Source organism: Pseudoglutamicibacter cumminsii, from assembly GCF_003143995.1.
In the GTDB taxonomy this organism is placed as follows: Bacteria; Actinomycetota; Actinomycetes; order Actinomycetales; family Micrococcaceae; genus Pseudoglutamicibacter; species Pseudoglutamicibacter cumminsii_B.
In genome coordinates, this window is sequence record NZ_QFWG01000013.1 from 1 (window position 1) to 57,636 (window position 57,636).

A 57,636-nucleotide genomic window follows, 5' to 3' on the forward strand; every position below is an offset into this window, starting at 1 on the left:
CAAAGCTCTATCCTAAAAGCGGTTGCGGCCCTAGCTTCGTTAGGGATTGTTTTCGCTGTTGTAGCCTGCGGTGGGTCTAAAGAGAATGCGGTACCGTCCAGTCCCGAAACCTCAGCGCAAATCACGATAGAAGGTTGGGAGCCGCTTCCGCGCGGCTCAACGGATTATGTTGGGATTATCCTCAGTCAAGAGCTCTGTGAGGGCGATGGGGCGGGTAGCCGGCTGATCGTCCAAAAGGGAATCTCTTCGTCGCGAACTGCGCAGACCCATTCGGATAATCTGTCCTTCGATCTTCAACAACAGGGTGTAGATGTGAAGACGCTTGAGGGACGGGAGATCAACGGAGAGGACGTCAAGGTCTCCCCCATTCACCCAAAAGTTCGAAGCTGAAGTTACCGGACCTTTAGTCTGACATCACCAAAACCTAGTGGCCGGATCCTTTGCATTCGGCACTTCCCGCTTCATGAATTTTCACCTGGCACGCCTTTGAGTCTCGCCGGTAGGATTTGGAAAAACGTTATTCATGTGAGATTGGATTTAAGGGATGGCACGCTTTTCCGTTTTGAGTAAGGCAGTGGCGGTATCCGGCCTCGCACTGTTGGCTCTCACCGCCTGCGCCGGAAACGAAGCTCCCGAAAAAACTGAAACTCCAACAAGCTCACAGTCGCTAACCGCAGAACAGACGCAGAAACCGGTTCAAGGCGAAACATTGGAAATCCAGCATCACCTGCGTATGCAGGTTCCAGATGGTTGGATGGCACTGACAGAGAATATCCCTGGACTCGACATCTATATCCTCATGGTTGTGCCAGCCGATGCTGATCAGGATGAGCTTGAGCTGAGAAACGGCTGGCCAGAATTCGCGTACCTGACCGTGATGGACTTCGGCGCTAAAGCCAAGAACGGGGCCGAGCGTTATTCGGCCGCGGCCATGGAAGAAGATGCTGAGAACAAGCGCGCATATTCTGACGTAACCGGAATCGAGCCCCGCCGCATCGGAGACTCGACGTTCTACGGCTACGAGGGGGTGCTCGCCCGAGTCGGAAAAACAGCACCATTCCAGTACTGGCACGCTGATGCGAATGGCGTGACGTACAAGGTCGAGATCCATGCCGATAACAACGGGGACATTCCAGCTGAACTCGAAGATGCCTTCAACTCACTCGAGTTTGAACGGGAGACCCTCGCTTCTCTTTGAACGGTAGTTCCCGCTGAAGGAGATCGCTCCTACACCCTTCTGGACGATGCCCTGAAGATAGGCATTTCGTTGGGCGTCGTCGGGGTCTTTGTCGTAGCCGAGGAAGTTCGGGTACTGCATGAACGCTTGCCTCTTAGCGAAGCGTTGCTTGATCCCCTCAGCGCTGCTCACCCAAGCGGTTCGTAGCGTTCCAGGAATTCGCTCATCTTGTTGAGCACGCGTTCCTTGACTTCGGCGCGGCTCTCGCCACCGGTGGTGTTACCGAAGAAGCTCATGCGCGGTAGCACCTTGCCGATGTCGGTTCCGATGCGGGGGACTTCCCCGGCGTCGAAGGCGCTCTCCATAAAGTCCCTCGCGGCAGGCTCGCGGAGGCGTTCCTCTTCAATGAGGGTTCCAAGTTCTTGTTCGCGGCGTTGGCTGATGAACGTGACCCACTGTTCGGCAACGCTCGCGTCCGTGTTGACGAGTTCGATGAAGTCCATGAACAGGTCTCGTTTATCGCGCAAGGTGGGGCTGGATTCAACTGCTTGCAGCACTTGTTCCTTGTACTGGTAGTCCGGAACTTGGGATTTCAGCATCGGTTCGCGGAACTTCTCAACCAGCATGAGGATGTAGTCGACGTTGACTTCCACTTGCCGCATCAGCTCGATCTCGAACACGAGTTCAAGCTGTTCCGGTTGCGGCTCGTTCGCGTCGTTGTCGGCACGCATCTCGTCTCGCACTGCGAGGTAGACGCTCTGCAGGTCTTGCAGGTCACGCGGGGTGAGGTCGTCATCGTCGGGGAACTCATCGAACCCGGCCAGCAGGTTCCTCAGCCGTAGGATCTCGCCGAAAATTTCAGCGAAGTGCCGCTGTTCGCTTTCGCTCGTAGGAACGCCGGCGCCGGGCGCGTGGAAGGCCAACATTTCCGCGACTTTGAGCCGGTACTGATCGAGGTAGTGCTCGTACGGCTCCAGTAGCGCGATGCCTTGCGCGTCAGCGTTCCCGAACAGGGCGAGCGCGTCTTCGGTGTTCTCTTGGAGGTCGCGGAAGCACACGATGTTCCCGTACCGCTTGACCTGGTTGAGGATGCGGTTGGTGCGTGAGAACGCCTGGATCAGCCCGTGGTATTTCAGGTTCTTGTCTACGTAGAGCGTGTTCAGCGTTGGCGCGTCGAAGCCGGTGAGGAACATGTTCACGACCAGCAGCAGGTCTACTCCGCGGTCTTTGACCCGCATGGAGAGGTCGCGGTAGTAGTTCTGGAAGTTGTCGCCGTTGGCGTCGTAGCTGGTGCCGAAAACCTGGTTGTAGTCGGCGATGGCGGTGTCAAGGAATTCGCGGTTCTCACCGCTGAGCCCGCGGGTGTCGAACCCTTCTTCTGCGAGAATTCCGGCTTCGGGGTCTTCGTTGGCTCCGTAGCTGAAGATCGTGGCGACTTTGAGCCGCTGATGTTCCGGCAGCTCGGCCTGTTGGGCTTTGAACTCGTTGTAGTAGAGCTTGGCGGCTTCCACGGATTGCACGGCCATCATCGCGTTGAAGCCGTTGACCCGCCGCTTGACTGTGATCGCTTCACCGCCTCTACCCGGTGTGCGAGCGACGTCTGCGGTGTTGGTTGTGACGGTGTGGATGTATGTGGTGTTCGTTTCGCCGGTTTCGGTTAGGCGGCGGGTGTGTTGGTTGAAGTGTTTCAGGATGTAGCTGGTGACGGCGCTGATGCGTTCGGGCGCCATGAGTGCCGCTTCTTCTTGCGTGCGGCTTGCTCCAGCAGTCTCACCCTGGCCGGCGCGCGCCAGCACGTTGTTGTAGGCGAGTTTGAATGGGAGGACGTTTTTGTCTTCGATCGCGTCAACGATTGTGTAGGTGTGGAGTTGTTCACCGAAGGTTTCTTCGGTGGTGCGCAGTACTACGCGGCCGTCGCGTGCGCCGTAGGATTTGCCGGCATTGTCTAGGAAAATCGGGGTTCCGGTGAATCCGAAGATGTTGTATTTTTTGAATTTTTTGGTGATCGCGTTGTGCATTTCACCGAATTGGGATCGGTGGCATTCGTCAAAGATGATCACCGTGTGTTCGTTGTAGATCGGGTGTTTCGCGTTCGCTGAAACAAAGTTGGAGAGTTTTTGGATGGTGGTGATGATGATGCGCGCGTTGGGGTCCCCCATTTGTTGGGTGAGGATTTTGGTGGAGGTGTTGGAGCTCGCGGCACCTTTTTTGAAGCTGTCGTATTCCCGCATGGTTTGGTAGTCGAGGTCTTTGCGGTCTACGACGAACAGGACTTTAGGGTTGCTGGGGAGTGCGGTGGCTAGTTGCGCGGTTTTGAAGCTGGCGAGTGTTTTGCCGGAGCCTGTGGTGTGCCAGATGTAGCCGCCGGCTTGGGTGGTGCCGAGCATTTTGTTGTTGGCGGCTACGTCGATGCGTTGGAGGATGCGTTCGGTCGCGGCGATTTGGTAGGGCCGCATGACGAGGAGGTTGCCGTCTTCGCGGAGTACGCAGTATTTGGTGAGGATGTTGAGGATGGTGTGTTTGGCGAAGAAGGTGCGGGTGAAGCCGTTCAGGTCTGGGATGACTTTGTTGTGGCTGTCTGCCCACCAGCAGGTGAAAGCCCACGTGTTGGGGGTGCGTTTGGTGTTGTCGGTTGGTTTGGGCCGGGTGGTGTTGGAGTAGTACTTGGTGAGTGTGCCGTTGGAGATGACGAACACTTGCACGTAGTCGAAGAGTCCGTGGCCTGCCCAGAGGGAATGGTTTTGGTAGCGGGCTATTTGGTTGAACGCTTCGCGGAGGTTGACTCCGCGGCGTTTGAGTTCGATGTGGATGAGTGGCAGCCCGTTGACGAGGATGGTGACGTCGTACCGGTTGGAGTGGGTCGCGGAGCCTGGGGTGGTTCCGGCGTCGACGGTGTATTGGTTGATGACTTGGAGTTTGTTGTTGTGGATGTGGGTTTTGTCGAGCAGCCGAATGTTTTTGGTGGTTCCGTCTTCGCGTTGTAGCAGTTGGGTGTTGGCGTTGTGGAGGCGCCAGGTTTTTTCTTTGGGTCCTTCGTTGGCGCTGGCGATGGAGGTTTCGAAGAACGTTTTCCATTCGACGTCGGTGAATTGGATGTTGTTCAGTGTTTCGAGTTGGGCGCGCAGGTTCGCGACGAGGGCGGCCTCGTCACGGATGTCAGCGTATTCGTAGGCTTGCGCCTGGAGTTGTGCAATGAGGGCGTCTTCGAGTTGCGCTTCAGACTGGTAGGTGTCCGATGCGGTGGTGTCGGCTTCGTAGGTGGCGACGACGGTCGCTTCGTCACTGACCGCGATGGGAGCGATCTTCCCGCGGTTCAGTTCCTCGACTGCGGATTTCTCCATTCTTGCCATTCCCCTACCCTGCTCTGCTAAACCTCAATTGGAAGCGAGTTTATGCCGCTTCTGGTTGCAGTTCTTTGAACGTCAATAGTTTGTCTCGATAGTACTCATACTGTTTCCGCCGAGCCTCAATCTCGGCAGGCAAACCGGACGACAAGTCGTTCACCAACGCATCAAACTTATCGAGGACATCCGCAATGCGTGTTTGTTCCGCCAGGGACGGTAACGCCAGCATGAGCCGGTTCAATACTTTCTGAGTCAGCGATGGAACGCCTCCAGCAGTATTCAAGCGACCTAAATCCTCCCGAACTAAGTAGTGGTAGAGGAATCGAGGGTGCAGTCGCGTTTCGTCGATTTCTGAATAGAAGCACGTGTCCACTGTCCATACGGGACCGTCGACATAGTAAACCGAAGATATCGAACCTTTTCGGGGTACGAGCACGGTTTTTCCAACGTAAGCAGCTCGTCCACATACGCCAGAACGCCACCGGAACCATACACCGGAACAGTTCCCGCACCGAGGTGTTTATAGTCTTTGCCATTCCGCAACCGGACAACGTCACCCATCGGTGTCCAGGTCGCCCCCCCATTTTCAGGGAAGGTCAGGAGCTGGTCGCGGTAGTGCTCGTACTGCTTCCGGCGAGCCTCGAGCTCAGCCTCGAGCTCAGCCTCGAGCTCAGCCTCGAGCTCAGTAAAAAGATCAAGAATCTTAACGATCTCCCGCTGGACCTCAATCGGCGGAACCGGGAGTACCAGTTTTGCAAGGTTCGCTGTCGATATTCTCCGGACTTTCGTCCCCGTCAGGTACCGAAGCTTCTGCTGATGGAACTCTTGCGTATTGAACCAGTAAGACACGAACTTTGGGTCTTGCTGATGCTCAAAAATAACCGCATCCGCACTCACTGCGACAGGGCTATCCCCTAGCCAGGCAACTGCTTTACCGACCGCTTCATCGTCCTCGCTCGTCGTCGCTATGACCAACGCACCTGGCTGAGCCTTACGCGCTTTCTCATATGTTAAATCGTTGAGGAAAGAGATAGTTTTAGACGCAGAGATGTTGTAAACGGTATGAATTTGACCGTAATGGATCCCCGGTTTTCCTGAATCAAACAGATCTTTGCGTTGAAACGTACCGCCCCTCACAAATGTTCCAACATCACCAAGCGCTTTATGCTCAACCCCGTTGGGGCAGAGTTCTTGGATCAGTTTTTCGATGCGGTTCATTTGGTTGCACCTGCTTCGAGTTCGGCGACGATCGCGTCGATGCTCGTGCGCAGCTCAGCCTGACGCTTCACGATTTCCGCGATTTCGGCGTTCAACGCCTCAATGTCGATCTTTTCCCGGGTGTCTTCCATCTCCACATACGAGCTCACAGACAGGTTGTAGTCGTTCGCCGCGATATCCTCAGCGCTCGCCCGCTTCGAGACGTACTGTTCCTCGCTACGTTCCGCGACCATCTCCACGATCTTGTCACGGTGCGACGGCGCCATCACATTATGTTTACCCTGCCGGACGAAGTCTTTCGACGCGTCAATAAACAAGACGTCGTTGTCCGTCTTGGACTTCTTCAACACGAGCACGCAAACAGCAATCGTGGTGCCAAAGAACATGTCCTCCGGCAACTGAATCACCGCATCGACATAGTTGTTATCCACCAAATATTTACGGATCTTCTGCTCTGTACCCCCGCGATACAAAACCCCAGGGAACTGCACCAACGCAGCCGTACCATCGACCGCAAGCCACGAAAGCACATGCATCGTGAACGCAAGATCTGCCTTCGTCACCGGCGCCAACACACCAGCCGGAGCGAACCGCACATCGTTAATCAGCAACGGATTATTCTTGCCCTCCCACCGTGTGGAATACGGCGGGTTAGACACAATCGCATCGAACGGCTGATCATCCCAATGCTGCGGATCAATCAACGTATCCCCATGCGCAATATTGAACTTGTCATAGTTCACGTCATGCAAAAACATGTTGATACGCGCCAAGTTATACGTAGTCAGGTTGATCTCCTGACCGTAATACCCCTGCCGCACACCATTAGGGCCCAGGACCTTCGCGAACTTAAGAAGTAGCGAACCCGAACCGACAGCCGGGTCATACACGCGCTGCACACTGTCCTTACCGATCACCGTCAAGCGCGCCAACAGTTCACTGACTTCCTGCGGGGTATAGTACTCGCCACCCGACTTACCGGCCTGCGAGGCATACATCTGCATCAGGTACTCGTAAGCGTCACCGAACATGTCGATGCCCTCATCGTGCTGCTCGCCCATATCCAGCTCACCGATCGCGTTAAGCAGCTTCCGCAGCTTCTCATTACGGCGCTCCACCGTGTTGCCCAAGCGAGTCGAGTTCACATCAAGATCATCGAACAGGCCCTTGAGGTCATCCTCGCTCGCATGCCCCACCGACGAACCCTCAATGCTCTGGAAAACCTTCTCCAGGGTCTCGTTCAGGTTCTCATCCTGCGCCGCCCGCTTGCGCACATTCACGAACAGCTGCGAGGGGAGGATGAAGAAACCCTTTTCATCCACCATCATTTGGCGGATCGGTTCAGCCTGCTCATCAGTGAGGTCCGCGTAACTGAAGCCTTCGCCCTCGTTCTTTTCGATGAAGGTAGCGAGGTTCTCCGAAATGAAGCGATAGAACAGCATTCCGAGCACGTAGCTCTTAAAATCCCAACCGTCCACCGCGCCGCGGAGCTCGTTCGCGACCTCCCAAATAGTCCTGTGCAAACGATCCCGCTGAACCTCACGCGACAAAGAACCCACAAAACCCTCAGCATCCATCAAGGCAGGCGAAAACAGCCCGAAAAAAGCATTTCTGTCAGGATACGCCAGCCCTCAACACCGAGAACAATGCGCCGCGCGATTGGGCGCGGTGCACGATGACGCCGGGGTTGCGACCACATCTTCGCGCCAGACTCCGCGCGTAGGGTTGTTGGCATGAGCACACCTAAAAATGTCCTTGTCATTGGCGGCCACGGACGGGTTGCCCTGCGCACGCTACCCTTGCTGACCAAAGCCGGCTACAACGTGGAAGCCCTCATCCGCAAGTCCGAGTACGAGGCGGACATCGTAGCGCTCGGTGCGCGGCCTCGCATTGCCGAGATGCTCTACTTCGACGACGCCGCGTGGGACGAGCTGCTACGCGACAAGGACGTCGTCATCTGGGCCGCGGGCAACGGTGGCCGCAACGGCGTCGACCAGACCTATGCCATCGACCGCGACGCTGCCATCGCATCGATCGACGCCGCCACCCGCGCCGCTAGCAAGCCCCGCTACCTCATGGTGAGCTTCGCGACCTCCTTCGTGCACCCCATCGACGAGGAAGATCCTTTCCACCACTATGTACTAGCCAAGCGCGCCACTGACGAACACCTGCAGGGCACCAACCTGGACTACGCCATCGCTGGCCCGGGCCTGCTCACCGATGAAGACGCACCGACGGGTATGCAACGCTTCAACCCCAACAACGGAGTACCGGAGAACACGGACACCAGCCGGGAACTGGTTGCACAGGTGCTGGCACACCTGGTTGATGCAGATCAGCTTCCAGAGGACCGGTTCATTGCGTTCAAGGATGGTCAAGACCCAGTAGCGAGCCTCTGAGCTACTTCCTACTGAGCTAGTTCCTGTTCATAGCGACGGTGCCGAGCGACTGATCACCTAGGTGACGGCGCTCGGCACCGTCGTTTTGGTTTTGAGCACTGAGAACGCCAGTAAGGCTCCCACTTACCCTTGGCTAGACAGGGACAAGAGTCAAGGATAAGCGTTATCCTTGGATACAGCATGCTTTTTCTCAAGGATAACTTTTATCCTTGAGAGAATGCATCGATTGTTGGAAGGCTAGTGCCTATGTCGTGGACAGCTAGGGAGTGGACCCCCTCTGACAATGCACGGCGCCCGCGCGACCGCTGGCACGGAACCTACTGGGCGTACCAACCGTTCTCACTCACCACACCTGAATGGCGCATCGACCCGGCAGTAGCGGCCGAAGCCGGGCGCGTGGAACGGCGCATCCGAAACCTGAAGTTTCACGACGCCGCAGGCAAACTCGAAGCCGTCTCCCGCCACCTTCTGCGTAGCGAAGCAGTCTCAAGCTCCTACATGGAAGGGCTACGGTCTAACGCACGAAACATCGTGGTCGAAGAGCTCAAACGACTCGAACAACCCACGAACAGCACCCTTGATGCTCGGAATCCGTCGGTAGCGGCAGAAGTCGCCGCCAACATCGCGGCCCTCACGAGCGCTGTTGAACGCCTCGGCGTAGCCGAAAACATCACGTGGGCTGACATCGAAAAGCTACAGACCGAACTGTTACCCCATCTGAGCGCCTCAGGTATTCGTGACAGGCAGAACTGGGTGGGCGGGAGCGAGATCCACCCAGGGGAAGCCGAGTTCATTCCTCCCACGGAAGACGCTCTAGTTCCCGCGGTTGAGGACCTCGTGGAATTCATGAGCGGCGCCGCCGTAGGGTGCCTTATCCAGGCCGGCCTGGTGCATGCGCAGTTCGAAACCCTGCACCCTTTCGCTGACGGCAACGGGCGCATCGGCCGCGCACTCATCCACACCGTACTTGTCCGGGGCGGCCTCACAGAAAGCTCCGTACTGCCCATCAGCCAGGTTCTACTCACACGCTCAGATGAATACATTTCCGGGCTCATGGCATTCCGCGGCATCCCGCACGGTGCTGAGCTCGCATCGGACGCTGAACCGGTCCGTGAGCTCAACGTCAGCGAAGGCATCAACGCATGGCTCCGGACATTCATCGCGGCCGCTGATGCCGCTGTGGATCTTGCGTCTGCGCTCAGGGATGAGCTCGACGAGTTTGAACGCGATGCCCGGGACATGGTCGCCACCTATGCCGAGCAGACCGGCAAACGAAAACCGCGCGAAGACTCAACCGTGTGGAAGATCCTTGATGTTCTACCCAAGCTCCCGATGCTCACCGTCGGCCTGGCAGCCCAACTAACCGGAACAACCACCACGTCAGCGAAGAACGCTCTTGACCATCTCTTGAAAACCGGGGTGCTTGAGCCACTCAATGTGGGAAAGGGGAAACGCGGCTTCGTTTCCAAAGACCTCATCGAATTGCTGGCATCCAGCTAGTCAGCGGTCGGCTTCGGCATCACCCGACGCAGCCGATGACCCATCGCCTCACGCAGGGCCTCGCGCGTCTTGGCGCTGAGCGCCTCGGCCCTGCCCAGCGTGGTGGTTGCCGGACTGGCAGCGTGGTGGCGGTTCGATGTGGAGTTCTCTTTAGACTGGCCGCTGCTGATTACCGGAGTGCTCCTGGTGACCGTGATGGCCACCGCTGTGGGCTACGCGATCGCTGTGACCCTACCGGCGATGCTGGCGCAGGTCGTCAGCCAGGTGATGGTGTTCTTCGTGCTCATGTTCTCCCCCGTGACCTTCCCGGTGGAACGGCTACCCGACTGGTACGCCCGAGTGCACAAGCTACTGCCGGTCATGCCCGCCGGGGACGTGATCCGCGCCGGACTGGTCTCTGACACCTACTCCGTCGGTGGGCAGGCTCTGCTGGTACTGGCGGCCTGGACCGTGGCAGGCATCGGGCTGACACTGCTGGCCCTGACGCGCAGGAAGTGACGGGACGAGGATGCTAGCGTAAAGGCATCGAGCGCCGATGTAGATCGGTGCACCTTACCCCACGACCCCGAGCTTCACGCTCGGGGTCGTTGTATTTCCGGGTAAGAATGGGATTCATGCGCCAGCGTCACCGTGGCTGGTTGTCGAGGTGGAGGATGATCCACCTCCCCACGGATGGGGTGTACTCCATGGTCATCGTGGAGCGGAACGTGTTCGGCCGCGCCACCACCTGCGGGCGGCCGTTCTCAACGAGGGTCACCTCGTTCTCAAAGAAATCGAAGGATGCGACAACTACCCCCGGCCGGTCAGGATGCTCCTGGATTTGTAGCGTGCGTTCGTCATAGGTGAGCCCGTCACCCACGTACCAGTTGCCCTTGGAATACGTCAGATGATTCACACTTGTGGCGTATAGCCAGCAGGTTTCACAGCTTGCCGACGCCACATCAGCTAGCGGCCGCGCCTTACCGGTCTGCCGAACATATTCTTGGGAAGCCATGAAGTACCGCACGGTCTCCTTGACGCCGGCTCGGTCGTTTTTCACATTCGGACTCAGCCGCGGGATAGGCACGTTCCGCGCAGGATGACTCAGCGTAGCTTTCTCATAGGGGCCCGACGGCTGGGTCAGCTTTGAAAGGTCAGGTTTCAGCCCGCCGTTACTCGGGTGATTACGCGGCGCCGAATAGCTCGGTGCCGGCGTCGTTTGACTCTGATGCTGCTGGTTCTAATGCTGTTGCGTCGGAGTCTGCTGCGGCTGCCCCTGCTGACCTTGTTGCTGCGGCTGACCCTGCTGCTGTTGAGGCATCATCTGCTGACTTTGGCCCTGCTCCTGCTGTGGCGCATCGTTATTGCTTTGGGAACAGCTGGCCAAGCCAACACTGAGGAGGACGGCGGAGAGGGCGGCGGTGGTGCGACGCATGCGGAGCCTTTCGAACTCAAAAGCGGCGGGGTGCGGACCCACGATTTTTATTTCACCACAGCCACGCGAATGAGCACCATACTTCCCTTAGACACGGAATCGCGTCGCACACTCCTAATTGACATTCCAAAGCTCTAGAGTTTCCCAATTCGCAGGAGCACCCGTTCGCGAAAGTGGAACCACATCATTGTGTGGATAGGTGTTCAGAAGTCGAGGCAAACGGCTACCTTCCGACAGCCCCAACTCACGGTTCAAATACTGAACCATAGTGAGCTGGCCGAACAGTCTATTCACCACACTCCGCACAGCTTGCATCGTGGGGTGATTGTTCAGCTTGGGTTTGATGTCGAAAGTACGGTTATACATGCGAGCGTGGTGAGCAGCAAGGTTACGAAGAATGTTGAGTGATTTGAGCCAAGATTCCAGTTGAGCAGCGTTCAAGCCGCACCCAGCGGCGATCGCGGCACGTGCCCTGTTGGGAGCCATACCGAAAAGATGCGAGGCCATGCCCCAGTCCATGATTTCGACAGCCGCCCATACCGGAAGCTGTCCTCCATACTTTGCCCGATGGTGATGAACGAAATCCTCTTTTGACTTCGCAAGCTCCCGCTCGAAACGTGAAATCCACACGCTGTATACGACCCTGCCCTGCTTGTCGCGTTGAGCCGCCCGTGCACCCAGTTTTTCTGGTTTCAAGTAGATCAAAGGGTCAATGGCACCCAGTTCATGCCCAAGCATGGCCCTCACTGCCAGCTCGAGCCTATCCAGTTCGGTAAAGACTGCCCGCCGCAATCTTTCGTCGAACCTATACAAGTCAAGCACCAGATCAAACGAAGCCTCATCAATAAAATCATCCAGCGGCATTCTCTTATCCGGTGTACGACGGCGCATTGGATACCAATAACCAGACAGCCGGTAATAGCTGATCCGAGATAGATGCTGTTCCGCCATGTTCGTATCAGCTATGTGCATCCCCCGAGCTTGGAGCACGTTAACCAATTCGGAGACAGTCTTGAAATGCTTCATCGCAACCGTTAGTCCTCTTCTAGAAAAGACTCTCGAGAAAAGAAAAGACCGGCCCTGGGCTCCCGCGAAAGCGGGTAGCGGTACCGGTCATGTTGCGTTCGATTCTACTGATACTCCTGCCACTACGGCAACCCTCGTGTGATGGACAGCATCGCTCTGCTCCGCGATGTGCTTGGTGGTGAAACTTGGGAACGCGCCAGCACGAACCACAGACACAAGATTTGCGGACACATGCGCGAGCGGCGGCCGCGGATAGAAACTTATCCGGGGCCGCCGCTTCGATAGTGTGCAGGCGTCAGTCACATCACGCGGACGTGATTCTCACCCTCCAAGCGCGAGTTCTGCAGCACAGGCAACTTCTCGCGTGCAGGCGCCACCGCATCAAGATCAAGATCGACTACCAGCAGTTCAACGTCGCTTCCCGCCGATGCGATCATGTTGCCGTCCGGACCCGCCACAAAGGAATGCCCCACACCGTTCGGGGAACCAGGAGTCGACTCCGCCCCGGTCACCGCCGTATCCGCCTGGTCGCACCCGACCACAAATGCCGTCGCATCCAAGGCGCGCGCACGGCCCAACAGTTGAAGCTGCTCAACCTTGCCTTCGCCCGAGCCCCACGAAATCGAGCACACAATCACATCAGCACCTGCGCGTGCCAACGAGGTGTACAAGGCCGGGAACCGCACGTCATAACAGATCGTCAAACCTACGGTGACACCGTCAATGTTCACCGCAACAAGATCATCCCCCGGAACCACCGCATCGGACTCCTTGTGTCCGAACGCATCGAAGAGGTGAATCTTGTCGTAATGCGCCTCGACCTTTTCGCCGGCAGCATCGACGCCCGTCACGAACAACGTATTGATGACGCGGCCGCCGCCACCCGGGCGGAACATGCCCACAGCCACCACCACGCCAGCTTCAGCCGCCAGCTCACGCACACGCTGAGCAAACGGACCATCCAACTCCTCCGCGGCATCGGCCAGGTTGCTACCGAACGGGACCATCGTCGCCTCCGGGAACACCACCAGCCGCGCCCCCTGCTCAGTAGCGTCCGCAACGTTGCGCTGAATCAGGTCCAGGTTCTTCTGCTTATCCGAGCTCGAATTGATCTGAGCGATTGCTACCTTCACTGAACTTCCTTCCTCACCCCAGCTACTGCGCCGGTTCTTGTCGACACAAACGTTGACCTGCTATGAACATCTAAATAGCGAAAGGCTAGGGTTGAAACTATGGCTAAACTTGTTGGTCCGGCTGCCCGCATCGCCGCATACGAACGATTGCGGGAGCTCGTGCTCACTGACCCTGAAGTACAGGGAACCTTCCTCACCGAAGCCACCTTGGTGGAACGGCTGGGGCTTTCGCGAACCCCAATCCGCGAAGCCCTCATCATGCTCGCCGCCGATGAATTCGTTGAGTTGATCCCCCACCGCGGTGCGTACGTTCCGCCGACAACAGCCAAGAACGTCCGCGACACTTTCGCGATGCGGTCCCTCATCGAAGAGCACTGTGCCCGCGCGACCATCGCCGCCGACACCGTGCCCCGCGCCGCGATGCGAACCCTCCTAGCCGAACAAGAAGCCCTCGACATCGCAACCGCGAACCGTAAAGAGTTCATCTCGATCGACCAGGCCTTCCACGCCGCCCTCGTCAACGCCGCAGACAACGCCGTCATGTCGCAGATGTACCACAAGCTGCGCGTCACCCACATGCGTTTCGGTATCAGCGCGGCCATGAATGAGGGCCGTTTTCAAGAGGTCCTGCGTGAACACCACGCCATCTTCGACGCCCTTGACGCCGGCGATGCAGACGCCGCAGTCGCCGCGATCCGTGACCACATCACCATCACCCGGGATATCCTCCTCGGCCAGCTTGACCGTGGGAAGAGCTTCCCCTGGTAACAGCGGCGGTCACGGACCGCGGAACCGCAGCTGATCTTTAGTTCTCCGCGATGACCGGGCGGGACTTGTGGATGGACTCGAGGTATTCGTAGTCCTCTTCCACGTTGTTGTCGCGACCCATGACCAAACCGATGATGGTCACGCTGCAGGCGACCGCCAAGTAGAGAGCGACGAAGACCCAGGTTCCGGTCTTATCGAGCAGCAGCGTAAACATTGCCGGAGCGATAGCACCACCCAGAACACCGGCGATGGTGTACGCCAGGGATGCGCCCGTGTAACGCAGACGTGGGTGGAACTGCTCGATCACGAATGCCGCTTGTGGGCCGTACATGAACGAGTGGAAGAACAGACCAATCGGGATACCCACGTACATCCACAGGGTTGGGTTGGTGTGTAGCAGGAGGAAGAAAATGAAGCCCCACGTTGCCGCCGCCACAGCGGAAACACCGTAGACCCAGCGGCGATTGATCTTGTCCGAGATGTGCCCAGCCAGCGGGATACAAACCAGCTGGAAAACGGAACCGATCATGACAGCCGACAACACCATCGTGCGTTCAAGATCCAAAACCAGCGTGCCGTAAGCCAGCGTGAACACGGTGAACAGCGCGTACGTCACGTCCGGGCCGATGCGGGAAAGGATCGCGGAAACCAGCTGCTTAGGCTCAGACTTGAGTAGCTCGGTGATCGGCTTCTCTGGCTTGTCGCCGGATTCCTCCACGGCGCGGAACACCGGGGTGTCCTCCAGCTTGAGGCGAATCCACAAACCGAAAGCGACCAGCAGCGCAGAAACCAGGAACGCTACACGCCAACCCCATGACATGAACTGATCGTTCGTGAGGACGAGGGAAAGCAGCGCGAAAGCACCGTTAGCGAGCAGGTTACCTGCAGGAGGGCCAACCTGTGCAGCGGAAGACCAGAAGCCGCGGCGTTCAGGCTCTCCGTACTCACCGGAGAGCAAGACGGCGCCGCCCCACTCGCCACCAACGCCAACGCCCTGCGCGAAGCGCAACAGCACCAGGATGATCGGAGCGGCAACACCAATCTGAGCATAGGTTGGCAGAACACCAATCAGGACGGTCGCGATACCAATCAGAATCAGTGTCCACACCAGGATGTTCTTACGGCCCACCCGGTCACCGAGGCGACCGAAAACGATGCCGCCAACCGGGCGCGAAATGTAACCCACCGCGTACGTGGAGAACGCCAGCAAGACGCCGGTCATCGGGTCATCGGTAGGGAAAAACAGTTGCGGGAAGACGATGGCCGCGGCGGCGGAGTAGATCGCGAAGTCGTACCACTCCAGCGTGGTTCCGCTCAGACTCGCCACGAAGGCCTTGTACAAATCTTTCTTTGAAACTTCCGGCTTTGCGTTAGCCGGACTAGGCGTCGAGCTCACTTCGAACAACCTTTCGTTAGTGAAGCAGATCACAGGTATCGTTGATTATATACAAGTTGTATACAAGAATGAACTCTGAGATTCTAAACCCGACGGCGCACACGAAAAAGCCCGAAAGGACGCATGAAAATGACCACGCTTAGCTTCGAACTACCTGACGGATCAACCGAAACAATCAACGTCAAGAAGCTCCTCAACGCCGGCTACGCGGGCCGCAATCAGGAGGACGTCCAGGCCCATATCGATGAACTTGCCGAGCTCGCGTTCCTGCCCCAACCACCATCCCATCGCTATACCCTGTGTCCCCTTACCTCGCGCAACAGACCGAGGTTGTCGATGTCCAGCACAACAAGACATCCGGCGAAGCCGAGTGGGCCATCATCTTCACGGCCAACGACGTCTTGCTCACGGTGGCATGCGACCACACCGACCGTGCGTTGGAAGAGCACGGCGTCGCCTGGAGCAAGAACGCGTCTCCAGACGTGCTGGGCAAGAAGGCATGGCGTCTGAAGGACGTTGAAGAAAACCTCGACGCCATCCGACTGGAGGCTTTTGTCACGGACGCCGACGGCAACGAAAAGCAGATCCAGAACGGAACCCTAGCTGAACTCTTGCCACCAAAGTATTGGATTGAGAAGCTCACCGAACGCGGCGACGCCGAAGAAGGAACCATCTTGATCTCCGGCACCATCCCTATGGACGGCGAGGTCGACCAGTTCGCGAACGCATGGCGCGTAGCGATGACTAACCCAGACACTGGCGACAGCATCGAAATCGCCTACACCGTCAAGCCGATGCCAGAACCAATCGGCTAAACCGAACCACGCAGCCTCAGCCGACCGACCGTCGGTCTTGGGCTTGCATGGTTGTACAAGACAACACAGCACATGACAACACAGCACAACAGCGGTGGCCCCTCCAAAGAGGGGCCACCGCTTCGTTGTCAGCTAGCTACTGCTAGCGTGAGTTTCACTGCTTACGTGGTCGCCTCAATAGGAACAACCCACCCGTAAGCAACGTGGCCGCAATCGCGAGGAAGCCTGCAACCTCCACACCAGTTCGAGCCAGTCCCTTTTCAGGAACCCCCGGTTTCTCCGGGGTAGGAGCAGGTGTTGGTTCGTCACCTGGCTCTGGGGACGGTTCAGGCGTCGGCTCCTCGCTTGGCTCCGGCGTTGGCTCCGGCGTTGGCTCCGGCGTTGGCTCAGGCGTTGGCTCCGGAGTCGGTTCCTCGCTTGGCTCCGGCGTCGGGTCCTCGCTTGGCTCCGGAGTCGGTTCCTCGCTTGGTTCCGGGGTTGGCTCAGGTGTTGGCTCAGGTGTTGGCTCCGGTTCACGTGTATTCGTGACCGTTACCTCGAAGACGCCGCCGGCGTCCGCAACCTCGACCTGCGAGGTGTAGCCCTCAACCGAGTCTTCCTTCACTGTGTAGCTGACCGGCTCGTCATCGACCACGGCTGGAAGCGATTCAAACGTGTGCTTCCAGTCATTTGCGGCTGAAAGCACAACCTTCTCGCCCACCGGGGTGCTTTTATCTCCCTGCTGGCGCATCAACTGCACCTGCACCGAGTCCGGAGTCTCCGTAAGAGTCTCGCCGTTCTCGTCCTTCCACACCTTCTCAACGCTGACGTCGACAGGCGTACGCACCGTGAACTGCGCAGACGTACGCATCCGCAGTTTCGTGTTCTCAGCGCGACCCACGGCCTTGTTGACAACAACATCGCCATGCTGGGCTTGATGCAGCTCAGTCTTCACGATGATCGTCTGCGTATCCCCAAATGCCAGCGGGGCTTCGGTGATAATACGGAGCGCGGTCGCGTCCTCCTTCACACCCTCTTCCCAGATGTCAGACGGCGTTCCGGTGCCGCCATTGACCTTGGCATTCGGGTCTTCATCAATCTCAGCTGGATCCACAGTGGTGCTGTAGACCTTAGCGCCTTCAGCACCTTCAACTCCGGTCACCTTGAGCGTGCCATCAAACTTCGAACCCTGGGAATCATCGTTTGACGGAAGCACATCGATCACGTCAGTGAGGTTCGAACGTGTCGGGTCATTCGAGGTCAGGTTAAGCGTCCATTCGTTAGCCGCAACACCGTTCCGAGTCGTCTCAACAACAGGCGTTTCAACGTTTTTCTTCAGCGACGTGTAGCCGGCCCGCGGCACCGTCACCTTAGCTGTCGCCTTGCGGGTCTGGCCCTGGCTCGATGCCGCGACCTCGTTGGTGTAAACCGCTCCAGGCTTTGCGTCCTTAGGCAACTTCGCCTTGTAGTTAATGACGTAAGCGTTGCCGTCCTCAAAGACGCGGATATTAGGTTCAACGTCGTCCTTCGTCCACGTCAAAACCTGCTGGCCGTTAGCGTTGGTCTTCACGTCAGGCTCAACGTCAGCGCTACCCGGAACATACTCCATGCCCGCCGGCAGGGTGTCTTCAATAACCACCTGATCCTTAGGCATGTTCGCAACCTCGGATTCGAGGCCATAACGAATCGTATAGTCAGCTTCCTCACCCGGACCATACTCCGGCTGGGCCACGTCCTTGACTACAACAGGCAACGAGGGAACCACGCGCAGAAGGTCACGCCCCGGGCCTGCATATGGATAGCGGACCCCGTCAGTGATAACGCCAGGGGATGCGAACCCCGGAGTGATCTCCCGTTCGTTAGTGACGCGGTCATAAGCAATCTTCGCGTCAAGACCCATCGTCCAGTCGGTTCGTGTCTCGTTGAGAACAGAAGTCCACGCCCACACGTCTGCGCCAATCTCTACGTCATCGTGAATCTTCTGTTCGATAACCAGGTAGAAGTATGACTGTGCGAGCTTCGACAAGTGGCCCTTATCGCGAGGCACACGCAGCTTGACCGCCTTCACCGTGGAGAGGTCTGCCGGCTTGGTGTAGCTCCAGCCGTCTTTTTCATCTTTCCCTTCATCAAACGGGGTTTCTTCGGTTCCGCATTTGAAAAGGTTAGGGTCCTCAACCTCACCCGTGTAGTAGAGGATCTTGAGGTCGTCCACGTTTTCGCCATAGTAGACGTTCGGCTTCGCGTAGGGGTCAGCAACAACACGGGCGTTGACGAAATCGACGCGCTCGGTATCGAGGGTGTTACAAATCCAGTTGTCAGAGAAGCCCTCAACGCGCGGAGGGGCGATTCCGGACACCGACATCACAGTAGCGCCCACGGGTGCGCGAGACGTATCAGACCATCCGATACCTGGGTATGCCTTCGGGTACTGCGACCCAACAACCCATGCCCCCGTCCAGTTGCCGCGGATCATCGGGGCGCGGTTCTGGTTGTTCGACGGGTCGTCCTCACTCGTTGAACCGTCGACGGCGGTGTACGTCGGCGTCGATGCCTTCAGCGTCACGTTGGTGTTTCGGTTCGAATCAGATCCGGAGGCCTTATACGGAACCTTGACACGCAGCTCTCCAGCGGCGATAACCTCGCGCGGATGCTTCGGCTGAACCTGCGGCAAACGAACACCATTCGAGTCAAGCTCCGGGCGCTTCGAAACATAGTCCAGATCAGACAACGTCAATCGGAAGGTGTTCGTCTCAGGGTCAACCAGAGTGAACTCGCATGTAGGGAAGTTAGCGGTCTGCTCTTGCGGCTTACCCGGCGCTGAGTACGGATAACCAGAATGCACGCGATCAATAGGCGCGCACGCTACATCCTGCGTAGTGATTCTTTCACCGCGGACACCATTGATCGTGATGTCATAACTCACGCTTTCCGGGCCTGCCGCCGAGCCCGTTGAATGCACCAACGAGAACGGGAAAGACATGACCTGGTAAGTGTCTGGCTGACCAGTCAATGAGCTCGGTGCACCAGCGTCGAACTTAGCGTCCATGATGAACGGTGCGACGATCGGGATCTCCGGTAGCTCAGCTTCAAGACCCCGGAAGGTTGCCTTCGCAGAGACCTTCGACTCAGCCGGGCCATCAACCTTGACGCCCGACAACACCATCTGAGCGGTACCCTCATCGCGCTCACCGATGTCGCACGTCAGGGTGCGCTTATCTTCTGAAATCTTTGAAGCACCCTGATCGCCACTGAGGCATTCAGCGGGGATCTCGCCAAAGTGCGCGTTCTTCACCGTGACAGTCAGGAGGTTGCCAGTGGTTGGATCATTGCCTGGCGCCGGTGCCGAATCGTTGATGTCCAGGTGCCACACCATAGAAAGAACATCGAGACCCGAGGTAACGACCTCTGGCTGGTCCTTCCACACACCTTCTAGCTCATACGCTTTGGTGCCACCGCTTTTATCGGCGCTACCAAAGGCATAAACCGTTTGCGAAGCGAAAACCATGATGACCGCGATAAACGCGGCGAGAACCGCGAACACGGTTCCACGTGTTGAACGGTTTGCGAAGATTGGCCGCACCATTGAGCCCCATCCTTCAGTTACCTACCAAGACTCGTGCTGAAAAATCTGCCGTAGGAAGGTTTCCTGCAATGCGATCCTCTTCAACACGGGACTAATAATAGTGACACCACATGGGGTATTACAAGAATAGGACAAGCTGATTCACAGGTTTGATCACGTCAAGTTCGGCGCATCCCACAGGTTGAGCTTGGTCCCGATCCCCTTCTCTACAGCGTTCCGGTACACCTCAGTCGCCCACGCAACGTCCTCAACCGGCCGCCCAGGTAGGCGGGCATCGCCATGAAACGTCGGTCGGGGCCGTCGGCCGGCATGTCCTCAAACTCGGGTTCTTTGGGGAAGCTGATCATCGCGCCGTGCGACATCGCGTTCGCGCCCGCCATCCGGAAGTCCCCGCGCCGCAGTAGCACGAGTGTCTCTTCCATCACGTCCACGCACCGCGCCATGTCGGTCACCCCCGCGGCGATAATGTCGGGTTCATTCAGGTACAGAAAATCGATGCGGGATTCGGACATGAGGTTCACTCTCCTGCAAGCGTTCGGGCTCATTCCCGTCCACGCCGGCCACCGGCTGCTCGCCGGTGGTAGCCAACCCGGCGTCGTTGCACTCTACGCCTGGCCGGGGTGCGCCTCAATGGGTTGCCGCGGCAGGTTACGCGCGCCGACGACGTGCGCTGCAGGTGTTCTGGGGTGCGGGCCGCCGCGGGGGTTGGCTACTCGCCCGCGGTGATGAGGATCGCCGCGTTATGCCCACCAAAGCCGAACGAGTTCGACAAAACCGCCGTGTTACTTTCCGGGGTCATGCGGCGCGCTTCGCGCACGATGGCGAGCTCCGGGAACGCTGGATCGTCGAGGTTGATGGTCGGTGGGATGACCCCCTCCCGCAGCGAACACACACTGATCACTGCCTCGAGGACTCCCGCGGCACCCAGCAGGTGGCCGGTCGAGGACTTGGTCGCGGTGATCGGGAGGTGGGTTGGGTGCCCTGCGCCGCCGAACACTGCGTTGAGGGCAGCGGCCTCCGCCGCGTCCCCTGCCACCGTCCCGGTTCCGTGCGCGTTTACGTGACCTATAGCGCCACCATCGGGAGCGCCCGTGGCGAACTGTTCCGGTGTAATCCCGGCGTCAGTGAGGGCCGCGCGCATCGCGGAGGCGGCACCGCGACCATCGGGCAGGGGCGCCGTCGCGTGGTGGGCGTCAGAAGAGGCACCGTAGCCCGCGAGCTCCGCGAGCGCGTGTGCCCCGCGGTCGCGGGCAACGGTTTCACGTTCCAGAACCACCGCGGCAGCACCGGCGGAGACCACAAACCCCGTTCGGCGGCGGTCAAACGGGCGCGAGGCCAGCTCAGGGTGATCTTCGTAGCCCGCGGCGAGCGCCCGAACGTTCGCGTTGGAGGACACGTTGATCGGGTTCACGCAGTCCTCCACACCGACCACGATCGCGGCGTCCGCATACCCGTGACGTAGCGCGCGCATCGCCTCCCCCAGCGCGACGGCACCGGAAGCACACGTCGCCGAAACCGCACGAGCCGGCCCCGTGACCCCGTACCGCTGGCTGATGAGTGCGGCAGGAGCATCGGGGGCGCCGTGCATCGTGAGGCTCAACGGGACGCCGCGTTGCCCGCGTTGTTCGAACGCGAGCGCCGCCTGATGATGCGGCCGCAACGGCCCTGAGCCGGTCGCCACCACGACCATGACCCGCGATGGATCCCACGGCAAGGCGACGTTTGGTTCGCCGGAGCCGGGCAAGTGAATCCCGGCCTGGGTGAGCGCCTGGTCAGCGGCGGCGATGGCCCACACGTGCATGTCGTCGAGCCGGCGCGCGAGCTGCCGGTCCACGTAGTCTTCGCGGTTGAAGCCGCGGACCTGCCCGCCGATGCGCACCCCGAGTTCACGGGCGTGCGGGGTTTCGAACTCCTCGCCCTCCAGAACGCGGATGCCGCTACGGCCGTTGACGACGGAGTCCCGCACCTCAGGGACGGTCAGCCCGCTCGGGGTGATCGCGCCGAGGCCGGTGATCGTAACTTTCTCGTGCGTCACAAGCGTTGTACCCCTTCACCGTTCGTTCGGGCGGTCGTGCTGGAGCGAAGCAGTTCGGCGAGTTCGGTGGTCTTGATTTTGCCGCCCACCGTTCGCGGCAGCCGCGACACCACGTAGTACTGCGCCGGAACGAACTGCGGCGCCAGCCGCTCCCGGCCCCACTCACGCAACGCGGCCTTGGTCAGGAGGGGGTTGACGCGGGTGCCGCCCAACGCACTGCCGTTCAGTCCCACCCCGAAGTCTTCGACGGCGAGCGCGAGCACCGTACCCAGCGTCGCATCCGGCAACCCGACCGCAACCGCATCGAACGCTTGGCCGTCCACGGTCAGGTCGGCGTAGGCGCGGGTGACTTCCGGGAGCGCGACTTTGTGTCCGCCGGTGTTGATGATGTCGCCCGCACGGCCCACCACCTGGACCTGTCGCCGGCCGTTCACGATGCGCACGCGGCCTTGGTCGCCGACGCTCGCCCAGCCGCGCTCATCCAGCAGGTGGGCGCCGCCGATTACGTATCCGTCCGAGGCCGATGCGGCACGCACCCAGATCGTGCCTAGATCAGAAGAACCCAGCTCACTGTTCCCGCCCCGTTCAGCGTCACGCACGGGCGCGCCGTTCTCGTCGCGGATCTGCACGTCGACCCCGTCATAGACCTCGTGCCATCCGGGGTGGCTAGGTATTCCTTGCCCGATGAACCCGATTTCCGCGGCGCCGTAATAGCTGATGAGTTCGGTGTTCGGGAGCACGGCGGTGAGTTCGTGGCGGAGGTTTTCGGGGAGGTCGGCGCCGCCCACAACGATCAGCTCCAGCCGCGCAAACAGTTTCGGGGTGCGGGTGGCTTGGGTGATGATGCCGCGTAGCATCGCTGGAACGGTGACGATTCGGGTGATCCTTTCGCGCGCTACCCGCTCCCCCAGGTCGGCGAGCGCCAATCCGTCGGTGTGGCTGTTGGAAAGGTGGATGGTGCCGCCGGTCGCAAACGCTTCCACGGCGGCGTAGAGGGTGAGTGAGTAAGCGAACGGTCCCGGCGCGAACGTGACCACGCGCGGCCCCACCCGGAGGCGCGACCCGAGCTCGCCCTTCGGTACGTATCCGTCTTCAGGCCCCACTCCGAGGTGCCGTTTCGAGACCTCGAGGTTCGCCCGGTATTGCCCGCGGGTTTTCAGGAACGCTTTCGGCGCGGCTGTGGTTCCGGAGGAGAACAGCATGAGGAAAGGTTCGTCATCGGGACGGGAAGCGTCGGGGCGGTCGCCCGGCACTTCCCCCGCGGCGCCGTCCCAGGCGGCATCCGATTCAGCATCAACCGCGTGCTCGAGGTTCCGGAACTCTGTGATCGTGCAGACGATCCCGCCCCAGTCCTCGCCGCACTCTTCATCCAGGGCTTCACGGAGGGTTGCGGCGGCTTGCCCGCCATCGACGATCACCACGCCGATCCCCGCCGCCCGCACGATGTTGCGCTGATGCTCGACCGGCCACCGCGGGTCAATCGCCGCGAAAACATGTTCGGAGCCAGCGAGCGCCGCCATAATCCGTGCCGCCTCAAACGCCGATGTGGTGCACACCGCGGTCACCGGCCGCGCTACCGCAGCCGGACCTACAGACCCAGCCGACCCTGTCGTCGGCGGTGTTTCCAACCGGACTTTGCGGTGCAGCCAGTTAGCGGCCGCGATGATGCGAGGGCTTTCGTCCACTAGCTCGCGGTAGGTGAGCGCACAGTTTTCGCTCGTGATCGCGGGCCACGTGGGGTGCGCGGCGGCGGTTTCGTGGATGGAGCGGGTGATGGGCACGGGGCTATCTTATGCGTGTGCTGCGCCGCGGTCCGCTTCAGTACGGTGCAGCGTGCTTTCGAGGTGTTGCGTCATGGCTTCGCCGACCGCGGCCATGTGGAACGCGGTGGTGAGCTGGCTGCCGTTGAACGTGTAGAACCGCTTGGTTTGGTTGACGGTTTTCGCGGTGCTGGAGTTCACGATGCGGGATTCGGTGAGCTCGAGCGTCCCGTTCGTGGGGTTGTAGGTGCCTTCGAGCAGTTCGGTTTGTCCGGTGGGTTGCGCGAGGATCAGTTCGACGTGGTCGGTGGCGCTGAAGCGGAGGTATCCGGTTTCCACGTGCATGGGCGCCCCGCCGGGCGATGTGGTTTTCTGTTCGACCTTGACGAACGGCTTGCCGGGTACGCCGGTGAAGGTCAGGGTTTCGTTGTATTCGAAGCCGTCGATGGTGGGATAGTAGCCGCGGCCGGAGCCGCTCCACGCGCCAAGGTGTTCGGCGAACGGTGCAGCAAACTCATGCAGGTCCATGCTCTGAATCTACCTGGAGGGATAGCGGCGGGCCATGAAGATGTAGCGGCCCGCCGCTACTACCTACCGAGCCGCGCGAGCGATATCGAACAAGCTCGCCGGCATCGGGCGTTCAAGTTCCCAAGTGATCTGCATCGGTTTCTCCCCTGAATGCTTCACATAGCGGGCGTTACCGAGGCACGTGTACGGTTCCGTTCCGATCTCACCGTTCTTCGCCTTACGCACGAACAGCACCACGTTCGAGCCTTCCGATTCGTGGTTGATGTACCGCTGCCCGGTAGGCGAACCTTCCCGCGTGACGCTTTGCGATTCCCAGTGGAACAGCGTGTCCGTCAGCGCGTAGTCGTGATACATCGTAGTCGGCGAATAATCGGCCTCCGATTTCTTCAACGTCACCAGCAAAATATCCGTCTGCAATTCCGGAACCCATTTCACGCCCTCGCGGATACTGCCGGGTTTCTCCGAGTTCAGCGACCCCACACCCAGACCCGCAAGCAGCTCCTCACGCGAATAGGTCGCGTGACTTCTGATCGGCTGGGTCTCAAGCCCGCCCGACAACGGCCGAGGAACAGCCCTCGAAACCACTTCGCGGAACTGCATGATCTGCGCCAGCTCGTCCCTCACGAACCGGGCGTTCAGAAGCTCCGTCAGCCCAGCTGCAACCCCATTCTCATGACCCGTCGGCCAGAACGAGTAGTACAGCATCAACGCAACAGGATCCTGCAGCAACTCAGGCGTGACCTTGCCGCTGTTCAATACGCGCAGATATCCCTCAAAACGGACCGGGTCGTCCACATGCACAAACTTGTTAGCCCGCTGCAGCAGCTTGCTTTCGGCTTCGGTCGGACGGAACGAGCTCCGCCCATTCGCCCATGCTTCATATTGAACCCACGCGTTCGGTCCTTTATCGCCGAGGTATATGCGGGTCGCTCCCGGATTATATACCGACGGCAGGTCGCGATCGGACCGCTCCAAATAGTCCTTGAGGTGCAGGCCGGCTTTCACCTCAGCCGCCGTGCTCATCTGGCGCACATCCGCCAGGAAGTCCTTGGTGCTCATCGTCACCTGGCTCCGAAGGTTAGCGACAACCTCCTTCTGCGTGACCTCATCGAGCACAATCTGACACCCCGCCGGCAGCATCGGGAAATTATGCTCCGCAGAACGTTGCAACTGTTTCCGGTCCTGACCGGTGAGTGCGTGCAGCTTGATATCGAAGCGGAAGTTCTTGTGCTGGTGACCCACAAAATCCAGGACCGTCAGGACGCTCTTGTCTTTCGCTCGGCGCAGGCCGCGGCCCAGCTGCTGGATGAAGATGGTCGCAGACTGGGTGGGCCGCATCATCAGGACCGTGTCAATAGCTGGCAGGTCGAAGCCCTCGTTGAAAACATCGACCGCCATGAGGCAGCTCAACTCGCCTGTGGCGAGCTGTTTGATCGCTTGGTCGCGGTCCTCGCGCGAGGTCTTGCCCGTGACAACGCCCGATGGGATGCCGGCCTGGTTGAAAACCTCGGCCATGTAGTTGGCGTGGTCAACAGAGACGCAGAAGCCGAGGGCTTTCATGTTGCTGGTGTCGGTCACGATCTCGCGGGTGGCTTGAATGATTTTCTTGGCTCGCTGATCGTTGCCGGTATAGAGACGGTCCAGGTCCGCAACCCTGTAGCCGCCGGCAGTGAACTGGGCGCCGGATAGGTCCACGCCATCGGCGATGCCGAAGTAGTGGAAAGGAACCAGAAGGTCGTTGTCCAACGCCGTCCAGAGTCGGAGTTCGCTCGCGATCCGGCCGTCAAAGTATTGGCCCACGATGTTCTGGCCGTCCATCCGCTCAGGAGTCGCGGTCAACCCCAGGAACTCTTTGCACCCATCGAAATGCTGGATGACGCGTTCGTACGTGGCGCCGGCACTGTGGTGGAATTCGTCGATGATCACCACATCGAAGTGATCGCGGTCCAGCTTGGTAAAGACCGCTTCCTGCGACAGGGTCTGGATGGATGCGAACACGTGGTCCCACTTGGTAGGCCGGTAGTTCCCGCCCAACAGCTCGCCGAAAGAGCCGTCGCCGAGAACGTCACGGAAGGTCCGCAGGGATTGCTCCAGGATTTCACGACGATGCGCAACGAACAGCAGCCGGGGTCGTGGGCCCTTGGTGTTTTCGCACAGGCGGCGGTAGTCCAGTGCAGCGATCACGGTTTTGCCGGTACCGGTGGCCGCAACCACGAGGTTGCGGTGCCGGTTGAGGACTTCGCGTTCGTGTTGGAGGTCGTCCAGGATGATCGCCTGGTGCGGGTACGGGCGAACATCCAGGTTCGTGGCCAACAGCGAGTCCGGAACCTTGTCCGCGGCGCCGTTGTTGAGTGCTTGCTGGAGCCGTTCCCCATCCTTTTCAGGGATGTAGGGTTCGAAGATCGGCGACTGCCAATAGCTTTCAAACGTGGCCTCGAACTTTTCGACCAGCGCTGGGGTCTGGATGTTGGAAACCCGCACGTTCCATTCGAGCCCGTCCACCATCGCCGCTTTGCTGAGGTTGGAGCTTCCGATGTAGCCGGTGTGGAAGCCGGTGTTGCGGCGGAAGACCCACGCTTTGGCGTGCAGGCGGGTGGTTTGGGTGTCGTAGCTGATGCGGACTTCGGCGCCGCACTCATTCACCAGATAGTCCAGGGCGCGTTTCTCGGTTGCACCCATATAGGTGGTGGTGAGGAGACGGACCGGGACTCCGCGCCGGTTGAGCTCTTGAAGTTCCTGAGCGATCAGGCGGATGCCGGACCAGCGAACGAAAGACATCACCACATCGACGGCGTCAGCGCTGAGCATTTCAGTTTTAAGCTCCGGGCCAAGGCGGGGGTCGCCTTGCGCGTTGGTCAGTAGCGCGACTTCGGAGATCGGGATCGACGGCGACTGCGGCGCCTTGTGAGGTGGTTTCGCGGTGCTCAACAGTTGCTGGGGTTTAGGCCCCTCGATGTGCTCGCCGAGGCTCACGGAACTCATGGTGGCCAGAAGCCTGTTCACGAAATCGATGCGTTCTTCTTCGCCGCTGATCTGCTGGAGCTCTTGTTCGAGGCGTTCCGCAACGAAGCGGGCCGCGACGTGCGGGAAGTCGGCCCTGTCAACCTTGCCAATCTGCGTTTCAAGGGCGGTCGCATCCAGGGCACGCCGCAGGTCCCTGGTCACCAGGTCTTCGCGCAGACCTACCAAGAGAGGGTCTACAAACTCATCACTCATCGGTGTCGCCAAAACGTTCAGACTCCTGAAACACGAAGCGCGGCCAGCCCGCGGCGAACGACCCTATAAGGTCCCTGGTTCTAAAGAACAATTAGATCTAACTTACGTCACCCGCAGCGGCACCCGCAGTACCTGACAATATTGCGAAGTTTTGCCCATCCACGGCCCACCGCCCACCGATGATCCTCCCCACGTGGCACAGTGGAAACATCCAACACCCAGCGATACACCGAGGAGCCCCCGATGCGAAACCCGAGCGCCTTCACCGACCTCACCGGAATCGATCTGCCGTTCGTCGGCGCGCCGATGGCCGGCACCTCTACCCCGCAGCTCGCCGCGGCCGTCAGCAATGCCGGAGGGCTCGGTTCTCTTGGTTTGGCGGGTAAGAGTGTTGACCAGGTTCGCGAGGCCGTCCGCGAACTCAAAACCCTCACCACCCGGCCGTTCAATCTGAACTTCTTCTGCCACGCCGAACCCCACCGGGACCCCGCCGTCGAATCCGCATGGATCGACTATCTGACCCCGCTCTTCGACTCACTCGACACCCAGCCACCAGCAGAACTCAGCCCGTCCTATGACTCGTTCCTCGGCGATACCGCGATGCTCCAGCTACTCCTGGAGGAAAAGCCCGCCGTTGTTAGCTTCCACTTCGGTGTCCCAGACGCCGCCACCATCAACGCCCTGCACGACGCCGGAATCCTGTTGATGGCCTCAGCCACTAACCCTGAAGAGGAGCGCGTGATCGAGGAAGCGGGCCTGGATGCGGTCATCGCCCAGGGGATCGAAGCCGGCGGTCACCGGGGCATCTTCAACGAGAACGGTTCCGATGAACAGACCCCTACCGCGGCCCTCGTTGAGCAGATCGCCTCAACAACACAGCTGCCGGTGGTCGCAGCGGGCGGCATCATGACCCGCGAGCACGCCGAACACATGTTCAGCCTCGGGGCAGCCGCCGTGCAGGCCGGCACCGCACTCATCACGACCCCTGAATCCATGGCCAAAGACTCCTACCGCGATGCTCTGGTGCAGGCCGCGCAGACCGCTCAGCGCGCTGGTGGCGGCGCTGAGACTCACTTGACGCGCGTGTTCTCGGGGCGGCCAGCCCGCGGACTCTCTACCGCGTTCATGGACTTCGCTCAAGCGCCCGATGCGCCAACTCCGCCGGTCTTCCCCGTCGCCTACTCGGCGAATAAAGTGCTGTCTGCCGCGGCCGCGAAAAGCGGCACCCCAGGGATGGCACCACACTGGTCCGGCGCCAATGTACACCTGATTCAGCCGCGCCCGGCAGCGGAAGTCACCCGCGCCATCGGGCGCGATCGATAACCCCGAGACACCTACACAGTAGCCACACTGCAAGCAGTCAAGGACTGCCGCGGGGCGGCGATAATTTTGCCGGTCCACCCGGAAATCTCCGCGGTGATCAGCCCGCCCGGGGTCCCCTCGGCGAGGAACAGCTCAATCGACCTCGGTGTGGCCATATCCTTCAGGCTCTTGAAATACACCGCAGCCAACCCGCGGTGACACCATCTAACCTACGCCACAACCTACAGCTCGTAGCGGAACTAAACGTCAACAGATATAATTATCTGTAAGCGCTTTGTTTCACGTACTGGAGGTGAACGCATGCGTCCGATCACCCCATCTACCGCCGCCCGCGCGGGCCTGTCCCGCGCCGGGCTCTACCGGGCCGCAGAATCTGGCGCCATGACGTGGGTCGCACGCGGGATCTACCTTCCCGAGGACGCGCCAGTCGCCGACTGGGGCATGATCGAAGCTGCAACCCGACGCCCCGAGTCGACGATCTGTCTCACTTCTGCACTCGCCTACCATGACTTAACTGACGCGATCCCTGACACGCTCAACATCGCGATCCCCCGCGGCACCCGCTCCCCCACAACCGAGCAGGCGATCACATGGCACCAGTTCGACGCCGAAACCTTCGACCTCGGCCGCGAAGAAATACCTATCGAAGGTACAGACCTGCGGATCGGACTCTATTCCCCTGAACGGTGCATCACTGACGCTTTCCGACTGCGCGGCCAGCTCGGCTACGAGACCGCGCGAGACGCCCTCAAAGAATGGTTGCGTCGCGGCGGCAAACCCAACACCCTGATGCAGATCGCCCTGCAACTCCCCCGGGCCAAGACCCCACTCCTCCAAGCCCTGGAGCTGCTGACATGACACATGGCGACGATGTCTTCCACACCCTCCAAGCCAAAGCTCGTTCGACAGCGAGCAAAACAGGAGCGCCGACTCCCACTCAGGAATATATGATTCGCCACCTCCATGAGTCATTCCTTGACCGATTGGGGCGTAGCGGACACGGAGACGACTTCGTACTCAAGGGAGGAATCCTGCTCGCAGCGTATGGCGTCCGCCGTCCCACAAAGGATGCGGACGCTAACGCCATCAACGCAGACGTGACTCCACAGCACCTCGGCCTCGTTGTCGCCGACCTCGCCCAGCAGTCCGCTGATGACGGGGTTATATTCGACATCGCGAGCATCACAGTTCAGGAGATCCGAGAACATCCCACCTATCCCGGCTATCGAGTACGTGTGAAAGCATCCATCGGGCCATGGAAAGGCACCTCGGCATGGGATGTTTCAACTGGGGATCCCATCATTCCCCCACCGCAGCTCGTGACAATCGATCGGTTACTCGGTGAACCGCTACAGCTGCTGGGTTACGCCGCCGAGACAACAATCGCTGAGAAAGCAGTCACTATATTGGAAAGAGGCATCACTAGTACGCGGTGGCGCGACTACGTCGACATCGTCCAACTCTGCAGGCAAGGGTTCGACCCACAAGAACTACGGCGATCGGCCGAAGCCGTCGCTCAGTACCGCGGCGTCTCCCTTGAACCCGTCGGTCCACATCTGAAAGGCTACGGCGCTGTCAGCCAGTCCAAGTGGGCTGCCTGGCGTCGAAAGGAGCACCTCGAGCACGCATGCGAAGCCGAACTCGACGACCAAGTCACGCTCGTTGCCCACTTCATTGATCCGGTTTTTACCTCCGAGCCTTAGGTTTCACTTCCCGGCAGCCAACCAAACACCGCCTAGTCGATGCACCCGACCTCCTGGCCAGCCCCGGCCTGGCCTGCTCTGGCCTGGCCTGCTCTGGCACGGCCTGATCTGGCCTAGCTTCTAGTGGGTCGAAGAGCTTATTCTCTAGTGCAAGGATTCAGCACATCACCCGAGGAGATTCCATGATCATTGAAACCCCTCAGGGCACCTGGACACCCAAGGTCACTTTGGACCACGACGCCGCCGGCGCCCAGTCACGCGCACAGTCGGCGTGCCCACACGAGAAGGTCGCCAAGATGGTGGCTCACTCCACTGAACCGCCAAGTGACGCCGAAAACTATGAGGCGCCCGGCGGCCGGCTGTTCGATAACCCGGTGCTCTACGACAACATCTTCGGCTGGGACGCGAGCGAAGAACTCGACTTCATCACCTCCACCACCAACGCTGACCGGCTCGTAGAATTCGGCTGCGGTTCGGGCCGCGTGTTGCTTCCGTTGCTGGAGCGCGGCTACGAAGTGGACGGCATCGACTCCTCAAGCGACGCCCTCATCCACCTCAGCGAGGCAGCGGCCGAACGGAAAACGAAACACACGCCGCGCCTGATCCTCGGCGACCTCACCGAGGTCGCGCTCCTGCCCACATACCCGGGGGCTTTCTCCGCGCTCAACACCGTACGGTGCCTGCCCACCCCGGAACTGGTCGCCGCCCACCTGCGGCGCGCCGCGATGAGCGTGACCACCGGCGGCAAGTACCTCATCCACCTCGATTCCTTCGGCACGGACCTGACCGAACGTCCCCAGCCCGGTGAATACGGCGATTGGGAAGGCTTCGGAGACCCAGCCGAGAACCCTGAATACCAAAACATCACGGTACGTTGGGAGTTGGCGAAACGGGAACCCCGCGACGGCTACGACCTCGAAACTGAACGAGTACGAGTCTGGAACGGTGACGAACTCATCGTCGATGAACTCCTGCTTCAGCTCTCCTTGTCGATCTCGGGCTGGCACGATCTCTTCACCGCCGAGGGGCTGTGGACGGTGCACAGCGTTGTCGACGAAGACGAGTTCCAACCGCTCGATGCGCAACAACAGCGGGCGGCCGAAAGCGGCAACTACTGGTTCATTCTGGAACGCACAGACCGCGCAGTCCCACCGCTCTACAGCGCCTAAACACAGCGCCTAAACACGGCGCTTAAAAAGGGAACGGGTGCGGCTTCGGACGCACCCGTTCCACGCTTCTACCTGCACCCGCCTCAGCCGGCGTGCGTCAACCACCCGGCAGGAGGATCTTGTGTAGCTCCGCCATGCTCGTAGCGACCTGACCTGGGTGCGCGGCATCGATCTGTTCACGCGTTGCCGCGCCCCACGTCACACCCACGGTGTCCACGCCGGCGGCGTTGCCCGCCTGAATATCGGTAGGCGCATCCCCCACATAAACAGCGCCACCCGCACCGCCGACCGGCTCTGCACCCACCAACTCGAGCGCCTTCAACACCGGATCGGGTGCCGGTTTATGCCGTTCAACATCACCGTTACCCACCAGCGGGCTCAGCTCCGGCAAACCACACACCCGCAGGCCGCGCCGCGCCATCTCCGGCAGCTTCGCCGTGACAACACCCACGGTGCAACCAGCCGCTTCAAGATCAGCCAACACCCGGTCCACGCCAGGGAACGGGGCCACCGCATCGTCATGCATCTCTTGGTTGAACTTCCGGTACACAGCAACCCACTCATCGGCGGCATCCTCACCGGCGACAGGGCGGAACGTGTCCTCCAGAGTCAACCCGATCCACGACTTCATGACCTCATCATCCGGGGCCTGCACCCCGAAATGCTCAAACGTGCGGTGGAACGTCGCCACAATCAACGGGATCGTGTTGATCAGCGTCCCATCCAAATCGAACAGCACAGTTTTCCAGCGCGGTGCATCCGCCACAATGGCCACGTCCTCTCCAGCTACGGTTTCCAGTCCGCCTACGAGTTTAGGTATTCGTCCACGGTCATGAGCGTGAGCATCGGGTTGAAGCAGTCCATGATCGCCATCGCCTGGTCGTGCACTTCTTTGGTTCCGCCGCCGCACGCGTCCGTCAGCACCGTAACCCACTTGCCGGCGTCCACGGCACCCAGCGCGGTCCCGATCACGCAGCAGTCCGTCGCCACGCCCGCCAACACCAGGCGGTCATAGTCCTTGGTCATTTCAGCGAGCTGTTCGCCCCACTTGGAGAACGTCGGCATCGACAACACCTGGTCGCCCTCGCACACCGGGGAGGTCAGGTCCCACACCGCGGATTCAGGCTCAGCGCGGCATTCGTCCCAGCGGTCGTAATAGTCAGCCCACGCGCCATGCTCTTCCGGGTCCCGCACAAAGCGAGTCCAAATCACCGGCGAACCATCCCGCTCACGCAGCCGCGCCATCGCCTGCTCAACCTCGGCATAATTCGAAACACCCCACTGCCCATCCTGGTCAGCGAAAATGTTCTGCATATCAATAAAAACCAGCGCCCCCTTCCGCGGTGCGCGCGGCTGGGTTGCCGGAACAGAAGCATCCGATGCGGTAGTCATCAATCCTCAACCTTCCAGTTCAGTGGCGGGTTTAGTTTCATCCGCGGGTGTGGTTTCAACGGCGGGTTTAGTTTCAGCTGCGGAGTCAGCCTCAGCGGCCGCTTCAGCTTCTGCCTGCTGGCGCGCCGCCTTCCGTGTACGCAACAAGCCCGTCGGCACAGGCAACTTATACATCAGCATATAAAGGACCCCGGCACCGAGGATCCCAGCCACGAAACCAAGGTCACCCACCGAACGGGACAGGTCCGCGAACGGCCCCACCAGCAGCTCGGTGTCCCAAAACAGCATCGATATCAGGCATCCGCCGATCCACGCGAAGAAACCCCACTCGAACCGGCGGCCAGTGTTATACAACTCCACCGAGCTGTCCACGGCGGGTTTACGCATCCGCAAGTAATAGTCCAACAGCAACACCGTGCTGAACGGGACCACTAAGTAAGCGAGCACCGAAAGGAAGTTGTAGAAACCGCCGTACGGGTCCTTCTGCATCAGCAGCGTCATCCCGAGGCTCACCACGGCCACGATGACCACCGCAACAATACGGCTCACCGGAACCTTCAACGTCAGGAGCGACAATGCGCCGCCGTACAGGTTCATCGCGCTCACCGGGATCGTGGAAAGCACCACCGTGATCATCGCGACCGGTGCCCACGAACCCGTCAACTGCGCCAGCGCAGGGATCGCATCCAGCTCACCCGCGAAACTGGAAACCAGCACGCCGATGCTACCCAGCCAGGTCAACGCGAGGAAGCTGCCGCCAGCGGTGTAGAGCACAACCTTCGAATGAGGGGTGCGGCGAGGCAGATACCGGGAGAAATCCGATGCAAACGGAGTCCAGGTCATCACGTACGCGAAAAAGAAACCAGCGAACGTAAACCAGCCCGCAACCGGGCCCATGTAGCTGCCCGCATCGGGGTTGGAAGCAAGCGTGACGTCAGCCTCCCGCATCGAAAGCACAGAGATCACCAAGAACAACACCGTCAGCACAACGGTGGCCACCTTATTCACGACGTGCACCACGTTGTGGCCCCACACCGCGAACACCGCCTGCACCGCGAACATGAGTGCCGCGGCGAGCGCAAAGTTGATGTCCACCAAAACTTGCAGCGCGATCACCGCGAACACCGTGTTCACGGCCGTCCACCCGATCGCGGAAACGATAGTGAGCAGGGTGATCGGCAGGTAGTTCCCGTAGAAACCCATCGGACCGCGGCCCTGCACCTGTTGCGGAACACCCAGCTTGCTACCAATACCGGCCAGCAACCCCATCACAAGAACACCGCACAACGTTCCGGCGGCGACCGCGGTGAGGCCCTGCACCACCGACAAGCCGAAGTGCGCCGAGAAGAAACCGGACACCATGACCGCGAGCACCATATTCGCGGCAAACCAGAGTGTGAACTGGCTTCGCGGGCTGCCGTGCCTCTCTACATCGGGGATCTGTTCTGTACCGTACGGCTCCGCTTTGGTGAGCGATGTACCGTATGTTGCTTCGCCGGAGGTCTCGGCAACCATGTTCTGGTCTTTCTTTTCGATGAACGAACCCTTCACACTACCGTGACCGCAACCACAACATCAAAAGCGGTCCCGCAACCAATATTGGCGTTCGGAGGAGTCGCCACCGGAAGGATGAAATACGTCAGCAAACTCAACACCACACCGAGCGCGAGCCCACCCCAACGCACCTGAACTGTCTGCTTCTCAACCGCCGGATCCAACTCACCCGGCGACTTCTGTTTAACGTCACGGTGTTTAACGTCACGGCCCTTCGACGGATCCGGACGCAGGTTTCCAAATGCTCCTGCATCTTCGGCTTAGCCATACCCAACCTCCACGGTGCTTTAAGTGCCATCAGCAAAGTGATGTGCACCTCGTCCTAGGCGGACGGACCGGATTCATGAACTCCTGCCTTCCCCTATGACCGCCCGTACCCCGAAACTGCCCCGCGTTACGATTCCGCTAATTCTTGACGTGCACCGTTAAAAATCCGTCAAGGCACCATGCTCCCCTCCCCAACCAGGCGTTGAGTGGACACCAGAAGCAATTCGTCACCACCCATTCATCACCAACGCAATTCATCACTACTCAAGGGAGCAGCCGTGATCGGCTATCTACAGATCGCCATAGTGCTCGCCGCACTCGCGCTGTGTTATCGCCCATTCGGGGCATACATGGCGCACGCCTACACATCACCCCGCCACGTCGCGGTAGAAAAAGGCATATACAAAGCATTCGGAATCAACCCAGAATCACAGCACCCATGGCGGGTCTACCTCCGCAACGTGCTCGCATTCTCCGCGATCTCCATCTTCATGCTCTACCTGCTGCAACGCACCCAACACCTCCTCCCCCTCGGACACGGAGTAGGGCCCGTCCACACAGACCAAGCATGGAACACCGCAGTCTCCTTCACCACCAACACCAACTGGCAGTCATACTCAGGCGAAACCGCCATGAGCCAGCTAACCCAGCTGCTAGGCCAGAACCTCCAAAACTTCGTCTCTGCCGCCGTCGGCATGGCAGTAGCCGTCGCCCTCGTCCGGGGCATCGCGCACCGCAACGGCCACCCAGAACTCGGCAACTTCTGGGTTGACCTCGTCCGCGGCTGCCTGCGCATCCTCCTACCGATCGCCCTCATCGGTGCAACCCTGCTCCTCATCGGCGGAGCCATCCAAAACCTCAACGGCCCCACCACCATCACAACGCTCACCGGCGGAACTCAAACCATCCCCGGTGGCGCCCTCGCAAGCCAAGAAGCCATCAAAGAGCTCGGCACCAACGGCGGCGGCTACTTCAACGCCAACTCCGCCCACCCCTTCGAAAACCCCACCGGGTGGACCAACCTGCTCGAAATCTTCCTGATCCTGCTCATCCCTACATGCCTCACCCGCACCTACGGCATCATGGTCGGATCCAAGAAACACGGCTGGGCTGTACTCGCCGCAATGACCACGATCTTCACGATCTCCCTCTGCCTGCTCATCTGGTCTGAACTCGCCAACAAAGACTCAGCCATCACCACCGCAGGCGCCGCGATGGAAGGCCGCGAAACCCGGCTCGGAATCATCCCGTCCGCGTTCTTCGCAACCGCCACAACCCTCACCTCAACCGGCGCCGTGGACTCATTCCACTCAAGCTACTCAGCGTTCGGCGGTGGCATCCTGACTCTCAACATGTTGCTCGGCGAAATCGCTCCCGGCGGCGTCGGATCAGGCCTCTACGGGATGCTCATTATCGCGATGCTCGCAGTGTTCATCTCCGGCCTCATGGTGGGCCGCAGCCCCGAATACCTCGGCAAAAAGATCGGCGTCAAAGAAATCAAACTCATCGCCGGCTACACCCTCGTCGTCCCCGTCACCGTCCTCACCGGCGTCGGCATCTCCATGGTGTTGCCAGGGGTACGCGAATCAATCCTCAACGCTGGCCCGCATGGCCTCACCGAAGTCCTGTACGCCTTCACATCCGGCGCCAACAACAACGGCTCCGCCTTCGCAGGCCTCAGCGCTGACACCCCTTACCTCAACTACGCCATCGCCATCGCGATGCTCATCGGACGGTTCGTCCCCATCGCCCTGGTCCTGGCACTCGCCGGCACACTGGCCGCCCAAAAACCAACACCAGAAACCGCAGGAACCCTGCCAACCCACAAACCACTCTTCGTAGGCGTCATGGTGGGCACCAGCTACATCGTCACCGGCCTGACATTCCTCCCAGTCCTCGCGCTGGGACCACTCGCGGAAGGTCTCTCATGAACCCCACTCAACTACGCGCAGCCATCCCCGTAGCCCTGCGCAAACTCAACCCCCTCACGATGATCAAGACCCCCGTCATGTTCATCGTCGAAATCGGCTGCGTCATAACCCTGATCCTCGCGATCATCAACCCGAGCATCTTCGCGTTCTCCGTAGCCGCCTGGCTCTTCTTCACCATCCTGTTCGCGACCTTCGCCGAAGCCCTCGCTGAAGGCCGAGGCAAGGCCCAAGCCGAGCAGCTGAAAAAGAACCAGACCGTCATGACCGCCCGCCGCCTCACCAGCGACGGCGAGCAAGAAACCATCCCGGCCTCCCAGCTCAGCCGCGGCGACATCGTCGTCGTCTCCGCTGGTGAACTCATCCCCGGCGACGGCGACGTCATCAAAGGCGCAGCATCCGTCGACGAATCCGCGATCACCGGCGAATCCGCGCCCGTCATCCGAGAATCCGGCGGCGACCGCAGCGCCGTCACCGGCGGCACCAAGGTCCTCTCCAACACCATCCAGGTGGTCATCACCTCGGAACCCGGCAAGACCTTCATGGACAAACTCATCAACCTCGTTGAAGGTGCCGAACGGAAGAAAACCCCCGGCGAAATCGCGCTCGACATGTTCCTTGCCGTGCTCACCGTGATCTTCCTCCTCGTGGTGCTCTCGCTCGCGCCTATCGCGAACTACTCTGAAGCACCGCAGTCGCCGCTCGTTTTGATCGCGCTCCTCGTGTGCCTCATCCCCACCACCATCGGTGCGTTGCTCTCTGCGATCGGCATCGCCGGCATGAACCGCCTCGTGGGCCGCAACGTCCTCGCGATGTCCGGCCGCGCCGTCGAAGCCGCCGGCGACGTCACAACCCTGTTGCTAGATAAAACCGGCACCATCACGGTAGGTAACCGCCAAGCCGCCGATGTGGTGGGCCTCGGAAACACAGACTCGCAGGTTGCTGCGAGGGCAGCACAGTTGTCATCCCTCGCCGACGAAACCCCAGAAGGCCGCTCGATCGTCGAATACGTTGAAAACACGATGGGTCTTGGACCCATCGATGCACGCGAACACATCAACGCAGAGTTCATCCCATTCACCGCAGAAACCCGCATGTCCGGCCTACGCATCGAAGACCGCCTCATCATGAAAGGCGCGGCAAGCGAAGTCATCACATGGGTTACCAACCTCGGCGGCACCATCCCTGCTAACACAACCAGCGTCGTCGAGCGCATCTCCAACGACGGCGGAACCGCTCTCGTAGTCGCCGAACACAACAAGACCACCGGTGCCGCGAACATCCTCGGCGTCATCCACCTCAAAGACGTCCTCAAGCCCGGCATGAAGGAACGGTTCGACACGCTACGCAGCATGGGCATCCGCACCGTCATGATCACCGGCGACAACAAGCTCACCGCAGCCGCCATCGCTAAAGAAGCCGGCGTAGACGACTACCTCGCGGAAGCTAAACCGGAAGACAAACTCGCCCTCATCCGCCGCGAACAAGAAAAAGGCGCGATGGTCGCGATGTCCGGCGACGGAACCAACGACGCGCCAGCGCTCGCGCAAGCCGACGTCGGCGTAGCCATGAACACCGGAACGCAAGCCGCCAAAGAAGCCGCGAACATGGTGGACCTCGATTCCGACCCGACCAAACTCATCGAAATTGTGGAAATCGGTAAACAGCTGCTCATGACCCGAGGCGCGCTCACCACGTTCTCGATCGCTAACGATGCCGCGAAATACTTCGCGATCATCCCCGCGATGTTCATGACCGTGTTCCCCGGCCTCTCAGCCCTCAACATCATGGGGCTGAACTCACCGGAATCCGCGATCCTCTCCGCAGTGATCTTCAACGCGATCATCATCGTCGCGCTCATCCCGCTCGCACTGCGCGGCGTGAACTACAAACCCGTTTCCTCACATCAGCTGTTGCGCCGCAACCTGCTGATCTACGGGCTCGGCGGGCTTATCGTTCCGTTCATCGGGATCAAACTCATCGACCTCATCGTCTCCCTCATCCCAGGGTTCTAAACCCACCAAGGTTCAGTCATGGCCTGCCCGCACCACATAACGCAGCTAGGCCAGGCGGGATTGAAAGGATCATCATGCGCAACACAGTTATACGCGCCGCAACCTCACTATGGACCTCACTCCGGGCAATCGTTGTACTCGCGCTCATACTCGGTGTGCTCTACCCTGCCGCCGTGTGGACGATCGGCCGGGCCGTGCCCAACAACGCCGACGGCTCCTGGGTACGCAACGCTCAAGGCGAGATCGTCGGTTCCTCACTGATCGGTCAAGCCGTCACAGACGAGCGGCTCTTCTTCCCACGGCCATCCGCAGCGGGCGCTGAAAACAGCGCCAACATCGGCGACGACGGCTACGACGCGATGAGTTCCGGCGCCTCCAACCTCGCGTCGACCTCGAAAACGCTCAAGGAACAGATAGCCACCCGCCGCGCCGCGATCGCCGCCCGCGACAACATAGACCCCGCAACGATTCCCGCAGACGCGCTCACCGCAAGCGGTTCCGGCTTGGACCCGCACATCAGCCCCGAGTACGCGGCCCTTCAGATCAAGCGCGTAGCCTCCAAAACCGGTTTGACTGAAGAAAAAGTGCGGCAGCTCGTAGCCGACAACACGACCCAGCCACACCTGGGTTTTCTCCAGGAACCGGTCGTCAACACAGTTACGCTCAATACAGCAGTGGTTGAAGCCGCCGGCATCAACCAGCAATAGAGCACACCGCAGTTGAGCGCATCTCAGCAGAGCAGTGCCCCATCGGCCGCCTCAGGCGAGAATTAGCAACGTGGAGGTCCCATGAGCGACCAACCTTCGAACCGGGAGCATGAACTCGCGGACCGGAAAACCGCGAAAGGTACCCTCAAGGTCTACCTAGGTGCTGCCCCCGGCGTGGGTAAAACCTATGCGATGCTCGAAGAAGCCCACGGGATGCTCGCCCAAAACGTGCATGTGCTGGCGGCCGCGATCGAAACTCACGGCCGCGCTGACACCGTGCGGATCAGTCAAGACATCCCTAAGGCGACGCCCCGTCACGTGACCTACCGCGGGCACACGTACCAAGAGATCGATGTAGACGGGATCATCAGCGAAGACCCCGATGTGGTGCTCGTCGATGAGCTCGCTCATTCCGTTGTGACTGAAGCTGGGCCTGTTCGGAAACGGTGGGAAGACGTGCACCGGCTGCAACAAGCCGGGATCGATGTGATCTCCACTGTGAATATTCAGCACCTCGAGTCGCTCTCTGACGTTGTGTATGAGATCACAGGGGTGCGGCAGCGTGAAACCATCCCGGACCACGTGTTGCGCCAAGCCGATGAGATCGAGCTCGTCGACCTCTCCCCCGCCGCGCTGCGGGTTCGGTTGCATCGCGGCCAGATCTACCAGCCCGACAAGGTCGATACCGCGTTGGCGAAGTACTTCCGGCTCGGTAACCTCACCGCACTGCGTGAACTCGCGTTGCTGTGGATGGCGGACCAGGTCGATGCCGGCCTTGAGGCATACCGACAGCAAGAAAACATCACGGAAGCCTGGCCAACTCGTGAACGCGTCATGGTTGCTGTGACAGGCGGGCCAGAATCAGCGGCACTCATCCGCCGCGGAACTCGGATTGTCGGCAGGGCCGCTGGCCGCGAACTCATGGTGGTTCACGTCATCAGCCAAGACGGCCGCACCGCCTCAGAATCCGCCACTCACACGCTTGCCGAGCTGAAAACCCTCACCGAATCGTTCGGCGGGACCTGGCACACGCTCACCGGCGATAACCCCGCCGAAACCCTGCTGAACTTCGCCCGCAGCTCCAACGCGGCGCAGCTCGTCCTCGGTGCATCACGCTCCCCGTGGTACTTGCGGGTCCTCGGCCCAGGTGTTGCCGGACGCATCATCGCAGGCGCCAGCGACATCGACATCCACATCGTCGGGAACCAAGCACAAACCTCACGGTTCCCTTTCCACAGGAGCACACAGTCAGCGCTGGCCGGCTCACGCACCATCATCGGCTGGGTTCTCGCCGTCACCCTACCGCTGGGTTTGACCGCGCTGTTCAACGCACTCGAAGACCAGGACCGCTTCCTGTCAGTCAACATCTTGAGCTTCCTCGCAGCGGAAGTCGCTGTCGCGCTGATCGGCGGATGGTGGCCCGCCCTCTTCACCGCGCTGTTCGGCTCGCTCCTCCTCAACTTTTCCTTCATTCAGCCCATAGGAACCCTCACAATCGCGGCCCCAGAAAACATCGCCTCGCTCACCATATTCGTGTTGGTAGCGGCCGGTGTTGCCCGAGTCGTGGATGCAGCGGCACGCAACACAGCAGAAGCGCGGGCCGCGAACTCGCACGCACTTTTAATGTCCGAACTCGCCGGATCCGTTGTGCGGGAAGGCACCAACATAGCCGCGCTCCTCAACACGATCGTGGAAACCTACCAGATCCCTTTCGCGACGCTGCAGGAGCGCGAGGCGGACGGCACGTGGGCTGATCAGTACATGGCCGGCGATATAGATCCCGGCGCAGAAACCGAAGTGTTCCAAATTGACGACGAAAGTCGCCTCACCATCGCTGCCCGCCCATTCTCCGCATCAGAACACCAGTTACTCGACGCGTACGCGGGCCGCGTCCTGACCCTTGCCCGTCAACGCCAACTCAGGCAAGCCCGCATCGAAGCGCAACGCCTCCAAGCCGCGAACTCAGTGCGCACAACCCTGCTCACGGCCGTATCCCACGACCTACGCACACCGCTAGCCAGCATCAAAACCGCAGTATCAGGCATGCGGATGACCGACGTCGAGCTCCCCCGCGACCTCCAACAAGAGCTACTGAAAAACATCGAAGACTCAGCGGACAGGCTAGACCACATCGTGACCGACCTGCTCCAGATGAGCCGCATCCACACCGGAACGCTCACCGTCAGCATGCGTAGCATCGACGTCGCGGCCATCGTGGACAGCACCCTCACCAACATGGAGCCAGACACCATCCCAGCCGACCTGCAGATCACCATCCCCGGCGACATACCTCCCGTTACGACAGACCCCGGCCTCGTAGAGAGGGTCCTCGCGAACCTGCTCCACAACGCACAGAAACACTCGAAGGCCCCCGTGCAGCTTGACGCGGCATGGATACCCGCTGATGACAGCGTTGAAGTGCGCGTCGCTGACAAGGGACGCGGCCTGAGCGACGAAGCGAAAGCCGCCATGTTCACGCCGTTCTCACACATGGCAGACTCAGGTCCTGGAGGTGTAGGGCTCGGAGCAGCCGTCGCGAAAGGCCTCGCTGATGCGCTCGGCGCTCGGCTCCACCCCGAAGACACACTTGGAGGTGGCCTCACCATGGTGTTGACGCTGCCACTAAACCCCGCCAGCCAGCAGCAAGAAAACCAACCTCAACATAGCGAGCCCAAGCAGGAGGAGAAATGAGCACCATACTGGTCGTCGAAGATGACCCGTCAATCGGCCGTGCCCTCATGATTAACCTGACGGCTCGCGGCTATACAGCGTTCCACCAATCCACCGGCGCGGGCGCGCTCGAAGCGGCATCCCGCGGCGACATCGACTGCGTCCTGCTAGATCTTGGGCTGCCCGATATCGACGGCCTGACAGTCATCGACGGGATCCGAGGATGGTCGGAAGTCCCCATCATCGTGATCACGGCCCGCCACGAAATCGAATCGAAAATCGAAGCGCTAGACCGCGGCGCCGACGACTACGTCACCAAACCTTTTGCGCTCGGCGAGGTCCTCGCTCGGATTCGAGCAGCGCTGCGCCGCACGCACCACGACTCCGCCGACACACCGAACATCCAGACCAGCGACGGCCGCATCGACATCGACCTCGCCAAGTCCATCGTGAGCGTCAACGGCGAGCGCATCAAACTCACCCCGCAGGAATGGAAGATCATCGCCCACTTGGCGCGCCATCGGGACCAACTTGTGACCCATAAAGAACTGCTCGGTGCTGTATGGGGGCCGGGCTATGAAAGGTCTTCGTCGTATCTGCGGGTGTATATGTCGCAGATACGGCACAAGCTCGAGACTGACCCGTCGCAACCGCAATATTTCTTGACGGAACTGGGGATGGGTTACCGGTTCACACCATAGCGGTGGCGTTGCTACGTTGGTTGCATGACTACTTCACATGATTCCGACAAGCCGGTTGCGTTGATCACGGGTGCTTCGCGTGGCATCGGGTTGGCGATTGCTCGCGAGCTCTCCTCGACGCACGAGCTGATTTTGGGTGCCTCGAGCGAGACTTCGCTGGCCGATGTGCTGGCCGAGTTCCCGGGCGCCCGTCCGTTCATCGCTGAACTGACTGATAAAGACGCGATTGCTCGCGCGGTTGCGGATGCCGGGTTGAGTGGCGAGTCCAGCTCCAATGCGCGGTTGGATGTCCTGGTGCATTCGGCGGGTGTAGCTGACGGCGAGACCGTCGCGGAGACCCCGTGGGATGTGTATGAGCGGGTGTTCTCCGTGAATGTTTTCGCGGTCGCGGAGCTGACGCGCCTGTTGCTGCCGGCGTTGCGTGCTGCGGGTGGTCAGGTTGTGACGATTAACTCCGGTTCCGGATATTTCTCCGGCGTGGGGTCTGCGGTGTATTCGGGTTCGAAGTTCGCGCTGCGTGCGTTCTCGGATGCGTTGCGGGAGGAGGAACGCGGCGGTGTGCGGGTCACCTCGATCCACCCGGGCCGCGTGGATACGGACATGCAGATGGAGTTGCAGGCGTCCTACGGTAACCACGACTACGACGGCTCCCTGTATATCCGTCCGGAGTCGGTTGCGGCGACGGTGCGGCTCGCGGTGGATGCGACGCCGGAGGCGATGATCGAAAACCTGGCGATCCGCCCCGTCCACAAATAACTCAGTTAACTTTCGGCACAGAAATTGTAGAAATAACCGCCGGGTTTAACCTTCGGCATCAAAATTGTAGAAATCGGCGCGGCGGCTGCCGCTGCATCGCGGGCGCTAGAACGGCGCTACCGACATATCGACGCCGGGGCCGGCTTGGTTACGTACCAAGCCGGCCCCGGCGTCGTTGGTTATAAGGGGTTCTAGGTCGTGTCCGGGCCGCGGCGTCGATCCAACGCCATGTAGATCAGCACACCGAACAGCGTGAAAACCGGCCACAAAAGCAGCGGCAACCACAGCCCGGCAACCGTACCCAGGACACCCCCGACAATGCTGCCGATCGGAACCAAACCCCTCGTGAGTGTGCGGCGGAACGCAGAAATACGGCCAAGCAAGCGCTGTTCGACGGTGGTCGCGGCATAGATCTGCGAGGCCACGTTCGTGATGGTCAAGATGAGGCCCCACGCCATCGTGTGAATAATCAGCAACACCACGGCCGCTTGCGGCGCCGCGAACGCGAACAGCGGCAAGGACGCGGCAACACACTGCCCCATACCGCCCCACACGTACAGTTTCCTGACCGGAACTGCATCAGCAATACGGCCCGAGACGAACGATGCCGCAACCCCCGAAACAGCCGCCAAGGAACCAAGAATGCCGTAAAACTCGACACCCAAATCCAAAGTTTGAATGACCAGAATCGATTCAACCGCGGCACCCATCGACAAGCCAGCGTTAGTGAACGCCGAAAGCCACGTCATACCCGCCAACTGACGGTCAGCGACCAAAACCGCCCAGCCATCCTTGACCTGCTCCCAAAACGACTGCTTCGCGGGTACCTGCCCGGCGGTCGGCTCGGCCTCGGCCTCGGCATCCGCGTCGGCTTCCGCGCCGCCATCACCCGACTCCACCCCTGCCTGCGTCGCGCGCGGCCGCGCGATGAACAACGCGAGGACCATCGCGAGCACCGCGAAACCTACAGCGGCGAGCAGCGTCCAGTTAGCGCCCAACATCGTGACGCCGTATGCGACAGCGACCGGTGCAACAAGTGAAGCGATCCGGTCCCACGTAGCGATATTCGCGACCGTCCGGCTGATCTGCCTCTCATGATCCGTAAGGGCCGGAACCGTGGACACCTGCGCGGTCTCCGTCGCGACCGTCACGATACCCATGACGGTCGCGAACGCCAGCAGGAACGGGATGGTTAGATGCCCGCTCGCCGCCACCGCAACAAGCACTGCGGCGAGCGCAACCTTCGCCACGAGGGCGAGCTTCAAGACGCGGACCGCTTCGAAACGGTCAACAAAAACGCCGATGGGGATGCCCAGAATCATGAATGCCACCATGCTCAGCGCATTCAGTAGGCCCATCTGCCACGCGCTCGCGGCGAGGAGGGCAACCGCCACAATCTCAATCCACGGCCCGAACGCCTGCACGAAAAACGCGTCAGTAGCGTTCGAGGCTTTCGCCAACCGCAACCGGCGATTAACCGCACCCATGACAACTCATTTCTGGCAATGGGACCCAGTCAACAGCGCAGCCCCCATGTGACTCACAACACAACATCCTGAATCCTATACGAACAACAACAACGGGGCCGGCTTGGTACGCAACCAAGCGGCCCCGCCGCCGCCTCTCGGGCTAAGTAATCAATCGCTAGCCCATCGAGCGCTAACTATGCTCGCTTGAGTTCGATGTCGAGGGCTTCCTGAAGTTCGTCGAAACTCATCCCGAACGTCTCCAGAACAACCACGCCGTCGTCGGTCAGGTCGAAGATCGCACGGTCCGTGTACACGCGGGAAACACAGCCCGTACCAGTCAACGGGTACGTGCATTCCGGAACCAGCTTCGGCTTGCCGTCCTTGGTGAACAGCGTCATCATGACCAGCACATCCTTCGCGCCGATCGCCAAGTCCATAGCGCCACCCACCGCAGGGATCGCGTCAGGGGCCCCCGTGGACCAGTTCGCCAAGTCGCCGCCACCGGAAACCTGGAACGCCCCCAGAACACACACATCCAGGTGGCCGCCGCGCATCATCGCGAACGAATCCGCGTGATGGAAGAAGCTCGCCCCCGGCAGCTCCGTCACCGGGATCTTGCCGGCGTTGATGAGCTCCTCATCAACCTCATCGTCCTTAGCCGCCGGGCCCATGCCGAGCATCCCGTTCTCCGTATGCAGGGTCACGCCGGAATCAGCATCAAGGTAGTCGGCAACCAGCGTCGGCTGCCCAATGCCGAGGTTCACGAACGAGTGATCCGGGATGTCCCGCGCCACCATCTGCGCCATCTCGGTCTTCTCGAGCGGGCCGCGGTCGGTGTGCTCAACCGTTCCGGCGCCACCAGCGCCGGCCACACCGCCAGCGCCTACGGCTTCATTCTTCACGTTGTCCTGGCTCATGCTGCGGTCTCCTCCTTTGGCAGGGCCGACAAGTCGAGGACGTCGTCGGTGTAAATCTTCGGGGTCACAATGTTCTCTGGGTCCAGCTCGCCCACCTCAACCACGTTGTTGACCTCAACAATCGTGCGGGCTGCTGCCGTCGCCATGACTGGCGCGAAGTTCCGCGCCGTCTTCCGGTACACGAGGTTGCCCATCTTGTCCGCAGTTTCCGCGTGAATCAGCGCCACATCGCCCTTGATCGGGTACTCCAGCACATAGTTACGGCCGTCAATCTCGCGGGTTTCCTTGCCCTCCGCGAGCGGGGTCCCGTAGCTGGTTGGGCAGAAGAAAGCGCCGATGCCCGCACCAGCGGCACGCATACGTTCGGCGAGGTTGCCCTGCGGCACCACCTCAAGCTCGATCTTGCCCGCGCGGTACAGCTCATCGAAAACGTAGGAATCGGACTGGCGTGGGAACGAGCACACCATCTTGCGCACGCGCCCCGCCTGCAGCAGCGCCGCGAGCCCCGTGTAACCGTTACCCGCGTTGTTCGATACAACCGTGAGGTCGCTCGCACCCTGCCCAATCAGCGCGTCAATCAGCGTGACGGGCATACCCGCCATACCGAAACCGCCAATCAGAACAGTCGAACCGTCCTTGATGCCTTCTACTGCGGCGAGCGCGGATTCATGGAACCGTGTCTGTGCCACATCGATCTCCCTTCAGTGAGTCCTACGTAAGTTTGGTTAAGAGTTCAAAACCTTGGTTGCGTCTGCGTCTGCAGTGTCGCCGCCCACCGCGTCGCCCGCCGCCACACCGTCTGCTTCACGGTCGCTTACGACGTCGGTGCTGACTAACGCTTGAATGACGTGCTTGATCACGGGGCTGGATGTTCCGGCGCGGGTTACTAGCGCGAGGTCGGTTGGCAGGGTTCCCGGCACGGTCTTGAACACCACGCCTTGCGGCTGGAGCGCCTGCACGGATTCGGGGATGAACGCGATCCCGGCTCCCGCAGCGACGAGCGCGAGCAGCCCCGCCGTGCCCGGTGCGGTGTGCGCGATGTGCGGCGTGAAGCCTGCGGCATGGCAGCTTGCCACGCCGCGGGCGTTGACGTTGGAACGCGGATCGCCGAAAGCGATGAAGTTTTCGCCCGCGAAGTCTTTGAGCTCAGGGTCGATGTCCGGGGCGGCGAGCGGATGCCCTTCCGGCATCGCGGCCACGAGGCGTTCCGTTCCGAGCGGATACGTTTCCAGCGCCGGGTCCGTTGTGTTGCCGCGCAGGATACCCATGTCGAGGTGGCCGTTGTGGATCTGTTCAAGCTGCGCCGGAGTCAGCAGGTCTGTATGCACTTCGAGCGTGATGTTCGGCAGGGCCTCGGTCACGGCCTGCTTGATGCGGGCGAGCTGAGCGAAACCGGTGGTTCCGGTGAAGCCGATGCGGATAATCCCGGCCGATCCGTTAGCGATGTTGCGCACCCCATCGACCATCGCATCGACATCCGCGAGCACGCGACGGGCCTCCTGATTGAGGTACGCGCCCGCCTCGGTGAGTTCGACCTTGCGCGTGGTGCGGTTCAGCAGGGTGGTGCCGAGCTCTTTTTCAAGCCGGGAGATTGTCTGCGAAAGCACCGGCTGAGCGATGTGGAGCCGCGTTGCGGCCTCGCCGAAATGGAGGGTTTCCGCGACCGCCGTGAAGTACCTCAACGATTTAATGTCCACGGCCACCTCCTTTGATTGCTCTTCTTTAAGAATAGGGAGCAATCAATAGGAGCTGAAATATCAATTTGGCTGGGATTGATAACGCTCGGCAATCAATCGAGGTGCCCGCCGCGCCAACACCTGACGCCGTGCAAACACACCATGCCGCGGCCCGAACAGCCAAGCCAATACAAAGATCAGGGCACACACGAGAACCACGGCGCCGCCCGTCGGCACATCCAGCGACCACGAAACATAGATCCCCACGAACGCACCCAGCACACCGAATCCGGCCGCCGTGAGCATCATTGGAACCATGCGGTCGCACACCATCCGCGCCGCGGCCGCCGGCGTCACGAGCAGCGCGATCACCAGGATGTTACCGATCGTCTGAACGCTCATCACCACCGCGAGCGTCACCACAACCGCCAACACGATGTCCAGCAGCATGACCCGCATGCCGATCGCCGCGGCGTAACCGCGGTCCAGTCCCACCATCATCAGGTCGCGGTGGAACACAGCCAGCACGCCAAGGATCAGAACCGACCCGACCACCGTCGTCACCAGCGCGGAGTCCGGGATACCCGTGAGCGAACCGAACAGGAACGTGCTGAGGCTGCCCGAATAGCCCGGCGCGCGCGACATCACCACGATACCGATCGCGAACATCGTGACCATCAAAATACCGATCACCGTATCCGAGCGCAGCCGCTCATTCTGGCTCAGCACCGCGATCAAAACAGCGGTCACCACGCCGGCGATCAGCCCGCCCCACAACAGCGAACCCTGCAACACGAACGCCACAGCGAGCCCAGGGAAAACGGCGTGCGAAATCGCGTCCCCCATGAACGTCATCCCCCGCAACACCACGTGCGTGCCCACCACCGCGCACACGAGTGCGGAGAATGTCGCAACAACCAGCGCCTTCGGCAGAAACGCGAGCTGCGGGTTGAACAGATCCTGCAGAAAATCCAGCGGCGTCAGCATGAATGCGTCACCCCCTCCGATGCGGTTGTTGCGTTGTACTTGGTCATCGGCACCGGTGTGCTGCCCTCCCGCGCAGTGACCTCTCGCGCTGTCCCGTCCGACGCGGCGGCGCCGGTGAACGCGCCAACTTGCGTTAGCAGCGGCGAGGTTTCGCTGACCTGGAAGGTGCGTTGCCACAGCTTCGGATCGTTGAGGCTACGCGGCGGCCCTTCCGCGATCACGGTACGGTTCAGCAGCGTCACGCGGTCCGCGATGGTGAGGGCGTGGCTGAGGTCGTGGGTAGACATCACGATCGCCGCCCCTTGCCGCGCGAGCTCAACGAACAGTGCGGACAGCTCCTCTTGGGTCGGCATGTCCAGCCCTGTGAACGGTTCGTCCAGCAACAGTACGCTCGGCTCCAAAACCAGCGCGCGAGCGATCATGACCCGCTGCCGCTGACCACCAGACATCTCGGAGATCGGGCGGTCACGCAAGTGCGTCATCGAAACCCGCTCCAACGCGTGAGCAACCCGCTTCATGTGCGAAACACCCAGCCGCCGCCACCGCGAAACCGAACGCACCAGCCAAGCCGCACCACATCGGCCGCCGTCACGGGGAACGTCCAGTCGATATCGTGCCGCTGCGGAACGTAACCCAAACGGCCATCGAGGTTCACGGAACCGCCCGCCAACGGGACGAGCCCCTGCAACGCACGCATCAGCGTCGTCTTACCGGCACCATTCGGGCCCAACAAAACGTGGATCTCCCCCGCGGCGGCGCTGATCGAGGCGCCCTCCAGAACAGGCCGCTGCCCCAGGTTGACGCACACATCGCAACCCTCGAGCACCGTGTTGCCGTGATGCAACGCGTGATGTTCCCGCAACGCCTGCTCATCCGTCAGCGTTTTGCGGGCACTCAGCGCTTTCTTCTCACTCGTTAGCACCGCTGCCCCACACTTCCTCTTCGGTTTCGCGGCGCTTGCGCTGCAGCACCACGCCGACAACCACGCCCACCGCGATCACCACAGCCGCACCGCCGGCCAGCCACCACGCCAACGATGCGCCCGCCGGCTTGTTCTCGCCCGCTTCAGTCGATGCGGCGTCGTCATCGCCGGCCTTGTCGTTCCCGCCCGGAGTCACTGCAGCATCATCGCCGGCCTCATCGCCGGACGCGCCCTTGCTAGCCTCATCACCGGACGCGTCCTTACCGCCGCTGTTGGCTTTCTTCGCGGCCTCGTGCGCCGCATCGGTATCCGTAGCGTCACCTACCGCGAACACCAGTGATGCAGAGGCCGATACCTTCTTGCCTTCGCTATCCTCGGCGGTCATCGTAAGGTCAGCCGTGTACTGGCCTTCCTTCGTGAAAACCCAGTTCGCGTGAGTGTGCGTGTTCTTCTCGATAAAGACGCTGTTGTGTTCGGCGAGGTTCGAGCTGTCAACCAGCACCTGCGGGTCACCGAAGTTGCCCGGCTGCAGGAACAGAGTGAGCTGACCAGGGCCTTCGGCCTTGCTGAACTTCATGGTCACACCACGCTCGGCGTGTTTGATGAGCTCAGGGTCCTGGGTGTTCCAGCCCAGCCACACCACACCGGAGACCTCAACCTGCGGAACAACCCAGGCTTCCTCGCCGCCTTTAGCGCCGGTGAATTCGTAGCCGCTGTCCGGGATCTGCTGCTTGCCGGCGTCGTGCACCTGAATCACAACGTCCTCAAGGTTGCGCCACACCGCAGGCGAGGTGCGGTCATCACGAACCTGCAAAACCCATTCGCCATCCACGCGACGCATCCCCAAGTCAGCGTGCCCCACGTCCATAACAGCTGGCTCGCCCGTGACGGTGCGTTCATCCGATTCGACCGTCTGCTCGAGCGCCGGATCATCCGACGGTTCAGCGTGCGCCACCGAAGCCTGCCCGAACACGCCCACGAAAGCCCCCGCAACAGCGAGAACGAAAGCGAGCGCGCCGGTCAACAAAAGAGCCGACAACCTGCCCGCAGGCTTGAGCGTATGTAACTTCAGCATCGTGAGTGTCCTTATCAGTTCCAGATTTCAGCAGTGTGTAGGGCCGGCCGCCAGCGGTTACCGCCGGCCAACGGTAGGTGAGGCGCCGCGGCTACCGGCCGGGCGCATCGTGATCACCCAGCGGCTTCCCGCCGAGCGAGCGCGCGAGCGAATCCGCGTTGGCGCGCATCAAAAGTTCGTACGTGTTGACGCCAGGGCTGAACGCGTCACCCCAGATCGGCGCGACACCCACCCCAGCCAGCTTCGCGGCGTCCCGCAACGATTGCGCCGTGGTGCCCGCGGTTTGTTCGATGAACACTGACGGGACGTTGAGATCGCGCAAGGTCGCGGCGAGCCTCCGGCGTTCCGCGAGCGAGGGCTCCTGCCCCGGCGAAGGCGAAACCGAACCCGCAACATCCAGCCCGTACCGATTGGCGAGGTACCCGTACGCCTCGTGCGTCGTCACGAGGTTCCGGTTGCGCTGCGGGATGGACTTGATCGAGCGGGCAACGTAATCGTCCACCTCGTCGAGCCGGCTGATGTATGCCGACGCGTTGCTGCGGTAGCGGGATGCGTTGCGTGGGTCTTTCTTGATCACTTGGTCGCGGATCACCTCAACGTAGGCCTGCGCGTTGGTCACGTCATGCCACAGGTGAGGGTCGATCTCGCCGTGCACATGCTTGCCGAGCACCGCTTGCGGCAGCTGATACACGTCAGTTCCCGGGCGGCCGATGAACCTGAACGCCGGATCAGCCGGGATCGGCTGCAACGCTTTCGGCGGCACGTGGACCACCGTGTTCTCCAGCGGAATGTCCTCGGGCTTCGGCTCATCCACGCGCATCACGAGCCGACGGTTCACGATGTCCGCCGTAATGTCCGCATGCCCCTTGCTTACGATGCGGGGCTTAGCCCCCGCGGTCCCCGCCGGCATGTCAGCGGTAGCTTTGTCGGGGCTCACACCAACAGCGATCCGCAACGTCGAGGTCACCGCACCCGACGCGTCGGCGGCTTGGTTGCTGCCCTGTTTGTTGCCGAGCGTCCCGCTCTTTTTGTTACCCAGCGTTCCGCTGGCGGCAGGGGTTGCACGGAACCGCAGCGTGTAGACGCCCGGTTCCGTGAACGCCCACGACATGTGAGTGTGTGCGCCCGGCGGGAGGTTTGTGATGTTGTCGCGCGAGTTTTCCGGCAGCGACGAGTCGAAGACCTTCTCCGGCCGGCCGAACGTTCCCGTCACGAAAGCGAATACCGTGCCCGGCCCGTCGGCTGAAACGAGCCCGAGCCGCGTCGCGTCTCCGCGTTTGGTTCCGGGAGCGAGCTTGGTGCCGGCATCCGCGCTTGTAGTTGCGACCCGCAGTCCGAGCCACACGGCATCCAGCGAACGGGACTCCACCAGCGGGATGATCTCCGCGCCGTACCCCGAGGCTTCCTCGGCGAGCGCGATGTGGGTTGCGTCCGCGCCTTTGTTCGCGTCGATCGCGCGGATGATGGATTGCTCTTCCAGCATGAGGTAGTTCGAGAACGCGAGGTCCGCGAGTGCGATGTCGCGCATCGCTCGCGGGGTCGGCTCGAACGAGTGCGGGTCAGCGCCGTCCGGGACGAGCGCGCTGACGTGGGCGTGTTCCCCGACGACGTTGCGGGCGAGGTCTGCGAGGATCCCGGTGGTCGCTACGATCCGCAGGCCCCCGTTTTCGAGGCCGCGGCTTGTTGTTCCGGGGAGGAAAACAGCCGCAGCGGCGGCTCCCACGGCGAGCGTGATGAACGATCGCCGCGAGAGCCCCCGCTTAGGTGCAGGCTCGGGTGCGGCCTGCTGGCTGTTATCCGTTTGGTGTTGGTTCACGCATTACTCCGCGTTGCGTGCGCGACGGCGAAGCATGAACGCTCCCGCACCGACTGCCGCGAGGAGTCCGCCAACTACGCCGGCGTGTGCGACGTCCGCGCCGGTGCGTGCGAGCGAGCCGCCGCCAGCCTGAGGCAGGGCGCATGGCTTGCCGTCAGCGGTGCGGCCGACGGTGTCCACAACCATGACCTTGCCGCCCTTCTTGAACAGCTGGCCTTTCTTAGCAGACTTCTGGTCTTTCGCGATGCCGGATACGGTCACGGTCGGCTTGGAGCCTTCAGTGCCCGATGCGGAACCAGGGGTAGACGACCCGTTACCTGGCTGTGTGCCTGGCTGCTTGCCCGGCGTTGCCGCACTCGCGGTCGAGTTGAACCAGCGCTGGCCAACGATCTGACCGAAGTTGCCGGAGGTGAAGACCGCAACGTTACCTGGGCCGCTCACGGATTCGAGCGTCCACGTCACAGGGCCCGTGGTGTCCTTGAGGGACGGGTGCATCGTGTTTGCGCCGATCCATGGGACACCTGGGATCTGGGTGGATGGGACCATCCACACGTTGGAGCCTTTCGGTGCAACGAATTCGATGCCGGCTGGTGCTGCGACGCGTGCCGCATCACCGAGTGCGAATGTGATCGAGCTTGGCTCAACCCACGCCGCTGGCTGCTTACGGTCATCCTTGAGCGATGCCTTCAGGGTCTTGCCGTTGAGCTGCGAACCGAGGTCGAAGTGGCCGTTGGTTGCACCCGTGGCGCCTGGTCCTACGTTGAAGCGCAGGGTTGCGCGAGCTGAAGTGGTGCCGCCGCTCTTGAGTGTTGCGCTCTGGCGGATCTGAACCGTGTAGGTGCCCGGCTTGGAGAACACCCAGTTCGGGTGCACGTGGGAGTTAGCGGGAACCGTCGCGCTTCCGTTGACTTGCGACATCGGCAAGAGGCCCGATGCGCCGAGCGCCGAGGTTCCGCCCTTGGTCGCGCTTCCGGTGGTTGCGGAAGTCTTGCCCTGCTGCCCGCCCGAGTTTGCTGCGTCGATTTCCTGCTGGGTCGCCTCGCGGACTTCCTCGACTGGCATGCACTGAGCGGCGCCTGGGGTAGCCGGCGCCTGAGGCGCGGTTACTGCTGGACCTGTGGCACCTTGAGCGACTGGCTTCGATGGTGCTACTGCTTCAGGCTTTTCGGCAGCTGGCTTTTCTGCCGGCTTCTGAGCAGCTGGCTTCTGTGACTCTGGCTTCTGCTTTTCCGGAGCTGGCGCGGGTGCCGGCTTCTTCGGTGCTGGCTTCTTCTTTTCCGGAGCAGGCTTTGGCTTCTCCGGCGCAGGAGCTGGCTTTTCCGGGGCGGGCTTCTCTGGCTGAGGCGCCGGCTTTGGTTTCTCAGGAGCCGGTTTTTCCGGCTGAGGCGCTGGCTTCTCTGGTGCAGGCTGTGGCTTCGGTTCGGCCTTCTTGAAGGCCGTTCCCTTGTGTGCCGACCCCACGGTGAAGTAGTAGGTCTGCTCTTCCGACTCAACAGTGGCGCCGGACTTGCTCGCGGTGCCGCGTGCTTTGACGGTGATCTTGTACAGACCTGGCTTGGTGAATGCCCAGTTCGCGTGGGTGTGAGCTGGGTAGGTTTGTTCGCGCACCGCTCCGGCTTTGAGCTCGGTCGCGCCGTTCTTCAATAGTGGCTCCATCTGGCCGAAGCCGTTAGTGCCGAAGAGGTAGACCTTGCCAGGGCCGCTGACTGCGGTGAACACGAGGTCGATGTGCTTTTCGACCCCGCCTCCCTGGGTTCCGAGGGTGTCCCATCCTGGCCAGAGGAGGTTGTGGTCTTGCGTTTGAGGCAGGAAGTAGCTCTGGCCGGCGCCTGGCCAGCCGTCCGGGATGGTCTGCTTGGCGGCGTCTTTGACGTGCAGTTCGACCTTGGAAGGGTCACGCGGAACATGAGATCCGGTGACGTCTTCCTTCAGGTTGAGTTTGAGGGCGCCGTTGGATGCGGTGACGTTGAACGCGTCTACGTGACCCTTTTCAAGGATCATGTGGTCGGCGGCTGGGGCTGCCGCAGTGTCATTTGCCACTGCGTTATCCGTGGTGGCGGTGATCGCCGATGCGTTGTCTGGAGCATCTGCAGCGTGTGCGGCCGCCACTGGCGTGACTCCCGCAAGCAGCAGGGCAAGTACACCCGAGGTGGCGGCGAGGCGGGCGTTGACGCCCTTGGTCACGTGCTTCTTGGCGCTGAAGGCTGGCTCGGCGGTGGTAACTGGCATGGCGTTGGACGCCAGCGCCTTGTTCCCTAATGGCGGCATGACTGTGCGCTTTCTAATGAGGAGAATACGTCTAACGCTATTGAGACTCATTTGCAATAGCATTCTATTTCTACCACATTCGCTCACCTGCTGCCACGTGGCTGGGCTACTGGGAGGCGCCACTTCCGCTGTGTCTGTGGCGCTTAAACGGGTGCGGGGTCAAAGATCTTTTTGATCTTTGACCCCGCGCCTTGGGAGGGTTAGCGGCTTAGCCGCTTACTTACTCCGTCAGCCATGCCTTAGTGCTCTGTTGCGCGGCGGCGCCACACCAGCATGGCTCCTGCGAGCATCAGCAGCCCTGCCCCTGCACCGATGATGCCGAGCACGTCAGCGCCGGTCTTGGACAGGTCACCTGGTCCTTCTGGCTCTTCTGAACCTTCTGGTGGAGCAGGCGGAACGACTGGAACACAGGCGTCGTTGTTGCCCGGGCCGTCGGAGTCGTTCTCCATGGTGACGTTGTTGAACAGGCCCTTGGCAGGGTTACCTTCGCCCTCGAGTTCACATTCAGCTGCGGCGGCCCAGTCAACACCGGACTTGGCGACGTCACCGATCAGGGTCACGGTGTAGGTCTTAGCCTTGCCAGCCTTGAGCTTGACGCCGTCGGTCACGGTGAACGTTCCATCGACCAGTTCAACTGCCTTGCCGTCGACCTTGGCGCCGGTGACGGTGAAGCCTTCCGGAACACTCGGGGTGTCGATGACAGCCTTCGACGTACCGGCCGCGTCGCCCGCGTTGGAGACCGTCACGGAGTACACCGCCTGCCACGTCTTGCCTTCGGCCGTGGTGACAGACTTAGTGTCTGCGTTCTTCTTGACCTTGAAGATCGGCTCGCCTTCCTTGACAGCTGGAACACAGGCGTCGTTGTTCTCAGGGCCATCGGAGTCACCTTCCATGGAGACCTTGTTGAACAGGCCCTTGGCAGGGTTACCTTCGCCCTCGAGTTCACAATCAGCTGCGGCGGCCCAGTCAACACCGGACTTGGCGACATCGCCAGTCAGGGTCACGGTGAAGGTCTTAGCCTTACCAGCAGCGAGCTTCACGCCCTCGGTCACGGTGAACGATCCATCGACCAGTTCAACTGCCTTGCCGTCGACCTCGGCGCCGGTGACAGTGAAGCCTTCCGGAACGGATGGGGTGTCAGTGACAGCCTGCGACGTGCCAGCGATATCGCCGGTGTTCGAAACGGTCACCGTGTAGGTGGCCTTCCAGGTCTTGCCTTCAGAAGTCACGACAGACGTGGTGTCTGCATCCTTCTTTACAGCAAAGGATGGGTCCTTACCGGCCGGGTTGCAGGCGTCGTTGTTCTCAGGACCATCAGAATCGTCTTCCATGGTCACCTTGTTGAACAGACCCTTATCCGGGTTGCCCTCACCGGTGACATCACATTCACCGACAGCGACCCAGTCAGCCTTACCAGCCTCATAGGTACCCGACAGAACAACCTCAAAGACCTTGTCCTTACCGGCAGCCAGCTTCACACCATCAGTCACCGTGAAGGTGCCGTCAGTGATCTCAACAGCTTCGCCATCAACGGTCGCACCGGTGACAGTGAAGCCCTCAGGTACCGAAGGGGTGTCAGTCACGGCCTTCGACGTACCAGCGACCTCGCCATCATTAGTGACGGTGACGGTGTAAGCGGAAGTCCACTCACCATCAGCTGCCTTAGCGCCAGCCTCGGCAGAATCCTTCTTCACCGAGAACTTTGGATCCTTCGACACCGGGTTGCAAGCATCATTGTTCTCAAGGCCATCGGAATCATCTTCCATGGCCACCTTGTTGAACAGACCCTTCGCAGGGTTGCCTTCACCCTCGAGCTCACACTCACCAACAGCGACCCAGTCAACAGAAGCTGCGTCGTAGGTACCAGAGAGAACAACCTCAAACACCTTGTCCTTACCGGCAGCCAGCTTCACACCATCCGTCACCGTAAAGGTGCCGTCAGTGATCTCAACAGCTTCGCCGTCCACGGTCGCGCCCTCAAGCTTGAAGCCCTCAGGAACCGATGGAATATCGGTCACAGCCTTCGACGTACCAGCGATCTCACCGTCATTGGTGACGGTCACGGTGTAAGCAGAGGTCCACTCACCTTCGGTTGCGGTGGCACCAGCTTCGGCGGAGTCTTTCTTCACCTTGAAGACAGGATCCTTCGACACCGGGTTGCAAGCGTCGTTGCTCTCAGGACCATCGGAATCATCTTCCATGGCCACCTTGTTGAACAGACCCTTCGCAGGGTTGCCTTCACCCTCGAGCTCACACTCACCAACAGCGACCCAGTCAACAGAAGCTGCGTCGTAGGTACCAGAGAGAACAACCTCAAACACCTTGTCCTTACCGGCAGCCAGCTTCACACCATCCGTCACCGTAAAGGTGCCGTCAGTGATCTCAACAGCTTCGCCGTCCACGGTCGCGCCCTCAAGCGTGAAGCCTTCCGGAACCGATGGAATATCGGTGACAGCCTTCGACGTACCAGCGATCTCACCATCGTTAGTGACGGTCACGGTGTAAGCAGAGGTCCACTCACCGTTCTCAGCCTTAGCGCCAGCCTGAGCCGAGTCCTTCTTCACCGAGAACTTTGGATCCTTCGACACCGGGTTGCAAGCATCATTGTTCTCAAGGCCATCGTAATCATCTTCCATGGCCACCTTGTTGAACAGACCCTTCGCAGGGTTGCCTTCACCGGTGATGTCGCATTCGCCGACCGCTACCCAGTCAACAGAAGCTGCGTCGTAGGTACCAGAGAGAACAACCTCAAACACCTTGTCCTTACCAGCGGCGAGCTTCACACCATCCGTAATCGTGAAGGAACCATCAACCAGCTCGACGGTCTCACCGTCAACCTTGGCGCCGGTGACCTTGAAGCCTTCTGGTACCGAAGGAGTATCGGTCACGGCCTTCGACGTACCCGCAACCTCACCATCATTAGTGACAGTCACGGTGTAAGCAGAGCTCCACTCACCGTTCTCAGCCTTAGCGCCAGCCTCGGCAGAGTCCTTCTTCACCGAGAACTTTGGATCCTTCGAAACCGGGTTA

The 57,636-nt window shown here is 60.6% G+C and carries 47 protein-coding genes and 1 pseudogene; 18 read left to right on the plus strand and 30 right to left on the minus strand.

Annotated elements, in window-relative coordinates; genetic code table 11:
• Together CAY35_RS09730 and CAY35_RS08515 are read left to right on the plus strand one after the other, a co-directional pair.
• A partial coding sequence (locus tag CAY35_RS09730) for a hypothetical protein (RefSeq protein WP_219930466.1) occupies positions 1-390 on the plus strand: 390 nt, incomplete at its 5' end.
• A 154-nt stretch (positions 391-544) separates the two neighbouring features.
• A complete protein-coding gene (locus CAY35_RS08515) occupies positions 545-1,198 on the plus strand; it encodes a hypothetical protein (RefSeq protein WP_109304198.1) in 654 nt (217 codons plus the stop codon).
• On the opposite strand, the gene CAY35_RS08520 is transcribed toward CAY35_RS08515, so the two are convergent.
• From CAY35_RS08520 to CAY35_RS08540, 5 genes are read right to left on the minus strand one after another with little or no spacing between them, the layout of a single operon-like run.
• Positions 1,160-1,369: a hypothetical protein gene (locus CAY35_RS08520; RefSeq protein ID WP_109304199.1), complete on the minus strand. Its 210-nt coding sequence runs from the start codon at positions 1,367-1,369 to the stop codon at positions 1,160-1,162. The genes CAY35_RS08515 and CAY35_RS08520 overlap by 39 nt on opposite strands.
• On the minus strand, positions 1,366-4,518 hold the full coding sequence (locus CAY35_RS08525; RefSeq protein ID WP_109304200.1) for a type I restriction endonuclease subunit R: 3,153 nt from the start codon (positions 4,516-4,518) through the stop codon (positions 1,366-1,368). Before CAY35_RS08525 ends, CAY35_RS08520 begins: the two co-directional genes overlap by 4 nt.
• A 49-nt stretch (positions 4,519-4,567) precedes the next feature.
• Positions 4,568-4,933: a restriction endonuclease subunit S gene (locus CAY35_RS09735; RefSeq protein ID WP_258265723.1), complete on the minus strand. Its 366-nt coding sequence runs from the start codon at positions 4,931-4,933 to the stop codon at positions 4,568-4,570.
• Positions 4,825-5,739 (minus strand): restriction endonuclease subunit S, encoded by a 915-nt coding sequence (locus CAY35_RS08535; protein ID WP_219930468.1) that lies wholly within the window; start codon positions 5,737-5,739, stop codon positions 4,825-4,827. The genes CAY35_RS09735 and CAY35_RS08535 overlap by 109 nt, the downstream gene beginning before the upstream one ends.
• The gene (locus CAY35_RS08540; protein ID WP_258265717.1) at positions 5,736-7,316 is read right to left on the minus strand and encodes a type I restriction-modification system subunit M; all 1,581 of its coding nucleotides are present in this window, start codon (positions 7,314-7,316) and stop codon (positions 5,736-5,738) included. The genes CAY35_RS08535 and CAY35_RS08540 overlap by 4 nt, the downstream gene beginning before the upstream one ends.
• A 156-nt stretch (positions 7,317-7,472) precedes the next feature.
• On the opposite strand from CAY35_RS08540, the gene CAY35_RS08545 reads away from it, so the two are divergent.
• The 3 genes from CAY35_RS08545 (at position 7,473) to CAY35_RS08555 (ending at position 10,136) form a co-directional block, all read left to right on the plus strand.
• A complete protein-coding gene (locus CAY35_RS08545; RefSeq protein ID WP_109304201.1) occupies positions 7,473-8,138 on the plus strand; it encodes an NAD(P)H-binding protein in 666 nt (221 codons plus the stop codon).
• A 246-nt stretch (positions 8,139-8,384) separates the two neighbouring features.
• Positions 8,385-9,638, plus strand: a complete 1,254-nt coding sequence (locus CAY35_RS08550) for a Fic family protein (protein ID WP_109304202.1) — start codon at positions 8,385-8,387, stop codon at positions 9,636-9,638.
• Between the two features lie 69 nt (positions 9,639-9,707).
• Entirely contained in the window at positions 9,708-10,136 is a 429-nt protein-coding gene (locus CAY35_RS08555; RefSeq protein ID WP_181377543.1) for an ABC transporter permease, read from the plus strand.
• Positions 10,137-10,263: 127 nt separating this feature from the next.
• On the opposite strand, the gene CAY35_RS08560 is transcribed toward CAY35_RS08555, so the two are convergent.
• On the minus strand, positions 10,264-10,782 hold the full coding sequence (locus tag CAY35_RS08560; protein ID WP_309136532.1) for a DUF6318 family protein: 519 nt from the start codon (positions 10,780-10,782) through the stop codon (positions 10,264-10,266).
• A 63-nt stretch (positions 10,783-10,845) separates the two neighbouring features.
• On the opposite strand from CAY35_RS08560, the gene CAY35_RS09645 reads away from it, so the two are divergent.
• Positions 10,846-11,190: a hypothetical protein gene (locus tag CAY35_RS09645; RefSeq protein ID WP_181377544.1), complete on the plus strand. Its 345-nt coding sequence runs from the start codon at positions 10,846-10,848 to the stop codon at positions 11,188-11,190.
• Here the strand turns inward: CAY35_RS09645 and CAY35_RS08570 are convergent.
• Positions 11,167-12,078, minus strand: coding sequence for an Abi family protein (locus tag CAY35_RS08570; RefSeq protein ID WP_109304206.1), 912 nt, complete (start codon positions 12,076-12,078; stop codon positions 11,167-11,169). The genes CAY35_RS09645 and CAY35_RS08570 overlap by 24 nt on opposite strands.
• Before the next feature lie 299 nt (positions 12,079-12,377).
• Positions 12,378-13,211, minus strand: coding sequence for a carbon-nitrogen hydrolase family protein (locus tag CAY35_RS08575; RefSeq protein ID WP_109304207.1), 834 nt, complete (start codon positions 13,209-13,211; stop codon positions 12,378-12,380).
• Positions 13,212-13,310: 99 nt separating this feature from the next.
• On the opposite strand from CAY35_RS08575, the gene CAY35_RS08580 reads away from it, so the two are divergent.
• The gene (locus CAY35_RS08580; RefSeq protein ID WP_109304208.1) at positions 13,311-13,979 is read left to right on the plus strand and encodes a GntR family transcriptional regulator; all 669 of its coding nucleotides are present in this window, start codon (positions 13,311-13,313) and stop codon (positions 13,977-13,979) included.
• Positions 13,980-14,016: 37 nt separating this feature from the next.
• Here the strand turns inward: CAY35_RS08580 and CAY35_RS08585 are convergent, their stop codons facing one another.
• The gene (locus CAY35_RS08585) at positions 14,017-15,375 is read right to left on the minus strand and encodes an MFS transporter (RefSeq protein ID WP_109304234.1); all 1,359 of its coding nucleotides are present in this window, start codon (positions 15,373-15,375) and stop codon (positions 14,017-14,019) included.
• Positions 15,376-15,504: 129 nt separating this feature from the next.
• Here CAY35_RS08585 and CAY35_RS08590 point away from each other — a divergent pair.
• Positions 15,505-16,190 (plus strand): annotated as a pseudogene (locus CAY35_RS08590) (DUF2848 domain-containing protein).
• 154 nt (positions 16,191-16,344) lie between these two features.
• Here the strand turns inward: CAY35_RS08590 and CAY35_RS08595 are convergent.
• From CAY35_RS08595 to CAY35_RS08620, 6 genes are all read right to left on the minus strand, one after another.
• Positions 16,345-19,752 (minus strand): Cna B-type domain-containing protein, encoded by a 3,408-nt coding sequence (locus CAY35_RS08595; RefSeq protein WP_109304209.1) that lies wholly within the window; start codon positions 19,750-19,752, stop codon positions 16,345-16,347.
• A 206-nt stretch (positions 19,753-19,958) separates the two neighbouring features.
• A complete protein-coding gene (locus CAY35_RS08600) occupies positions 19,959-20,264 on the minus strand; it encodes a hypothetical protein (protein ID WP_258265718.1) in 306 nt (101 codons plus the stop codon).
• A 197-nt stretch (positions 20,265-20,461) separates the two neighbouring features.
• Positions 20,462-21,787, minus strand: coding sequence for a beta-ketoacyl-[acyl-carrier-protein] synthase family protein (locus CAY35_RS08605; RefSeq protein ID WP_109304210.1), 1,326 nt, complete (start codon positions 21,785-21,787; stop codon positions 20,462-20,464).
• The gene (locus tag CAY35_RS08610; protein WP_109304211.1) at positions 21,784-23,568 is read right to left on the minus strand and encodes a class I adenylate-forming enzyme family protein; all 1,785 of its coding nucleotides are present in this window, start codon (positions 23,566-23,568) and stop codon (positions 21,784-21,786) included. The genes CAY35_RS08605 and CAY35_RS08610 overlap by 4 nt, the downstream gene beginning before the upstream one ends.
• A gap of 9 nt (positions 23,569-23,577) precedes the next feature.
• On the minus strand, positions 23,578-24,075 hold the full coding sequence (locus tag CAY35_RS08615) for an FABP family protein (protein WP_109304212.1): 498 nt from the start codon (positions 24,073-24,075) through the stop codon (positions 23,578-23,580).
• Between the two features lie 63 nt (positions 24,076-24,138).
• A complete protein-coding gene (locus CAY35_RS08620) occupies positions 24,139-27,291 on the minus strand; it encodes a DUF3427 domain-containing protein (RefSeq protein ID WP_109304213.1) in 3,153 nt (1,050 codons plus the stop codon).
• Between the two features lie 243 nt (positions 27,292-27,534).
• Here CAY35_RS08620 and CAY35_RS08625 point away from each other — a divergent pair, with 243 nt between their 5' ends.
• Positions 27,535-28,614 carry an NAD(P)H-dependent flavin oxidoreductase gene (locus tag CAY35_RS08625; RefSeq protein ID WP_109304214.1) on the plus strand — a complete coding sequence of 360 codons (1,080 nt, stop codon included), beginning with the start codon at positions 27,535-27,537 and terminating at the stop codon, positions 28,612-28,614.
• An 11-nt stretch (positions 28,615-28,625) separates the two neighbouring features.
• Here the strand turns inward: CAY35_RS08625 and CAY35_RS09650 are convergent, their stop codons facing one another.
• Positions 28,626-28,769, minus strand: coding sequence for a hypothetical protein (locus CAY35_RS09650; RefSeq protein WP_181377545.1), 144 nt, complete (start codon positions 28,767-28,769; stop codon positions 28,626-28,628).
• A 145-nt stretch (positions 28,770-28,914) separates the two neighbouring features.
• Between CAY35_RS09650 and CAY35_RS08630 the strand changes: the two genes are divergently transcribed.
• The 3 genes from CAY35_RS08630 to CAY35_RS08640 all read left to right on the plus strand — a co-directional run bounded on the left by CAY35_RS08630 (position 28,915) and on the right by CAY35_RS08640 (position 31,486).
• Complete coding sequence (locus CAY35_RS08630; RefSeq protein ID WP_109304215.1) at positions 28,915-29,472, plus strand: type IV toxin-antitoxin system AbiEi family antitoxin domain-containing protein; 558 nt, start codon at positions 28,915-28,917, stop codon at positions 29,470-29,472.
• Between the two features lie 89 nt (positions 29,473-29,561).
• Positions 29,562-30,317, plus strand: coding sequence for a nucleotidyl transferase AbiEii/AbiGii toxin family protein (locus tag CAY35_RS08635; protein WP_258265719.1), 756 nt, complete (start codon positions 29,562-29,564; stop codon positions 30,315-30,317).
• Between the two features lie 182 nt (positions 30,318-30,499).
• Positions 30,500-31,486, plus strand: a complete 987-nt coding sequence (locus CAY35_RS08640; protein ID WP_109304217.1) for a class I SAM-dependent methyltransferase — start codon at positions 30,500-30,502, stop codon at positions 31,484-31,486.
• Between the two features lie 97 nt (positions 31,487-31,583).
• Here CAY35_RS08640 and CAY35_RS08645 read toward each other — a convergent pair whose 3' ends face one another.
• The 3 genes from CAY35_RS08645 to CAY35_RS08655 are packed head-to-tail and all read right to left on the minus strand — an operon-like array spanning position 31,584 to position 34,429.
• Positions 31,584-32,261 carry an HAD hydrolase-like protein gene (locus CAY35_RS08645; RefSeq protein ID WP_181377546.1) on the minus strand — a complete coding sequence of 226 codons (678 nt, stop codon included), beginning with the start codon at positions 32,259-32,261 and terminating at the stop codon, positions 31,584-31,586.
• Between the two features lie 29 nt (positions 32,262-32,290).
• Positions 32,291-32,878, minus strand: a complete 588-nt coding sequence (locus tag CAY35_RS08650) for a cysteine hydrolase family protein (RefSeq protein WP_109304219.1) — start codon at positions 32,876-32,878, stop codon at positions 32,291-32,293.
• Between the two features lie 6 nt (positions 32,879-32,884).
• Positions 32,885-34,429 carry a purine-cytosine permease family protein gene (locus CAY35_RS08655; protein ID WP_219930471.1) on the minus strand — a complete coding sequence of 515 codons (1,545 nt, stop codon included), beginning with the start codon at positions 34,427-34,429 and terminating at the stop codon, positions 32,885-32,887.
• Positions 34,430-34,980: 551 nt separating this feature from the next.
• Between CAY35_RS08655 and kdpA the strand changes: the two genes are divergently transcribed.
• The 6 genes from kdpA to CAY35_RS08685 all read left to right on the plus strand — a co-directional run bounded on the left by kdpA (position 34,981) and on the right by CAY35_RS08685 (position 43,476).
• Positions 34,981-36,630: a potassium-transporting ATPase subunit KdpA gene (gene kdpA / locus CAY35_RS08660; RefSeq protein WP_109304236.1), complete on the plus strand. Its 1,650-nt coding sequence runs from the start codon at positions 34,981-34,983 to the stop codon at positions 36,628-36,630.
• Positions 36,627-38,642: a potassium-transporting ATPase subunit KdpB gene (gene kdpB / locus CAY35_RS08665; RefSeq protein ID WP_109304220.1), complete on the plus strand. Its 2,016-nt coding sequence runs from the start codon at positions 36,627-36,629 to the stop codon at positions 38,640-38,642. The genes kdpA and kdpB overlap by 4 nt, the downstream gene beginning before the upstream one ends.
• Before the next feature lie 74 nt (positions 38,643-38,716).
• Positions 38,717-39,349: a potassium-transporting ATPase subunit KdpC gene (kdpC, locus tag CAY35_RS08670; protein ID WP_109304221.1), complete on the plus strand. Its 633-nt coding sequence runs from the start codon at positions 38,717-38,719 to the stop codon at positions 39,347-39,349.
• 81 nt (positions 39,350-39,430) lie between these two features.
• Positions 39,431-42,040 carry a DUF4118 domain-containing protein gene (locus tag CAY35_RS08675; RefSeq protein WP_109304222.1) on the plus strand — a complete coding sequence of 870 codons (2,610 nt, stop codon included), beginning with the start codon at positions 39,431-39,433 and terminating at the stop codon, positions 42,038-42,040.
• Positions 42,037-42,720 carry a response regulator gene (locus CAY35_RS08680; protein WP_109304223.1) on the plus strand — a complete coding sequence of 228 codons (684 nt, stop codon included), beginning with the start codon at positions 42,037-42,039 and terminating at the stop codon, positions 42,718-42,720. Before CAY35_RS08675 ends, CAY35_RS08680 begins: the two co-directional genes overlap by 4 nt.
• 24 nt (positions 42,721-42,744) lie before the next feature.
• On the plus strand, positions 42,745-43,476 hold the full coding sequence (locus tag CAY35_RS08685) for an SDR family oxidoreductase (protein WP_109304224.1): 732 nt from the start codon (positions 42,745-42,747) through the stop codon (positions 43,474-43,476).
• A 191-nt stretch (positions 43,477-43,667) separates the two neighbouring features.
• Here CAY35_RS08685 and CAY35_RS08690 read toward each other — a convergent pair whose 3' ends face one another.
• From CAY35_RS08690 to CAY35_RS09740, 11 genes are all read right to left on the minus strand, one after another.
• Positions 43,668-44,963: an MFS transporter gene (locus CAY35_RS08690; protein WP_109304225.1), complete on the minus strand. Its 1,296-nt coding sequence runs from the start codon at positions 44,961-44,963 to the stop codon at positions 43,668-43,670.
• A 176-nt stretch (positions 44,964-45,139) separates the two neighbouring features.
• Entirely contained in the window at positions 45,140-45,751 is a 612-nt protein-coding gene (locus CAY35_RS08695) for a 3-oxoacid CoA-transferase subunit B (RefSeq protein ID WP_258265725.1), read from the minus strand.
• A gap of 107 nt (positions 45,752-45,858) precedes the next feature.
• Entirely contained in the window at positions 45,859-46,551 is a 693-nt protein-coding gene (locus tag CAY35_RS08700) for a 3-oxoacid CoA-transferase subunit A (RefSeq protein ID WP_109304227.1), read from the minus strand.
• Between the two features lie 36 nt (positions 46,552-46,587).
• Positions 46,588-47,559 carry a LysR substrate-binding domain-containing protein gene (locus tag CAY35_RS08705; protein WP_181377547.1) on the minus strand — a complete coding sequence of 324 codons (972 nt, stop codon included), beginning with the start codon at positions 47,557-47,559 and terminating at the stop codon, positions 46,588-46,590.
• A 60-nt stretch (positions 47,560-47,619) separates the two neighbouring features.
• Complete coding sequence (locus CAY35_RS08710; RefSeq protein ID WP_109304229.1) at positions 47,620-48,525, minus strand: anchored repeat-type ABC transporter permease subunit; 906 nt, start codon at positions 48,523-48,525, stop codon at positions 47,620-47,622.
• Complete coding sequence (locus tag CAY35_RS09890) at positions 48,519-49,043, minus strand: ATP-binding cassette domain-containing protein (protein WP_258265721.1); 525 nt, start codon at positions 49,041-49,043, stop codon at positions 48,519-48,521. Before CAY35_RS09890 ends, CAY35_RS08710 begins: the two co-directional genes overlap by 7 nt.
• Positions 49,040-49,447, minus strand: coding sequence for an ATP-binding cassette domain-containing protein (locus tag CAY35_RS09895; protein WP_258265722.1), 408 nt, complete (start codon positions 49,445-49,447; stop codon positions 49,040-49,042). Before CAY35_RS09895 ends, CAY35_RS09890 begins: the two co-directional genes overlap by 4 nt.
• The gene (locus CAY35_RS08720) at positions 49,434-50,522 is read right to left on the minus strand and encodes a choice-of-anchor M domain-containing protein (protein WP_109304230.1); all 1,089 of its coding nucleotides are present in this window, start codon (positions 50,520-50,522) and stop codon (positions 49,434-49,436) included. The genes CAY35_RS09895 and CAY35_RS08720 overlap by 14 nt, the downstream gene beginning before the upstream one ends.
• Positions 50,523-50,613: 91 nt before the next feature.
• Entirely contained in the window at positions 50,614-52,338 is a 1,725-nt protein-coding gene (locus CAY35_RS08725; RefSeq protein WP_109304231.1) for an anchored repeat ABC transporter, substrate-binding protein, read from the minus strand.
• A 3-nt stretch (positions 52,339-52,341) separates the two neighbouring features.
• On the minus strand, positions 52,342-54,567 hold the full coding sequence (locus CAY35_RS08730) for a choice-of-anchor M domain-containing protein (protein WP_181377548.1): 2,226 nt from the start codon (positions 54,565-54,567) through the stop codon (positions 52,342-52,344).
• Positions 54,568-54,845: 278 nt separating this feature from the next.
• On the minus strand, positions 54,846-57,636 hold a 2,791-nt coding region (locus CAY35_RS09740; RefSeq protein WP_219930472.1), incomplete at its 5' end, for a DUF11 domain-containing protein.

What these genes read in the sequence shown, in the direction of transcription:
- CAY35_RS08515 (WP_109304198.1), top strand. Translation starts at nt 545, where the DNA reads ATGGCACGCTTTTCCGTTTTGAGTAAGGCAGTGGCGGTATCCGGCCTC.
- CAY35_RS08525 (WP_109304200.1), bottom strand. Translation starts at nt 4,518, where the DNA reads ATGGAGAAATCCGCAGTCGAGGAACTGAACCGCGGGAAGATCGCTCCC.
- CAY35_RS08535 (WP_219930468.1), bottom strand. Translation starts at nt 5,739, where the DNA reads ATGAACCGCATCGAAAAACTGATCCAAGAACTCTGCCCCAACGGGGTT.
- CAY35_RS08540 (WP_258265717.1), bottom strand. Translation starts at nt 7,316, where the DNA reads ATGGATGCTGAGGGTTTTGTGGGTTCTTTGTCGCGTGAGGTTCAGCGG.
- CAY35_RS08545 (WP_109304201.1), top strand. Translation starts at nt 7,473, where the DNA reads ATGAGCACACCTAAAAATGTCCTTGTCATTGGCGGCCACGGACGGGTT.
- CAY35_RS08550 (WP_109304202.1), top strand. Translation starts at nt 8,385, where the DNA reads ATGTCGTGGACAGCTAGGGAGTGGACCCCCTCTGACAATGCACGGCGC.
- CAY35_RS09645 (WP_181377544.1), top strand. Translation starts at nt 10,846, where the DNA reads ATGCTGCTGGTTCTAATGCTGTTGCGTCGGAGTCTGCTGCGGCTGCCC.
- CAY35_RS08570 (WP_109304206.1), bottom strand. Translation starts at nt 12,078, where the DNA reads ATGAAGCATTTCAAGACTGTCTCCGAATTGGTTAACGTGCTCCAAGCT.
- CAY35_RS08580 (WP_109304208.1), top strand. Translation starts at nt 13,311, where the DNA reads ATGGCTAAACTTGTTGGTCCGGCTGCCCGCATCGCCGCATACGAACGA.
- CAY35_RS08595 (WP_109304209.1), bottom strand. Translation starts at nt 19,752, where the DNA reads ATGGTGCGGCCAATCTTCGCAAACCGTTCAACACGTGGAACCGTGTTC.
- CAY35_RS08600 (WP_258265718.1), bottom strand. Translation starts at nt 20,264, where the DNA reads ATGTCCGAATCCCGCATCGATTTTCTGTACCTGAATGAACCCGACATT.
- CAY35_RS08615 (WP_109304212.1), bottom strand. Translation starts at nt 24,075, where the DNA reads ATGGACCTGCATGAGTTTGCTGCACCGTTCGCCGAACACCTTGGCGCG.
- CAY35_RS08620 (WP_109304213.1), bottom strand. Translation starts at nt 27,291, where the DNA reads ATGAGTGATGAGTTTGTAGACCCTCTCTTGGTAGGTCTGCGCGAAGAC.
- CAY35_RS08625 (WP_109304214.1), top strand. Translation starts at nt 27,535, where the DNA reads ATGCGAAACCCGAGCGCCTTCACCGACCTCACCGGAATCGATCTGCCG.
- CAY35_RS09650 (WP_181377545.1), bottom strand. Translation starts at nt 28,769, where the DNA reads ATGGCCACACCGAGGTCGATTGAGCTGTTCCTCGCCGAGGGGACCCCG.
- CAY35_RS08630 (WP_109304215.1), top strand. Translation starts at nt 28,915, where the DNA reads ATGCGTCCGATCACCCCATCTACCGCCGCCCGCGCGGGCCTGTCCCGC.
- CAY35_RS08635 (WP_258265719.1), top strand. Translation starts at nt 29,562, where the DNA reads ATGATTCGCCACCTCCATGAGTCATTCCTTGACCGATTGGGGCGTAGC.
- CAY35_RS08640 (WP_109304217.1), top strand. Translation starts at nt 30,500, where the DNA reads ATGATCATTGAAACCCCTCAGGGCACCTGGACACCCAAGGTCACTTTG.
- CAY35_RS08650 (WP_109304219.1), bottom strand. Translation starts at nt 32,878, where the DNA reads ATGACTACCGCATCGGATGCTTCTGTTCCGGCAACCCAGCCGCGCGCA.
- kdpB (WP_109304220.1), top strand. Translation starts at nt 36,627, where the DNA reads ATGAACCCCACTCAACTACGCGCAGCCATCCCCGTAGCCCTGCGCAAA.
- kdpC (WP_109304221.1), top strand. Translation starts at nt 38,717, where the DNA reads ATGCGCAACACAGTTATACGCGCCGCAACCTCACTATGGACCTCACTC.
- CAY35_RS08675 (WP_109304222.1), top strand. Translation starts at nt 39,431, where the DNA reads ATGAGCGACCAACCTTCGAACCGGGAGCATGAACTCGCGGACCGGAAA.
- CAY35_RS08680 (WP_109304223.1), top strand. Translation starts at nt 42,037, where the DNA reads ATGAGCACCATACTGGTCGTCGAAGATGACCCGTCAATCGGCCGTGCC.
- CAY35_RS08685 (WP_109304224.1), top strand. Translation starts at nt 42,745, where the DNA reads ATGACTACTTCACATGATTCCGACAAGCCGGTTGCGTTGATCACGGGT.
- CAY35_RS08690 (WP_109304225.1), bottom strand. Translation starts at nt 44,963, where the DNA reads ATGGGTGCGGTTAATCGCCGGTTGCGGTTGGCGAAAGCCTCGAACGCT.
- CAY35_RS08695 (WP_258265725.1), bottom strand. Translation starts at nt 45,751, where the DNA reads ATGGCGCAGATGGTGGCGCGGGACATCCCGGATCACTCGTTCGTGAAC.
- CAY35_RS08710 (WP_109304229.1), bottom strand. Translation starts at nt 48,525, where the DNA reads ATGCTGACGCCGCTGGATTTTCTGCAGGATCTGTTCAACCCGCAGCTC.
- CAY35_RS09890 (WP_258265721.1), bottom strand. Translation starts at nt 49,043, where the DNA reads ATGAAGCGGGTTGCTCACGCGTTGGAGCGGGTTTCGATGACGCACTTG.
- CAY35_RS08720 (WP_109304230.1), bottom strand. Translation starts at nt 50,522, where the DNA reads ATGCTGAAGTTACATACGCTCAAGCCTGCGGGCAGGTTGTCGGCTCTT.
- CAY35_RS08730 (WP_181377548.1), bottom strand. Translation starts at nt 54,567, where the DNA reads ATGCCAGTTACCACCGCCGAGCCAGCCTTCAGCGCCAAGAAGCACGTG.